The organism is Pseudomonas sp. NPDC085632 (genome assembly GCF_044541255.1).
Lineage (GTDB): Bacteria > Pseudomonadota > Gammaproteobacteria > Pseudomonadales > Pseudomonadaceae > Aquipseudomonas.
The window spans coordinates 1-50,527 of record NZ_JBITSX010000050.1 but is presented as its reverse complement, the minus strand read 5'-3'; the positions used below and the strand labels follow the sequence as shown (position 1 = coordinate 50,527).

Genomic DNA, 50,527 nt, shown 5'->3' with positions numbered 1-50,527 from the left:
CCTGCGTCCATCCCTGGGCGAAAGCAGCGGCATCGTCTGCCCGCGTTGCAACGGCACCGGCATCATCCGTGACGTTGAATCGCTGTCGCTGGCGATCCTGCGCCTGATCGAAGAAGAAGCCCTGAAAGACCGCACTGCCGAAGTGCGCGCTCAAGTGCCGATCCCGGTCGCTGCGTTCCTGCTCAACGAAAAACGCAACTCGATCACCAAGATCGAACTGCGCACCCGTGCCCGCATCGTCATTCTGCCGAACGATCACCTCGAAACGCCGCACTTCGAAGTTCAGCGTCTGCGTGATGACAGCCCGGAAGCCGCGACCAACCAGTCCAGCTACGAAATCGCTGCTGCCGCGGCAGAAGTCGAAGAAGTTCAGCCAGCCGCTGCGACCCGCACCCTGGTTCGCCAGGAAGCCGCAGTCAAGACTGCTCCGGCCCGCGCCAATGCTCCGGTTCCGACCGAAGTCGCCGCGCCTGCCGCTCCGGCACCGGCGCCAGTTGCCGCGCCAGAACCAAGCCTGTTCAAAGGCCTGGTGAAATCGCTGGTCAGCCTGTTCGCCACCAAAGAAGAGCCAGCTGCTCCGGTTGTAGTTGAAAAACCAGCCAGCGAGCGCCCGGCCCGTAACGAAGAGCGTCGCAACGGTCGTCAGCAGAGCCGCAACCGTAACGGTCGCCGCGATGAAGAGCGCAAGCCTCGCGAAGAACGTGCACCGCGTGAAGAGCGCGCACCACGTGAGCCGCGCGAAGAGCGTCAGCCACGCGAAGCCCGTGAAGTCCGCGAGCCTCGTGAAGCCCGCAGCGAAGCGCCGGCAGCCCGCGAAGAGCGCGCACCACGTGCTCCGCGTGAAGAACGTGCGCCACGCGCACCGCGCGAAGACCGCAAGCCGCGTGGCGAGCGTGAAGAGCGTGTACGTGAACTGCGCGAGCCACTGGACGCCGCTCCAGTGACGGCAGACACCGCAGTCGTGACCGCTGAAGAGCGTCCGGCCCGTCAGCCACGTGAAGAGCGCGCACCGCGTCCGCCGCGTGAAGAGCGTCAGCCACGCGCCGAACAGGCCGCTGCTGCCGTCGCCGATGAAGAAGAACTGAACACCAACGAAGAGCAACTGCCGGAAGACGGTTCGGAGAACGCCGAAGGCGATCGCCCACGTCGTCGTTCGCGCGGTCAGCGTCGTCGCAGCAACCGTCGTGAGCGTCAGCGTGATGCCAACGGCAACGTGATCGAAGGCTCGGAAGAATCCGAAGCCGGCGAAAACGGCGAAAGCCCAAGCACCGCCGATCTGGCTGCTGGCCTGGCGGTAACCGCCGCCGTTGCCAGCACCGTGATCAGCGCTCCGGCCGAAGCACAAGCTCACGAACAAGCCGAACGCGCTACCGCTGCTGTTCAGGAAACCACTCCAGTGGAAGCGCCGGTTGTTGAAGCGACGACTCCAGTCGAAGTGGTTGCTGCTCCGGAAGTCGAAGTGGCACCGGTTCAGGAAACTCTGCCGCAGGTCGAGCCAGCGCCATTCGTAGTCGCCGAGCCGGTGGTTGAAACCGTCGCTGAAACCGTGACCGAAACCGTGCGTGAAGTTCGCGAAGAGCAGACCGCTTTCAACTGGGTTGCTGAACCAGCAGTCGCTGAAACACCAGCGCCGGTGGTTGAAGCACCGGTTGTTGAAACGCCAGTGTTCGAAGCACCAGCGTACGAAGCGCCTGTTGCCGAAGCTCCAGTGGTTGAAGAGACCAAAGCTGCCGAGCCAGTGGTTGTTGCTGAACCAGCTCCAGTCATCGAAGCTCCTGTCGTTGCCGAAGCACCTGCTCCGGTGGCTGAAGTGGCTCCGGTCAGCGCTCTGGCTGCAAACGGTCGCGCCCCGAACGACCCACGTGAAGTGCGTCGTCGCAAGCGTGAAGAAGAGCGTCTGCAGAAGGAAGCCGAACTGGCTGCCGCTGCTGCTCCGGTTGCTGAAGTCGTCGCTGAACAAGCGGTAGTCGAAGCGGTCATCGCTGAAGCGCCTCGCTCCGTTCAAGACGCAGCAGAGCACCACGAAGAAGCCCAGGAAAAAGAACACGAGCCTAAACCCCTCGTCTGATTCCTGAAGCTGTAAAAAAGCCCCGCCCGGTGAAAGCCTGGCGGGGTTTTTTTATGCGCGCTGGTTTATGTGGTGGATGTTAGATCCTACCCCTCACCCCAGCCCTCCCGAAACGTCGGACCGCCCCCAAGGGGGCGAGGGGAAAGGGAGCCGATCTCCGTGCTTTTCAAATCCTGAGTTCGACTGGATATTTCAGGTCGGTGTACCTCGAAAGAACACCTCGGTCAGTTCCCTCTCCCTCCGGGAGAGGGTTAGGGTGAGGGGCTCTTAGGAATTTACGTAGCTCTCAAGACGAAGTAAAAACCAAAGCCTCAGGCACATCGATATCCCAAAGCACTCCAGGATCATCCACCGCCACTTCCACCACCCTGCCCTGCTTGAACAAAGGCCTGGCGCCACGATCACCACTCAACGCCTGCAACCCCGGACCAAACGCGCGACCAAACCCCACCGGATGACCAAACTCGCCCTCCTGCACCGGCACACTCACCGCATCATCAGCCATGCCCGCGACCACTCGCTCAATACTCGACGGCAAGATAAACGGCATATCCCCCAGCACAATCAACCAGCCATCGGCATCCGGACAAGCCGCAACGCCGGCGGCAATGCTGTCGCCCATCCCGCTCGACTCAATCGAGACCACGTCACAGCCATAAGCCTGGGCCATGCGCATTGCCTGAGGCCGCGCCTCAGTCGTCACCAGCACGCGCCTGTCGAGGCTGGCCGGCAGATTCACCAACACCTGCTCGATCACCGAACACACCGCACCATCACGCCCGGTGCAGTCCACCAGCAACTTGTCCTTGTCAGCACCGGCCACCTGGCGAAAGCGGCTGCCTTCACCCGCCGCCAGCACAATCACTGCAATGGATCGACTCATGCGTCCTCCAAAGTTTTCTTCTGCTTCAACTCCACACCGTTCTTGATCGCGACAATTTCCGCCAGCAAGGACAAAGCAATCTCCGCCGGCGAATGACTGCCGATGTGCAAACCGATTGGCCCGTGCAAGCGATCAATCGCTTTTACCGACAAGCCTAGCTGAGCCAGATTCTCCCGGCGCTTTTGACTGTTAACCCGCGAACCGAGCGCGCCGACATAGAAGGCTGGCGAATCCAGCGCCGTCAGCAGCGCCATGTCATCCAGACGCGGATCGTGAGTCAACGCGACAATCGCCGTGCGTTCGTCGGTCTGAATGCTCAACACCGCCTCGTCCGGCATGCCCGAGACGAAACGCCCGTGATGTTCTTCCCAGCCGTAGACGAACTCGGTGCGCGGATCGCAGATCAACACCTCGAAATCCAGCAGTCGCGCCATGTCCGCGACGTAGCGCGACAACTGCCCGGCACCGATCAATAGCAGACGCCAGCGCGGCCCGTAGATTGCGCGCAGGTTTTTGCCATCGAACGCCAGCGAATCGGTTTTGCTCGCCGTCGTCAAAACCACTTCACCGGTGTCGATGTTCAACTCGCGCGCGACGATTTCGTGAGCCTCGCAGCGATCCAATAATTCGGCAACCCACGCAGGGTCGCCAACGCGCTCTTCGGTCAGGCGCAAAGTGCCGCCGCAGGGCAGACCAAAGCGCGCCGCCTCTTCACGGGTTACGCCGTACGTGATCAATTGCACCGGCGGTCCATCGGTGGCGATGCGGCCGTCGTGCAAACGGGCGATCAAGTCATCCTCGACACAGCCACCCGACACCGAGCCGATCACTACACCATCCTCGCGCAAGGCAAGCATCGCGCCAGGAGCCCGTGGCGCCGTGCCCCAGGTCTGCACCACGCTGAACAACACCACCCGCTGCCCGGCGCGACGCCACTCAAGCACGCTGCGCAGGACATTGAGGTCGACGCTGTCCATTACGCCTCTGCCTTCTGCCAGCCCTGCAACTGATAACGCACCGGCAGATTGCGAATACGCTTGCCGGTGGCGGCGAAGATCGCATTGCACAGCGCCGGCGCAATCGGTGGCACGCCCGGTTCGCCAACACCACCCAACGGCACGTCGCCCGGCGGCGTGACCAAATGCACCGCGACTTCCTTCGGTGCCAGCGACATGCGCGCCACTTCGTACATGTGGAAGTTGTCCTGCTGCACCTTGCCGTCCTTGAAGCTGATTTCACCCAGCACCGCATTACCGAGGCCCATCACACAAGCGCCCTCGAACTGCGAGCGAATACGTTCGGGGTTGATCTGCGGCCCGCAGTCCACGGCAATGTCAGCCTTGTGCACGATCAGCGTCCCGTCGTCCTTGACCTCAACTTCGATCACCGCCGCCACGTAAGTGACGAAGCTGTAATGCACCGCCAGGCCAAGACCACGGCCCTTCGGCAGTTTGCGCCCCCAGCCGGCAGCTTTCGCGGCGGTTTCCAGCACCGTGCGCATGCGCCCGGTGTCGATCGGATAACGCTCGGGAGATTCACCGTAGTTCCACTCCTCGCTCAAGGTACGCGGGTCGATCTGCCGATCCGGGCCGAGCAGCTTGATCTGATACTTGAGCGGATCTTCGCCGGCCTTGTGCGCCAGTTCATCGACGAAACTCTGAATGGCGAAACCATGGGGAATGTTCGACACCGAGCGATACCAGCCGACCCGCGTGTGTACCGTCGCTTCGGGGTTTTCCAGGCGCACATTGGGAATCGCATAGGCCATGTTGGTGAAACCCATGCCCAGCTCGAACGCCGCCTCATGGTTCATCCCCGGCGCAAACAACGCGGTGATGCTTGGCGCCACGGTGCGATGCAGCCAGCCGGAGGGCATGCCGTCCTTGCCGACGCCAGCCTTCAGATATTCGGCGGACACGGTGTGGAAGTAAGAATTGTGGATGTCGTCTTCCCGCGTCCACTGCACCCGCACCGCTTTGCCGGGAAACTCTTTGGCGAGGATCGCCGCTTCAACGACGAAGTCCGGTTTCGACTTGCGGCCGAAGCCGCCGCCGAGCAGCGTGACATTGAAAGTGACGTTATCGAATGGCAAGCCGAGTCGCTCGCCGATGCGCTCGCGAGTCACCTGCGGTGCCTGACTCGGCGCCCAGGCTTCGCAGATGCCATCCTTGTAACGGGCGATGGCCACCATCGGTTCCATCGGCGCCTGCGCCAGATGCGGCAGATAGTAGGAAGCTTCCAGCGTGCTGGCAGCACCGCTCAAGGCCTTGTCGATATCGCCGGTGTTGCGCACCACTTTGCCGGGTTTCAGCGAGGCGGATTCCAGCTCTTTGCGATAGGCGATCGAGTCATAACTGGCGTTCGGGCCGTCGTCCCATTCGATTTTCAGCGCTTCGCGGCCCTTGATGGCCGCCCAGGTATTGCTGGCCACCACGGCCACGCCGCCCAATGGCTGAAACTCCGAAGGCAGTGGACGGCTTTCGATCTGCATCACCTTCAGCACGCCGGGGACTTTCAGCGCAGCGCTGTCGTCCAGCGACTTGACCTTGCCGCCGTATACCGCCGGACGGGCGATGGTCGCGTACAACATGCCGTCGAAATGCACGTCGGCGCCGTACACCGCGCGCCCCTTGACGATGTCATCGCCGTCGATGGCTTTGGTGCCTTCCTTGCCGATATAGCGGAATTCTGACGGCTGCTTCAGGCGTAGACTTTCACGCGCCGGCACCGGCAACGCACTCGCCGCAGCGGCGAGTTCGCCATAGCCCAGTTCACGACCGGACGGCTTATGGATGACTTTGTGCAATTGTGCGTGGCATTCGCCGACCGGCACTTTCCACTGCGCAGCCGCCGCTTGTTCCAGCATCGTACGGGCCGCCGCACCACAACGCCGCATCGGTTCATACCAGTGACGCATGCTGCGCGAGCCATCGGTGTCCTGGTTGCCGAAACGCACCTCATCGCCCGGCGCCTGCTGCACTTTGACGAGCGTCCACTCGGCTTCCAGCTCATCAGCAACGACCATGGTCAGACTGGTGCGCACGCCCTGGCCCATCTCGGAACGGTTGCAGACCACGGTCACCGTGCCGTCGGCGGCGATGCTGACGTAGACCTTCGGATCATCGATCCAGCCATTAGGCATACCATCGGCGCCGAACTGCTTCGGCTTGTCCTCGGCCAACGCATCCTGCCAACCCCAACTCGCAGCCAATACCAGTGCGCCGGTGGCGCCGACACCTTTGAGGAAGCCGCGACGGCTGAGATTGCTCAGGGCGAAATCATTCGGGAGGCGACTCATGCCTTGGCCTCCTTCAAATGCGTGGAAGCCTGGCGGATCGCAGTCTTGATCCGGTTGTAAGTGCCGCAGCGGCAAATGTTGCCGACCATGGCTTCTTCGATTTGCTCGTCGCTCGGGTTCGGGTTGGTCTTGAGCAACGCCGTGGCCGACATGATCTGCCCGCCCTGACAGAAACCGCATTGGGCTACAGCGGTGTCGAGCCAGGCTTGCTGAACCACCTGGCCGACCGGGTCGGCGTGCAGGTTATCGATGGTGGTGATGTTCTGGCCTACCACCGAGCCGATCGGCGTGATGCAACTGCGCGCGGGCAAGCCATCGATATGAATGGTGCACGCGCCGCACAGGCCCATGCCGCAGCCGAATTTGGTGCCGTTGTAACCGGCGACATCACGAATCGCCCACAACAGCGGCATGTCTTCGGTGACATCGAGTGAATGGTCTTGGCCATTGAGTTTCAGGGTAATCATGGGCACGCCCGCATATTTTTAGTGGTTATGGGGTCGAGCAATCTGCCGCCGGAAAATCAGCGGTGTGGTTCACGCAGATCGACTCAGGCTAATGAGGCTCTCTTGTGCCGACGCGAACGTCTGCACCGGGCCTTTGGTGGAGCAAATGACGGTTATCGTTAGCTCACTAAGTTAACCCAGCGTTAACAAAAAAGCCCTGCACTTTTTTATCAGTGCAGGGCCTTGAATGGTGCTTTGAAAGCGTAGCCTCAATAACGATTAGGCTCCATTTCCAGCTCGACATTGAAACGTTCGGCAATGTCTTTCTGGATGCGTTGCGCCAGATCGAGCAGTTGTAACCCGGTCGCCGCGCCGTAGTTGACCAGCACCAGCGCCTGCAATTTATGTACGCCGGCATCGGCCTCACGGAAACCTTTCCAGCCGGCACGCTCAATCAGCCAACCCGCCGCCAGTTTCATCTGCCCGTTCGGTTGCGCGTAAGCCACCACGTCCGGGTGCTGCGTTTTGATTTGCGCGACGACGGCCGCCGACACCAGCGGATTCTTGAAGAAGCTGCCGGCATTGCCGAGCACCGCCGGGTCCGGCAGTTTTTCACTGCGGATGCTGCAGATGGCGCGGCTGACGTCACTTGGCGTCGGCTGCTCGATACCCTGTTCGGTCAGGCGCTGACGCACCGGACCGTACTCCAGATGCAGATGCGCGACGCGATCCAGTTTGAAGCGCACGCGCAAAATCAGCCAACGCCCCGGCTGCTGCTTGAACAGGCTGTCGCGGTAGGCGAAGTTGCATTCTTCCAGGGTGAAATCGCGCAGCTCACCGGTCTGGCGGTCCAGCGCGGTGAGCCCGGCGAACACATCCTTGATCTCGACACCGTAGGCACCGATGTTCTGCATTGGCGCAGCGCCAACGGTGCCAGGGATGAGGCTGAGGTTTTCCAGTCCGGAAAAACCCTGCGCCAGCGTGTATTGCACAAATGGATGCCAAGGCTCGCCGGCTTCAGCTTCGATCACCACACGATTGCCGTCATCACTGACCACGCGGATCCCGCGTGTCGCCATGCGCAAAACCAGCGCCGGGATATCCGTGGTCAGCAGCAAGTTGCTGCCACCGCCGATCACCAGCATTGGCACGTCATGTGTTTTCGCATAAGCCAGTGCCTCACGGACATCGGCGTCGCTATGGGCCTCGGCGAACAGTTGCGCGCGAACATCCACGCCAAAACTGTTGAACGGTTTCAGGGAAACCTGCGGTTGCACCTGCAAACTCATAAACGGCCCTTCACTTCGATCAACAGTTGATCGCAGGCCGCTTCGATCAGGTCCAGCACCTGCTCGAAGCCCTGATCGCCGTCGTAATAGGGATCCGGCACTTCATCGACCAACCCGGCATAACGGCGCAGGAACAGATCCAGTTCAGCCTTGCCGGTGGAAGGTTGCAGTGCCTTGAGATTGCGCAGGTTGCTGTTGTCCATCGCCAGGATCAGGTCGTAACTGGCGAAATCGGCTCGGCTGACCTGCTGCGCGCGTTGCGCCGACAGGTCATAACCGCGCACTTTGGCGGCGGCCTGGCTGCGTTTGTCCGGCGGATTGCCTACGTGCCAATCGCCGGTGCCGGCGGAGGCCACTTCGACCTGATCCGCCAGCCCCGCTTCACGCAGTTTGTGGCGTAACACGCCCTCGGCCGTGGGCGAACGGCAAATATTGCCCAGGCACACAAACAGAACGCGCATCAGGCCTCCAGCAGGCGACGAACGCGCTCAAGGTCTTCAACGGTGTCGACGCCGGTTGGCGGCGCAATCAGCGCGTCGGCGACGTGAATCCGCACGCCATGCCACAGGGCACGCAATTGCTCGAGGGATTCAGTGTTTTCCAGCCAGCACGGGCCCCAACTGACGAAGTCCTGGAGGAATCCGGCGCGGTAGGCATAGATGCCGATGTGACGACGGTACGGCACGCCTTCCGGCAACTGCTCGCGGCTCTTGGCGAAGGCATCGCGTGCCCACGGCAAGGTCGCGCGGCTGAAGGTCAGCGCCAGACCATTGAGGTCGCTGACGACCTTGACCACGTTCGGATTGAACAGGGTGTCCACGTCCTCAATCGGCTCGCCCAGCGTGGCCATGCGCGCTTCGGTGTGGGCAGCCAGATTGGCAGCGACCTGATCGATCACGCTCGGCGGGATCAGCGGCTCGTCACCCTGCACGTTGACCACGATCGCGTCGGGCTCAAGGCCCAGTTTCATCGCGACTTCGGCCAGACGATCGGTGCCGGAATTGTGATCTTCACGGGTCAGCACCACTTCGGCGCCAAAGGCCTTGCAGGCCTCGACGATGCGCGCATCGTCAGTCGCCACCACAACGCGGCTGGCGCTGCTTTTGCTCGCCTGTTCCCAGACGTGTTGAATCATCGGCTTGCCGGCGATGTCCAGCAGCGGTTTGCCCGGCAGGCGAGTCGAGGCGAAACGCGACGGAATGACAACGGTGAAGGCAGTGGTCATTTATCCAGACGCTCGTCGGTGGTCAGGGTGCGGGCTTCGCTTTCGAGCATGACCGGGATGCCATCGCGGATCGGGTACGCCAGACCGGCGCCCTTGCTGATCAACTCGGTCTTGTCGGCGCTGAGCTTGAGCGGGCCTTTGCAGATCGGGCACGCGAGGATATCGAGCAATTTGGTGTCCATGAACATTCCCTGGATAAAAGAGTTAAGGCAAAAGCCGATCGGGCAACAGGCGCATCAGCTGCGTGTCAAACCAGGCCACGAAGGCCGGCGACGGCACGGCATCGACCGCCAGATACCACCAGTCCGCAGCAGCAAAAGCGCGGCACTTCACCGCGTCCTTTTCGGTCATCACCAACGGCAATGACGGTGTGAAATTCAAGGCTTGCACGCTGTATTCGGCGTGGTCGGCAAACGCATGGGGGACTGGCCGCCAGTCTAGCGCTTCGAGGGTATTGAAGAAACGTCGCGGATTGCCGATCCCGGCAACGGCGTGCACGGCCTGGCCGGCCGAAAAATGCTCGAGCGGCTTGCGCTCGCCACTGCGCAAATTAACCAGCGCGGTAGGTTGCAGACGGAAGGCGAAGCCGTCGTCGCGGTCCTCAGTGGCGCCGTTGAACAGTACGCCGTCGACGCTTTGCAGACGCTCGATCGGCTCACGCAATGGCCCAGCCGGCAGGCAGCGTTTGTTGCCGAGGCCACGGGCGGCATCGATCAGCACCAGCTCCAGATCCCGCGCCAGACGGTAATGCTGCATACCGTCATCAGAGAGGATCAGATCCAGTGGTTCACTGGCAAGCAAGGCTTTGACCGCGGCGCTGCGATCGGGGTCGATCATCAATGGCACGCCGGTGCGCTGGACGATCAGCAGCGGCTCGTCACCGGCGATGTTCGCGGTTTGATCGGCCTCAACACGCCATGGCAGTTGCGGTGGCTTGGCGCCGTAACCACGGCTGACCACGCCGACGCGCAAACCGCTGCGCCGACAGTGTTCGATCAGCCAGAGAATCATCGGCGTCTTGCCGGTACCACCGACGGTGATATTGCCGACCACGATCAACGGCACGGGCGGTTGATAGATCGCGCCTTCACCGTCGAGAAAGCGCTGGCGTTTTTTGACCACCACGCGGCGATACAACATTTCCAGCGGCCGCAGCAGCGTCAGGGCCGGGTGCCCCTGATACCACGCGGCGAGCAAACGATCGGACAGGCTCATCAGGATTTAGGCGCCGCCTCGACCGTGGTCATGCGCAGATGGCTGAAACCGAGCTTGCCGGCCGCGTCCATGGCGGTGATCACGGATTGATGCTGCGTCTTGCCGTCAGCACTGATCGACAACGGCATGTTGGTGTCGCCGTTGGACTCTTTCTGCATGGCTTCCATCAGGGTCGCCAGATCATTCTTCGGCAGAATCTTGTTGTTCACCGAAAACACGCCTTCAGCGCTGATGGCCACGTCAATCTGCTTGAGCTGCTGGTCTTCGGCCGGTGAGCCGCTGACCGCTTCCGGCAGGTCGACGCGCAACTGGGTTTCACGGGTAAACGTGGTGGTCACGACGAAAAACAGCAGCAGGATAAACACCACATCGATCAGCGATGCGAGGTTGATGTCGATCGTTTCCCGAGGCTTGCGACGGAATTTCACGCGCGGCCCTCGGCCAGATCGACGTCACGGTCGCCCTGCACCACTTCAACCAGTTTGATCGCTTCCTGTTCCATGCCCACCACCAGTTCATCGATACGGCGTTGCAGGAAGCGGTGGAAGAACACCGCCGGAATACCGACCATCAAGCCCGCCGCCGTGGTGATCAGCGCTTTGGAGATACCGCCGGCCAATACCGAAGCGTTGGTGGTCATACCTGAACCGGTGAAGGCACTGAAAATGTCGATCATGCCCAACACCGTGCCCAGCAGACCCAGCAACGGCGACATGGCGGCAATCGTGCCCAGCGCATTGACGTAGCGTTCGAGCTCGTGAATCACCCGGGCGGCTGCTTCTTCGATGCACTCCTTCATGATCTCGCGACCATGCTTGGAGTTGGCCAGACCCGCAGCGAGGATTTCCCCCAGCGGCGAATTGGCGCGTAATTCCTTGAGTTTTTCTTTATTGAGCTGTTTGTCCTTGATCCACACCCAGACCTGGCCCAGCAGATGCTCGGGGGTGACGCGACTGGCGCGCAGGGTCCACAGGCGTTCGGCGACGATTGCCATGGCCGCGATGGAGCTCAGAATGATCGGCAACATCATCCAGCCGCCGGATTTGACCAATTCCCACACAGTGACAGTCCCCTCGAAAAAGTGCGCCACTTTACCATACCGATTGACGATTAAGACCCGCCGCCCCGACGACCGTGATACCCCATTCGCCCACGTCCCGATCAACGGGCCAACGCGGGCGGATCACGCCAGAAACGCCGTTGATGACGCATCGTGCGTGGCGCCTTGAAGGTGCCCAGTTGCAGATGAATGGCGCCCTGCTCGGCGCTGTCGTAAATGTGCAGGCCCAGTTTGCGATAGCGCGCCAGCACGGTCGGGTGCGGATGGCCAAAAGAGTTGCCATGGCCTCGCGAGATCAGCACGGACTCAGGCTGCAAGACTTTGAGCAGCGCCATCGACGATGAACTGCGACTGCCATGATGGGGCGACTGCAGCCATTGCGTCGGCACGGCCAGTGGACTATCGAGCAGCAAGCGTTCGGCGTGGGTGTCGATATCGCCGGTCAACAGCAGGCGCTCGCCATTCGCCTCGATCTGCAACACGCACGAACGCTGATTGCTGTCGTGAGCGTCCGCCCACTGCCAGAGCTCAAAACGCACGCCGTCCCACTGCCATTGCCGGCCGCTTTCGCAGGCTTCGGCGCCCAATTGCGCGGGCAGTGCCGCCGGATCACCGCTGATCACCCGAGCGACGGTCAAACCGCGCATGATCGCCAGAGCGCCACCCGCGTGATCGGCGTCCGCATGACTAAGCAGCATCTGATCGAGTTTTTCCACACTGAGCTTGCGCAACGCGGGCAGCACCACCCGTTCGCCGAGATCGAAATCGCCAAAGCGTGGGCCCGCGTCATAGAGCAACGCGTGATGGCGGGTACGAATCAAGATGGCCAGGCCTTGGCCGACATCGAGCTGCCAGATATCGGCCAGGCCTTCCTCAAGCCGTTCGCGTGGTGGCATCACTAGAAGCAACAACAATGGCCAGCCCAGTGGCCGCAGGGGTACACCGCGCGGTAACAGCAACAACACAGCGCCGAGGCTGCCGAACAACCAGACCCAGCCCGGCACAGACGGGGCAGTCCATGCGGGCCATTGCCCGGCAATCACGGCCAACGCGAGAAACAGCACATCGATCAAACCGCCAGCCAGCCACAAAAGGCCTTCACCGACAAACGGCACCGGCAATAGCAGCGTTCCGAGCAATGCAGGTGGCAACACCACAAGACTCACCCAAGGCACCGCCAACAGGTTGGCCAATGGCCCGCTAAGACTGATCGGCAGATTCAGTGCCAGTAACACCGGGCACAGACCGATGGCAATCAACCACTGCGCCCGCGTCCAGGTCTGCCACCAACGCCACGCGCCCAGCCGACCGCCAAATGTGAAAATCAGCACCGCAACCGCCGCAAAGGACAACCAGAAACCAGGGCGCAGGCTCGCCAAGGGATCGAGCAAAAGCACCGTATTGAGCGCCAGCAACAACGGCCACCAGGCGCCGAGATGGCGAAAACGCAGACGCCATAACAGCACCAGCGCGACCATCACGCAGGCCCGCCGCACCGGCACATCGAACCCGGCAAGCAGGCCATAACCCAATGCCGCCGCGAGAGCCAGCCCACAGGCCCATGGCAGCCACGGCCAACGCAAAGGCCACAAGCCAAATCGCGCCAGCCCTGCGACCAGCCCATACATCACCGCCGCCAGCAAACCAATGTGCTGGCCGGAAATCACCAGCAAGTGAACGGTGCCGGTGTCTTGCAGAATCTGCCAGTCCTCGCGACTGAGCCCCGAGCCATCGCCCAGCACCAGCGCGGCCAACGCGCCGCTTCGCCCCTGCGCATCCACACTCAGCAAACGCTGGCGAATGCCGTCGCGCCAGGCCCAGCGTGCGGCTGTCAGGCGCTGGCCATCCTTGATCGTGCCGGTCGCGCCGACGCGTTGCGACAGCAGCCACGCTTCGTAATCGAAAGCGTGCGGATTGAGCAAACCACCCGCACGCTTGAGTTTGACCGCTAATCGCCAACGCTCGCCGCTGTTGACCGGCGGCCCGGCGTACCAGGCGAGTCGCATCAGCGCCGGCAGCTTTTCGTGACGTGATCGCGCATCGGCCAATTCGAAGCGCACCACGCCGTCGCTGTTCTGCGGCAAACCGACGACCCGCCCTTCAACCCACCGGGTTTCGCCATCCAGCCCGACCGGCAAACGATCATTCAACGCCCATTGCGCACCGACGCTGGCCCACGTGAAGCCAAACAGCAAAAACGCCAAGGGATAGCTGCGAAACGGCAGCAGCATCAAAGCCACGACCGGTAACAACAGCATCAACCAGACCGGCGGTAATACCGGCATAAAAACCGGAGCCAGCAGACCGACTGCGAGCGCCATCATCCCTGTGCGCATAAGCCCGTCCTTGAGAGTCCCGCATTTAGGCATAGCGGGTGTCGGGCACAAGCGTCGTCAACAATTGTCACAAAGTCTGAATGGGCGCTTCGTAGAATCCAGACATACTTGCCGCCTTAACCGACCGAGAAGCCTTATGCCCCGGCGCTTATTCAAACGTTACATGCCCGATCCGACGAGCATCAGGGAACACAAATCCTTACGCTTTCTCGGCAAGTTGCTGCATGACCCGAACCTCTGGCACCTCAATCGCCACTCGGTCGCCCGGGCGATGGCGGTCGGCTTGTTCGCCGCGTTCCTGCCGATTCCAGCGCAGATGCTGGTCGCGGCCGCGCTGGCCATCACTGTGCGAGGCAACATGCCGATTGCCGTCAGCCTGGTCTGGCTGACGAATCCGATCACCATGCCGGCGGTGTTCTTCTGTACCTATCAGGCGGGCGCGTGGTTGATGGATGTGCCAGCACGGCATCTGCCCGATGAGTTGACCTGGGAGTGGATCAGCGGCGAGTTGTCGACATTGTGGCAGCCGTTTTTGCTGGGCTCGGTAGTGTGCGGGCTGGTGCTCGGGGCCCTCGCCTACTTCGCGGTGATGATGTATTGGCGCTGGTGGGTGGCGCGACAATGGGCGCGGCGCAAGAAAAGCCGCATGCGCTGAATGCAAAACGGCCTCCGCAGTGGGAGGCCGTTTCGTTTTGTGGCGTCTGCATTCGCGAGCAGTCGACTCGGTCCTAAGTCAGGTACGCATCCCGCGCCCACTCACCAGCAACCGCGCGCAACCGAGGTACAGCACCACCGTTGCCACCAGCATGAAGGTGATCGCGATACCGATCTTGATATCCGACACACCCAGGATGCCGTAACGGAACGCATTGACCATATGCAACACCGGGTTGGCCAGCGACACGGTCTGCCAGAACGGCGGCAGCAGCGTGATCGAATAGAACACCCCGCCCAGGTACGTCAGCGGTGTCAGCACAAAGGTCGGGATGATCGAAATATCATCGAAATTGCGCGCAAACACCGCGTTGATGAAGCCCAGCAGCGAGAAGATCGTTGCTGTCAGTACCACCACCAGAATGGTCACACCGAGGTGATGCACCTGCAAATGGGTGAAGAACAGCGACAGAATCGTCACGATCACGCCCACCATCAAGCCACGCAACACGCCGCCAATGGTGAAGCCGATCAGAATCGTGTGCGGCGATACCGGCGAGACCATCAATTCTTCGATGGAACGCTGGAACTTGCTGCCGAAGAAACTCGAGACCACGTTGCCATAGGAGTTGGTGATCACCGACATCATGATCAGGCCCGGCACGATGTACTCCATGTACGTGAAGCCACCCATGTCACCAATCTGCCGGCCGATCAGATTACCGAAGATCACGAAGTACAGAACCATGGTGATTGCCGGCGGCAGCAACGTCTGCGGCCAGATCCGCGTGAAGCGTTTGACCTCGCGGTAAACGATGGTCTGAAGGGCGACGAGGTTGGGACGGAATTCGGAACTCATACCGCCACCTTCGACAGATTTTTCTCCACCAGGGACACGAACAGCTCCTCAAGGCGATTGGTTTTGTTGCGCAGGCTCAACACTTCGATGTGCTGCTGCGCCAACTGGGTGAACAACGCCGTGATGCCCATGGATTTGTCGACCTGGACTTCCAGGGTATGGCTGTCGATCAACCGGGCCGGGTAGCCGAGCAATTGCGGCGCAGCGCTCAAGTCGTTTTTCAGGTCCAGCAGGAAGGTTTCCACGTGCAACTGGCCCAGCAATTGTTTCATGCTGGTGTTCTCGACGATGGTGCCGTGGTCGATGATGCCGATGTTGCGGCACAACTGCTCAGCCTCTTCCAGATAATGCGTGGTGAGGATGATGGTGATGCCTTTCTGGTTCAGCTCGGTGAGGAACGTCCACATCGACCGGCGCAGTTCGATGTCGACGCCTGCGGTCGGTTCATCGAGGATCAGCAGACGCGGTTCGTGGACCAGCGCACGAGCGATCATCAAGCGACGCTTCATGCCACCGGACAACGAACGCGACGGCACATCGCGCTTGTCCCACAGGCCCAACTGGGTCAGGTACTGCTCGGCACGTTCCTTGGCGATCTTCGCCGGAATGCCGTAGTAACCGGCCTGAGTGACGACGATGTCGAAGGTCTTTTCAAACTGGTTGAAGTTGAATTCCTGCGGCACCACGCCGATCGAGCGCTTGAGCTGCGCAGGATTCTTGTCCAGGTCATGGCCGAAGATATTCACCGTACCGCTGGTCTTGTTTACCAGCGTCGAGAGAATGCCGATGGTCGTGGATTTGCCGGCACCGTTGGGACCGAGCAAGGCGAAAAAGTCACCTTCGGCGACGTCCAGATCGATACCACTCAAGGCCTGGAACCCGTTGCCGTAGGTTTTGGTTAGCTGCCGGATGGACAGAGCGGAACTCATATCTGATTTACGCACCATTGAAGGGAAAAAAGGAGACGGCGGCGAGGGAGCGAACCGCAGCGCAAGTGCGCAATGGTGCTTGCCGCCGCCGCACAAGTACAGTCAAGTGTGTCGATAGTAGGTATTAAGTCAACGCGGTCATAACGGCTTTTTTGTACGCCGGACGCTGTTTCAAGCGCTCGTACCAGGCTTGCAGGTGAGGTTGCGGCGCTCGTTCGATGGGCATCTCGAACCAGGCATAAATGAAGCTGCCCAGTGGAATGTCGCCCATGCCGATGTCTGCTCCGGACAGGTACGGTTGGCTGGCCAGCGCCTGATCGGCCATGCTCAGCAGTTCATTGCATTCCTTGATCGCGGCGTTGATGGCCGTCCAGTCCTGCTTGTCTGCCGGCGTGCGCAGCACACCCCAGAACACCGTGCGGAAAGGGCCGGCGAAACTCGACGTGGTCCAGTCCATCCACTTGTCAGCGATGGCCCGGGCTTGCGGATCCGCTGAGTACCAGGCGCTGTCGGGCGCATGCCTGGCCAGCAGATAGCGAACGATGGCGTTGGATTCCCACAACACGAAACCGTCGTCTTCGATCACCGGCACTCGGCCATTCGGGTTCATCGCCCGGTACTCCGGTGTGTCGACTACGCCGAAGGCGCCACCGGCATCGATCGCCTCGTAAGCCAGGCCAAGCTCTTCAGCAGCCCACAACGGCTTCCTGACATTCGATGAGTTTTTCCGTCCCCAGATTTTCAGCATGACCGCCTCTTTTCAAATGAGTGGGCAGGCAGCATACGCCGGATCAGGTACGGCTCAAATCACCGTGCATATCACCCAGCAGTTGCGGCTGCTGATCAGTGAACAGATGCGGATAACACTTTTGCAGATGTTCGAAGAAGAACGTTTCCGGCACATCGGCGAATTGCCCGTGGTCGACCAGATACTCCATCAGCTGCGCACCGTCACGGTTGTAGGGGTGGAAAACGCTGTCGTTGATGCCGTCGAATTCCAGTGGCGCAACGTTGAACAATTCGCAGAGTTTCTGGTTGAACGCGGGTGTCGCTTTTACCCAGCGATCATTGAGGAAAAACTCGGTATAGCCGTGCATGGCGAACATATCGCTCTTCAGCAACTCAAGCAGACGTGGCGTCGACAAGTGATTTTTCACGTCGGCCAGACCGATGCGCGCCGGGATCCCGCAATGCCGTGCGCAACCGGCGAGCAGCGTGGCTTTGGGCACGCAATAACTCTCCCCCGTCACCAGCGCATAGCTGCCGCGCAAGGTCTGCGGATCACGGCTGAAGGTATAGGGGTTGTAACGCACCGCCTCACGCGCGGCGTAATAAAGACTGATCGCCTGCTCGAGCGGATCGCGGCGGGCACCCCGATGTTGTTCTGCGAACTCCACCACGGCCGGGTGGTCACTATCGATGAAGCGGCCGGGACTCAGATACTCGTGCATGACGACAATCTCCTGGGTGAGCCCCGAGTCTAGCGACACCTTCAGCACAGAGATAACGACGTTTCGGCCAAACTTGCACGCAAAGACGCGGGATCAGCGAACGATTTCCCACACGTGTTGCCCACCGAACCTACGAAAACCATCCGGGGTTTCCCACGATTTCAATCACCTTGGTCTGACCACCCGGTTTTACAGATGCCGTCTAAGCTCTGGAGGGTCGATTTGCCTTGGTTCACGGAGGACTGAATATGCTGTTGTTGTGGATACTGGTTTTGCTCGTTGGCGTGGCGTATCTCGCCCACCGGCGTATTTCCCCCCTGCCCGCTTTGGGCATCGTTGCCGTCTACCTGCTGGCGATGGGCATTTTCAGTCATGCGCCGGGCTGGTTATTGGCGGTGTTGTGGATCTTGCTGGCGGTGGTCGCCGCACCGCTGCTGCTGCCTGACCTGCGCCGCAAACATTTCACTGCGCCGCTGTTCAGCTGGTTCCAGAAAACCCTGCCGCCCATGTCGCAGACCGAACGCGACGCGATCGACGCCGGCACCGTGTGGTGGGATGGCGAGCTGTTCAGCGGCCGTCCGGACTGGGACAAACTGCTGGCCTATCCCAAGGCGCAACTGAGCGAAGAGGAACAGGCGTTCATCGACGGCCCGACGGAAGAACTTTGCGCAATGGTCACTGACTGGCAGATCGGCCAGTCGATGGACCTGCCGGCCGAAGCCTGGACGCACATCAAGGAGCACGGTTTCTTCGCCCTGATCATCCCGAAAGAATTCGGTGGTAAAGGTTTCTCTGCTTACGCGCACTCGCAAGTGGCAATGAAGCTGGCCACCCGCAGCGGTGACCTCGCCTCCACCGTCATGGTGCCGAACTCACTCGGCCCGGCCGAACTGCTGCTGCATTACGGCACCGACGAACAACGCAATCACTATTTGCCACGTCTGGCCCGTGGCGATGACATCCCGTGCTTCGCCCTCACCGGCCCACTCGCGGGTTCCGATGCCGGTGCGATGCCCGACACCGGGATTATCTGCAAAGGCCAATGGGAAGGTCAGGAAGTCATCGGCCTGCGTCTGAACTGGGAAAAGCGTTACATCACTCTAGGCCCCGTGGCCACCCTGCTCGGTCTGGCCTTCAAAGCCTATGACCCGGAGCATCTGCTGGGCGACAAGGAAGACCTTGGCATCAGTCTGGCACTGATCCCGACCGACACCGCCGGCGTGGAAATCGGTCGTCGTCACCTGCCACTGGGCGCAGCGTTCATGAACGGCCCGAACTCCGGCAAGGACGTGTTTATCCCGCTGGACTTCCTCATCGGCGGTCAGGAAATGCTCGGCAAGGGCTGGATGATGCTGATGAATTGCCTGTCAGTCGGCCGTTCGATCTCGTTGCCAGCCGTCGGTACCGGCGCGGCCAAATTCACCAGTCTGGTCACCGGCCAGTACGCGCAGATCCGTGAGCAGTTCAATGTGCCGCTGTCGGCGTTCGAAGGTATACAGGAGGCCATGGCGCGCATCGGCGGCAACGCGTGGATGATGGACGCGGCACGCATGCTCACCGCCAACGCGGTGGACTTGGGCGAGAAACCGTCGGTGCTGTCGGCGATCCTCAAGTATCACCTCACCGAACGCGGCCGCGAGTGCATCAGCCATGCCATGGATGTGCACGGTGGCAAAGCGATCATCATGGGCCCGAACAACTACCTGGGGCGCAGCTGGAACGGTGCGCCGATCTTCATCACCGTAGAAGGCGCGAACATTTTGTCACGCAACCTGATGATCTTCGGTCAGGGTGCGATTCGCTGTCATCCGTTTGTGCTGAAGGAGATGGCTCTGGCCGGTCGCGAAGACAAGGATCAGGCCCTGAAAGAGTTCGACGGCCTGCTGCTCAAACACATTGGTTTCGCCGTGAGCAATGCCGCCAGCACGCTGGTGTTGAACCTCGGCTTCGGCCACTTCGAACATGCGCCAGGCGACAAGATCAGTCAGGGTTACTTCCGCGCGCTCAACCGTCAGGCTGCAGCATTCGCCATGCTCGCCGACTTCAGCATGATGTTGCTGGGTGGCGAACTGAAGCGCCGCGAGCGGTTGTCGGCACGCTTGGGTGATGTCCTGAGCAACCTGTATCTGGCCTCTGCCGCGCTCAAGCGTTATCACGACCTGGATTCGCCGGCCTACATGGAACCGCTGTTCCGTTGGGCGATGGAAGAAAGCCTCGGCCAATCGGAACGGGCGCTGGATGAATTGCTGCGCAACTTCCCGAACAAGGTCTTCGGCTGCCTGCTGCGAGGCATCGTGTTTCCGTTCGGTCGTCGTCATAAAGGCCCGTCGGATAAACTCGGTGCCGAAGTGGCTGGCGTGATTGGTCGCGCGAAGGGTGATCCGGCACTGGAAGAGCTGCTCGCCGGTTGCTATCGCCCGCAATCGCCGGACGATGCGGTGGGTGCGCTGCAACACGCCAGCGATCTGCTGACGGCTGCGCAACCGCTGCACAAAAAACTCCACGCTTCGCTGAAAAGCGGCCAGGTCAAACCGGTTGCGGGCGAACACGCGATCGACGCGGCACTTGAAGCGGGCGTGTTGCAAGCAGTGGAAGCGCAGAGCTTGCGCGATGCCGAAGCGGCGCGACGCAAGGTGATCGATGTCGATGATTTCGACAAAGAGGAGTTGACGCTGGCAGAAGGCAAAGTCCGCTGATCCTGACAACCATGTCCAAGAGGGCGCAGGAGCTTTATACTCCCGCGCCCGTTTTGCTCTTGAGGACTTATCTCGTGTCCAACGTCGTTGCCGATCATCTTGTTTTACTCGACCACCTGCGCAGTATCCTGGTCGCCGTAGGTGAGGCTGAACAGGTTCCCGAAGAAAGCCATGCCCTGTTCCTGGAGCGCTTCGACGAACTGCTGGCATCGCTGCCGATCGATCCGATCGAAAGTCAGTACCTGGGCCAGGACATCCTGACTCAAGTGATTACCCGTTACCCGCAGATCGCCCACCTGATCCCGCGCGATCTGCTGTGGTTCTTCGCCGGCGACTGTCTGCACTACCTGTCCGACGAAGAGATCGACATGTATCAGGCCCTCGAAGAACGTCGCTACGAAGCGGAACAGAACGATGAACCGTTCGACTGGAATCAGGAAAAACAGCTGCTGGCGATGTCCGCTCAGGACAGCAAGCACTGATTTTCACCCTGTTATAAAAATGCCCGCATGGTGATCCATGCGGGCATTTTTTTGCACCGACGTTAAAGAAGACCCTCGCTTTCAGGCAACTCATACGCCAGCGCTGCGTTACTCGCACCTCCTGACTTGCCCGGCTTGCTCAAGGTCGGCTCTTTCTGCAGACACTCCACCAGATAGTCGATAAACACCCGCAACTTGGGAGGCAGGTAGCGCGTCGGCGAGTGCAGCAACCACAGTCCACCATGGTAGGACGCCAGGAAGGTCCAGTCCGGCAGCACCTGCACAATCAACTTTTGCTCCAGCGCATAGCGTGCAGTGAAGTACGGCAGGCTGCCGATGCCGATGTGCTGCAACACCGCGCCTAATCGCACGCCCGTGTGATTGGCGGCATAACGACCGCGGACACCCACCGTCACCGCTTTGTTGCCTTTCTTGAATTTCCAGCGCGCATCGCTCGGGGTTTCACCCAGATAAACACAGCTGTGATTGAGTAAATCATGGGGGTGGGTCGGAGTACCGTGCTCGGCCAGGTATTGCGGCGTGGCACAGAGCAAGTGGTCGATGGTGAGCAACTGCCGCCCGACCAGCCCGGCCGGGGGGCGATCCGTAATGCGAATCGCCAGATCGACATGGTCGTCGATCAAATCGACCTGACGATCTTCCAGCAGCAACTCGACATCGACCTTGGGGTAGCGCCGCAGAAACTCAGGCATATGCGGATGGATCACGAAGCGACCCACCGCTTTCGGCACGCTCACCCGCACCAGCCCTTCCGCTTCATGGGTGAACTGGCCACTGATTTCCATCACCGATTTGGCCGCGCTGACCATTTCCTGACAGCGCTTGAACACCTCTTCGCCACCGTCACTCAAACGCAGCTTGCGCGTGGTGCGCTGTAACAACCGCGTGGCCAGGGCTTTTTCAAGCCGCGAAATACTGCGGCTCACCGCTGACGGCGATGAACCCAGTTGCCGAGCCGCCTCAGAGAAGCTGCCGGTCTCCACGACCTTGACGAAAATCGCCATTTCACCGAGCAGCGGTAGCGGCAGATTGATGCTCACAGCGCACAAGTCCTTTGATGTTTGAACGGATTATCACGTTATTGCACGATTCATATAATAAAAAAAGAAACTTTAATAAGGGCATGGAATATGACGCTTCGCCTCTTTTTCCATAGTGATGACCTCAAGGCCAATGTGGAAGTCCTCGACTGCACGCCCCAAGAGAACGAATTTGCCGTGGTATTGCGCGCTACGCTGTTTCACCCGCAAGGCGGCGGCCAGCCGTGTGATACCGGCTGGATCGCTGAAAGCCAGGTACTGCGCGTGGTACAGGAGCCGGACCGGATCATTCATTTTGTCGATCGGCCGGTGGCGCTCGGTATGACCTGTATCCGCATCGACGAACAGCGCCGCCACTTCAATACACGCATGCATTCGGCCGGGCACCTGATCGGGCATTTCGTTCAGGCGTCGGGCTGGATGCCGATCAAGGCACACCACTGGCCGGACGAAGGTCGAGTGCAATTCAAACCCGGAGATGGCGCGCAGGAAGTCGACGCAGAGACCGTTCAATACGGTATCGACCAGTGGATCGAGCACGATCTGCCGCGCCTGACCTCGCTACGCGAAGGTGCGCGGGAAATCGGTTTTGGTGAACTGCCCGCCTATGGCTGCGGCGGCACCCATGTACGCAGCCTGAAGGATCTGGGCACAGTCACGATCACGTCCCTTTCGCAAAAGAAAGGCACCTTGTCCGTCCACTACAGCGTGGATTGAGCATTTCGGACGCTGCCTCACGCAACGTCCGACGCCGGGGAACCGCATTCGCAGGTTCCGTTGACTATCGATAGATGGACCTAAAAAAATGATGCTAGACGTCGAGCGTCTCGATGAGACGTGCATAAAAAAACTGGCCAACGAAGAAGTCCTCGCCATCCGCGTCAAAGGCTTTTTGCCTGAGCCACTGGCCATTCAGATTGGCGACAAGATTCTCGCTCCAGGCTTTGAGGGTTACATCAACGCACCGAGTATCGGCCGCATCGGCATGGCCTTTTATGAGGCCGAAAACCAGCCGCTGCTGATTGAGGACTACTTCGAACGTGCCACCAGCAACATCGCCGAACTGCGCAATCGTTGCGCGCCCTACTCTTCACCGATCGACACCTTGCGCTGCATGCTCGACGAATCCTGGCCGGCCGGTGCGCACCTGGAAAACCTCTATGGCCGAAAAATGTATGTTGGCCTTTCACGCGTGGTGAAACCGGGCGTGTGCTTCCTCGCCCATCACGACATCTTCGCCAAGGACGCCCCGGACAGCTTCCAGGCCCGCAGCCTTGAGGCGCAGTTCGCCTGCAACGTCTATCTGAACATGCCGACCGAGGGCGGCGCGTTACAGATGTGGGACGACGACATCAGCCCGGATCAATTCGACGAAATGCGTGGTGACAGCTATGGCGTCGAACCGGCGCTACTCGGCCCTCCTGCCCTCGAAGTGAGACCGCAACCCGGCGATTTCATCATGTTCAATTCGCGTCGCATGCACTCGGTGACCCCGGGCGTGGCAGATCCGCGTTTGAGTCTTTCCTTTTTTGTCGGCTATCGCGGCAATGCTTCACCCCTGACCTACTGGAGCTGAGATGTATTCGAATTATCTGGGCGAGTTTCTGGCGCTGGCTACCATTCACTTTCTGGCCGTGGTTGCTCCCGGCCCGGACTTCGCGGTCACTATTCGCCAAAGCGTACGTTTCGGCCGACTGGTGGGGATCTGCACGGCGCTGGGGATCGGCGCGGGGATTTCCGTGCACGTGCTCTACACGCTGTTGGGAGTCGGGGCGCTGATGCACACCACCCCGTGGCTGCTGACCGTCGCCAAAGTGATTGGCGGTGCTTATATCCTGTATCTGGGTGTCAGCCTGTTGCGCAGCAAACCCAAATCAGCCCTTGAAGGTGAGAAATCCAGCGAGTATCCGGTGGTTGAACAAACACTGTTCAAAGCTTTCAGCACCGGTTTCCTGACCAACGCAACCAATCCCAAGGCCACGCTATTTTTCCTGGCCATCTTCACCACGATCATCAGCGCAGAAACACCTCTGCAAATCCAGGCGTTCTATGGTTTGTGGATGTGTTTTGTAAACGCGTTGTGGTTCGTGATCGTTGCGCTGTTTTTCTCAAGCAGCAAAGTGCGCCTGCTGTTCATGCGCATGGGCCATTGGTTCGAACGCACCATGGGCGTGGTGCTGATCCTGTTTGCCGGTCGCTTGATGCTGTCCTGGTAACCAGACGCCAAAATGCAAAAAGGCCCGCCGAAGCGTTCGGCGGGCCTTTTTCTTTATGACTGATGACTCAACCACAAATCGTGCGCATACAAAAACGCCGCTCTGTTGAGCGGCGTTTTTGTGAAAATGGAGCGGGAAACGAGACTCGAACTCGCGACCCCGACCTTGGCAAGGTCGTGCTCTACCAACTGAGCTATTCCCGCAATGGCGTCCCCTAGGGGACTCGAACCCCTGTTACCGCCGTGAAAGGGCGGTGTCCTAGGCCACTAGACGAAGGGGACACAGGCTACAACTTTCACTAATAAAAACGCCGCTCACTGAGCGGCGTCTTTAGAATTTGGAGCGGGAAACGAGACTCGAACTCGCGACCCCGACCTTGGCAAGGTCGTGCTCTACCAACTGAGCTATTCCCGCAAATGGCGTCCCCTAGGGGACTCGAACCCCTGTTACCGCCGTGAAAGGGCGGTGTCCTAGGCCACTAGACGAAGGGGACACGCTACCCGGAACACATGGTGTGTGTTTCGGTGTCCAGACCCGCATCCGAAGACTTGGTTCTGGTTTCACTCAGCACTGCCCGAAAGCACTGCTGTTTAAAATTGGAGCGGGAAACGAGACTCGAACTCGCGACCCCGACCTTGGCAAGGTCGTGCTCTACCAACTGAGCTATTCCCGCATTGGCGTCCCCTAGGGGACTCGAACCCCTGTTACCGCCGTGAAAGGGCGGTGTCCTAGGCCACTAGACGAAGGGGACACGCTACAACATTCACTCCCTGCCGCGCTTCCGCTGTGTGCTTTACGCTGCAAGTGGCGCGCATTCTATGGATGGATTGAGAGGTCGTCAACCCCCAGATATAAATTTATTTAAATCAATGACTTCGACCTGCTTTACGGCGGCAATCGAGCTTTTCCGTCGCCCGACGATTGACGCCTATATTCCGCCACTCGCCAAGACGTTATAGTCCACCGCACAGTGATGGCAATCTGCACATGCAACGCCAGCATTCATATAAGCAGCGTGCGGCCGATACAGATTGAACCTGCCGATCCAACTCGTCGAGCGGCGCTAGGCGGCTAAATGCCCAGCCACTACACTCGCATGCGAACCCTATAAAGAGGTCTTACCGGTGACACCACTCATGATCACCCTGCTAGTCATAGCCGGGATCGCAATTCTGATCGCCATTGGCTACATGAACCATGTGGTGGAAAACAACAAACTGGAGAAGGCCCGCACCAAGGTCGAACTGAACGACCGCCTGCGCCGCTGCGGCGAACTGACAGAGACCTTCCCGGGCCAGTTCATGACCCCGGCCCTCAAGCTGCTGCTGACCCGCCTGGAGCTGAACGTCTGTCAGCGCCTGCTGAACCTGGAAAAAACCAGCGCCACCACCAAAGCGCGAATCACCGAACTGAGCGCCCTGGTCGCCCAAGGCGAATCGATCCCGGTCAACAACCCGCCGGCGCCGATCCTGACCGAAGCCAAAGCCAAAGACGTGCGCTTCCTGCTCGAAGCCCTCCACGGCCAGATTACCCGCGCCGCCCACGACGGCTTCCTGCCACCGAACGAAGCCAAACACTGGATCCGCGAAGTCCGCCACATTCTGGTGCTGCTGCACATCGAATTTTTCAACAACCTCGGTCAACAGTCCCTGCAACAAAACCAGCCCGGCCAGGCCCGCCTCGCCTTCGAACGCGGCGTGCAATACCTGCGCAAACAGCAGGATCCGCAAATCTACGCAGAACAACTGCAATACCTGGAAAAACTGCTGGCCCGCGCCAACGCCCAGGTCATGGACAAGATTGCACCGGTTGAAGGTGAAGAGAACCAACTGACCGCCGGCCTGAAAGATGTAGAGGCCGATGCGGACTGGAAGAAGAAAGTGATTTACGACTGATTGCAGTTGTTGCGAGAGAAGCCACCGAGAGGTGGCTTTTTTGTGGGCTCGCAGGAGTGAATCCGATAGAAAACCGGTGAATGTGAGAACGCCTTCGCGAGCAAGCTCGCTCCCACACGGTTTGAGTACATCCGGCAGAGATCGGTTGGCTATCAGACCGCCATCGCGAGCAGGCTCGCTCCCACAGAAAAGCGAAAGCAACTCCCACCTCGCAACCGCATCTGCCTCTCACCACTCAACAGGATGAGCGTTAGCTCGGCTGCAGTTTTTGATCTTGCCGTGTTGGCCCCTTCGGCAGGCTGAGTGGAGGGATTTATCCGGGGGTGGGAGCGCAGCGACCGTTCGACGAAGTCGAACACATCGAGAGGAGGTGCAGCGAAGCAAACCGTAGGCGATGCCCCCGGATAGATCCCGGAGCGAAGGAACCCCGAGCCACAGCGAGGGGCCGAACGCCGGGGCCAAGACCTTTGGTTCCTTTGGGGCGTTTGCCAAAGGGACTCGCTGTAAGAGCGAAACCGCCAGCAGCAGCACCCGAAGCAACGGATATGCCCCCAAAACCCCAAGAGCCTGGCCGGCCCAAAGGCCGCCAAGGCTCAATCAAAGCCGAAAATGCCCAACCATCCCGCGCAACTCACTCCCCAACTGCGCCAGCTCAACACTCGAAGCCGCATTCCCGCGCATCGCGATCGACGACTGATCCGCACTCGCCCGAATACTCGTCACACTGCGGTTGATCTCCTCCGCCACCGAACTCTGCTCCTCGGCCGCCGCCGCAATCTGCTGATTCATCTGCTGAATCAACGACACCGCTGCCGCAATACTCCCCAGCGCGCTCTCGGTCTGCAAAGCATCACTCACCGCCAGTTTCACCAACTCGCCGCTGCTCTGAATCTGCTGTACCGACGCATGCGCCGCCGAGCGCAACGCACTCACCAGCCGCTCAATTTCCTCAGTCGATTGCTGCGTGCGCCGAGCCAGTGCGCGCACCTCATCGGCCACCACCGCAAAGCCCCTGCCCTGCTCCCCTGCCCGCGCGGCCTCGATCGCGGCATTCAAAGCCAAGAGATTGGTCTGTTCGGCGACACTCTTGATCACCCCCAGCACCGTGCCGATATTCTGGATTTCAGCACTGAGGCTTTCGATGCTGGAACTGGCCGACGTCGCCGAATCAGCCAATTGCTCGATGCGCGCCATGCTCTGGCGCACCACCTGCTGACCACTCTCGACCTTGTCATCCGCCGTCTGCGCGGCCAGCGCAGCCTCTTCGGCGTTGCGCGCAACGTCATGCACGGTGGCGGTCATCTGGTTCATCGCCGTGGCGACCTGCTCGGTTTCTTCCTTCTGGCTGCTGACCTCAAGGTTGGTCTGCTCGGTGACCGCCGACAACGATTGCGCCGAACTGGCCAATTGTTCGATCCCAGCCTGCAAGCCGCTGACAATCGTACTCAGCCCCGCCCCCATCTGTTGCATCGCCAGCATCAACTGGCCGATCTCGTCACGACGGGTCACCTCCACAGTCGCACTCAAGTCGCCGGCGGCAATCTGTTGCGCGACCTGAATCACGCTGCGCAATGGCGCGACGATCAGTCGGGTAATCAGCCACGCCGCGAGCAAGCCGACCAACAACGCCAGCGCCGAGGAACCAATGATCAGCAGCGAATTTTTCTTCAGTTCCGCCTGCATCGCGCCGTCTTCAGCAACGTAAGCCTGATTCACCCGCTCGACCACTTGGTCGGCACGCTGGTGCAATTGCTCGTAGACGGTTTTCTCCTGCACGAGCAAGCCGGTGTATTCGGCCAGTTTGTCGTTGAAACCGGCGATATGCCCGGACACTTCATTGAGCACGGTCAGATAGCCTTCGTCCTTGACCGTGGTCTTCAGTTCTTCGGCCTGGGCCTGGGCCTGGGCGGCCTGTTCGATATTGCCCTTGCCGGCACTGTCGGCGTCACCCTTGCGGCTTTGATCCAGACGAATCCGCGCTTCGTTCATCGCTTGCAGCATCAGCCGGGAGACCTGACTGACCTGACTGGCCTGCTCGATGAATTGCGCCCCGTCCTTACCCCCGGTGTCCTTCAAGGTATATGCACCGTCGTCGGCAAGCCCGGCCTGTAACACGTCGAGGTTGTTGGCCACACTGGACACCGACCAACTGGCCATTTCCAGTGCCAGGTCCTTGGCCTGAGTCAACGACACAAATTCATCGAACGCCTTTCGATAGGCTCCCAGCGACTGTTGCACATCATTCATGACCGGCACATTCGCCGCCGCCTGCGCCTTGAGCTGATCAGCCAGAGCAAGCAGTTCGTCGACGCCCTTACGCAGCGCATCGGCCGTTTTCGGATTGCCTCGCAACGCATATTCCTGTTCGAGCAGGCGCACCTTGAGCAGGCCACTGTTAAGCGAGGACATCTGTTTCAGCCCGTCGAAACGCTGACTGATGGTTTGCAAGGACCAGACGCCAATGGCCGCCACCAGCGCAGTCAGGAGCAAAACCAGCACAAACCCGATACCCAGTTTTTTCGCCATACCGAGGTTGGCAAAACGTCCTTGCATGGCCGAAATCATTGCGCGTAGTCCCCTGCCATTGTCAGTAGAGCGAAGAGTCGCAACGGCCATCCACCGACACAAGTCTCTGGCGTCGGAATAATGGCAAAAAGCTACGCCCGCGTCGTTTTCAGAACACTTGAGGTCGATCCGAACCGGTGTGGCGGAAAAACTGCCGAGCGCGTGGATCGCATGCATAGGCAACGTTGATGCGCAGCCAGTCGCCCGACTCACCACTGGGACTGAACGCGTCAGGCGCTGACAGCAGCACGCCGCAGTGTTGAGCGTGACGACGCACTCGAACCTGATCGGTCATGCGCGAGCGCGCCCAAATGAAAAGCCCACCCGCAGGTTTGCCGAACACCTCCCAATCGGCGTCCTCCAGCGCCTGCAGCGCGGCGGCGCGATCGGCATTCAAACGTTGACGCTGACGCTGCACCAGTTTGCGGTAAGCGCCACTGACCATCAGACTCGCCAGCACCGCTTCGGAAAACCTCGACACCCCCAAACCACTGATCATCTTGACCTGCGCCAGCCGCCTGACGATTTCGCTGTCGGCGAAGACGAACCCGACCCGCAACGAACTGCTCAGCGTCTTGGAAAAGCTGCCCACGTAAATGACGCGCCCCTCATGGTCCTGCGCCGCCAGTCGTGTGCCGTTGTCCGTATGCAAGTCCGCATAGACGTCGTCTTCAATCACGCGCAAATCGTAAGTCTTGCTCAGTTGCAGGATGCGCTGCGCAACGCTCGGCGACAGGCAAGTGCCGGTAGGGTTGTGATGATGGCTGTTGATGAACAATGCGCCGGGGCGAAACTGTTGCAGCACAGCCTCCAGCGCTTCGATATCCGGCCCGTTCGGGGTACGACGCACCTCGAGCATGTGCACGCCATGCAGACGCAGCAGATCAAACAGCGGCGCGTAACCGGGCGTTTCGACCACCACGCAGTCCCCAGCCTTGAACAAGGTACGCACGATCAGATCCAGCGCATGACTGGCACCGCTGGTACTCAACAGCTGCTCACTGCGGGCCTCGATATTGAGCAGCTTCAGGCGCTTGACGATCTGCTCGCGCAACGCTGGGAGCCCAAAGGGGGTGCTGTAGTTGAACAGACTGGCCATATCGGTGCGCGCCACCTCGCGCAGCGCATAGCTGAGGTCGTCAGGCTCACGCCAGCTTTGCGGCAGACCACCTGCACCCAGCTTCAAGCCACCTGCCGTCTCGCACACGGCCTCGCACCAGGCATGCCGCCCCCCGAATAGCGCCAGTTCATCCTCTGCGCCCAGTGTCGACGGCGAGGCGGCGACAATGAACCCGGTGCCTTGGCAGGTGCTTAGAACGCCCTGCGATACCAGCCGCTCACAGGCCTCGACCACACACGACTGGCTGAGCAGATTACCCCGGGCGATTTGCCTCACGGAGGGCAAACGAGTGGCCGGCGGTACGCCGTTTTGCAGGATCCACTCCGTCAGTCCGTCAACAATCTGCTGCACGACCGGCACCATTGCCTGTCGATCAATTCTCAATTCCATGAGCAAGCAAACTCCTGTCCGTTTTGCTGGCGGCAGTAAATCACAGCCGCGCCGGACAGGCTGTGCGACAACGCCGCCAAAAGCGACCGTTCTAACCGTTTGATACACATTGTTTAAGGGACTTCACGGAACTGACCGTGATCCACAAAAAAGCCCGCAACGAATGCGGGCTGTTTTGATTGTGCTTTGCTCAAAATGCGGTGACGCCGCCATCCACTGCCAGAGAGTGGCCCGTGGTGAAAGCGGCACCGTCGCTGCACAGGTACAACACGGCGCTGGCAATTTCCTCGACCTTGCCGATGCGACCGACCGGGTGCATGGCGTTGGCGAATTCGCCCTTCTTCGGATCAGCCTCATAAGCGCGGCGGAACATGTCGGTATCGATCACCGCCGGACACACCGCGTTGACGCGGATTTTCTTCTTCGCGTACTCAATGGCTGCCGATTTGGTCAAGCCAATCACCGCGTGCTTCGACGCTGCGTAGATGCTCATCTTCGGCGCCGCACCCAGTCCCGCCACCGAAGCGGTATTGACGATCGCGCCGCCACCCTGCGCCAGCAACAATGGCAGTTGATATTTCATGCACAGCCAGACGCCTTTGACGTTGACGCCCATGATTGCGTCGAACTCATCCATCGAGCCTTCGGCGAGTTTGCCTTTTTCGATTTCGATACCGGCATTATTGAAGGCGTAGTCCAGACGGCCATAAGTATTGGTCACCTCGTCCATCAGATTCTTCACTTCGCTTTCGACGGTCACGTTGCAACGCACGAAGGTCGCTTCGCCGCCAGCGGTACGAATCAGCGCGACGGTGCCCTCGCCCCCCGCCGCGTCCAGGTCGGCGACCACCACTTTCAGGCCTTCGGCAGCGAACGCCAGCGCGGTCGCACGGCCGATGCCGTTGGCCGCGCCGGTGACTACGGCAACCTGACCGGAAAACGTCATGCTCATTGTTATGTCCTCGAAGGGATAGATGCAGGGGATTTGTAGAACAGCAGCATAGCCATTGCGGTCTGCCGAACGTCAGCACTATCCAATGGCTGTTTATGTGCCCATGCGCTGCAGTGATAAAACCCGTCGGGTGATCATCACTGCATTGGATCGGCGTGCATTCGCCGCGGCGGCCAACCTTGCGTCATCGCCGGTGAAGGTCTATCAACAAAGCTTCATTCCGTTCGAGTGCCTGTCATGACCAACCAGACCAATCGCCAGTTCCTGCTCGCCAAACGCCCGGTAGGCGCGGCAACCCGCGAGACCTTCACCTATCAGGAAGTCCCGGTGGGTGAACCGGCGGCGGGGCAGATTCTGGTCAAGAACGAATACCTGTCCCTTGACCCGGCCATGCGTGGCTGGATGAACGAAGGCAAGTCCTACATCCCGCCGGTCGGTATCGGCGAAGTCATGCGCGCGTTGGGTGTAGGCAAAGTCGTTGCTTCGAATAATCCGGGCTTTACCGTCGGGGACTACGTCAACGGCGCCATTGGCGTGCAGGATTATTTCCTCGGTGAGCCAAGAGGTTTCTACAAAGTCGATCCGAAACTGGCGCCGCTGCCGGTGTATTTGTCGGCACTGGGCATGACCGGCATGACTGCCTACTTCGCCCTGCTGGATGTCGGCGCACCGAAGGCTGGCGACACCGTGGTGTTGTCGGGCGCAGCAGGGGCGGTGGGCAGCATTGCCGGGCAGATCGCCAAGATCAAAGGTTGTCGTGTGATCGGCATCGCCGGTGGCGCCGACAAGTGCAAATTCCTCATCGACGAACTGGGCTTTGACGGTGCCATCGACTACAAGTCCGAAGACGTTGTAGCCGGGCTTAAACGCGAATGCCCGAAAGGCGTCGACGTTTATTTCGACAACGTTGGCGGTGACATCCTCGATGCAGTGTTGAGTCGGCTTAACATGAAAGCGCGCGTGGTGATCTGCGGCGCGATCAGTCAGTACAACAACAAGGAAGCGGTCAAAGGCCCGGCCAACTATCTGTCGCTGCTGGTCAATCGTGCGCGAATGGAAGGTTTTGTGGTGATGGACTATGCCGCGCAATACGCCAGCGCTGCGCAGGAAATGGCCGGCTGGATGGCCAAGGGGCAGCTCAAGAGCAAGGAAGATATCGTCGAAGGCCTGGAGACGTTCCCGGAGACGCTGATGAAATTGTTCAGCGGCGAGAACTTCGGCAAGTTGGTGTTGAAGGTTTAAGGCCACCACAAAACCAATGTGGGAGCGAGCTTGCTCGCGAAAAGGGAGTGTCAGTCAACATCTGCATCGACTGACTCACCGCATTCGCGAGCAAGCTCGCTCCCACATTTGGATCTTCAGTGTGGCTTAGGCGATTTCGGCTACAACCGACGCCAACGCCTTGGCCGGATCCGCCGCCTGGCTGATCGGACGGCCAATCACCAGATAATCGGACCCGGCATCCAGCGCCTGACGCGGGGTCAAAATACGGCGCTGGTCGTCCTGCGCACTGCCGGCCGGACGAATGCCCGGGGTCACCAGTTGCAGCGACGGATGTGCAGTTTTCAGTGCCGTGGCTTCCAGCGCCGAGCACACCAGACCGTCCATGCCGGCCTTCTCGGCCAGTGCAGCCAGACGCAGCACTTGTTCCTGCGGTTCGATATCCAGACCGATACCGGCCAGATCTTCACGCTCCATGCTGGTCAGCACGGTCACGCCGATCAGCAGCGGTTGCGGGCCGCTGCGCTTGTCCAGCTCTTCACGGCAGGCGGCCATCATGCGCAGGCCGCCGGAGCAATGCACGTTGACCATCCACACACCCATCTCGGCAGCGGCTTTGACGGCCATCGCGGTGGTGTTGGGAATGTCGTGGAATTTCAGGTCGAGGAATACTTCAAAACCCTTGTCACGCAGGGTGCCGACAATTTCGGCGGCGCAACTGGTGAACAGTTCCTTGCCCACTTTGACCCGGCACAGCTTCGGGTCCAACTGGTCGGCCAGCTTCAGTGCGGCGTCACGGGTAGGGAAATCCAGGGCGACGATGATAGGAGTCTGGCAGGCGGACATGAATGGGCTCTCAGGCAGGTCGAAATCGGCGCGCATTGTAGCGGAACCGGCAGCGGCGCGGCACCCGATGATCGGTAAATCGTCGCACCAACCGTGATCAGCATAGCGCTCGCTGCTATTGTGTCGACTCCGTTACACAACCGACACGCCAGCAACAAGCACCCGCGCTAGCCTCGCCAGCCGCAACACGTCCTTACATCAGCACTTCCCGCCTCGCGGCTGGACGCCTATGCTGAACCCACCACCTCGCAGCCCATCTTTTGTGGTTGGCGGCCTACTGGCAGATGAACAGCCTCATGCACAACACCCAAATGACCGCGACCGATGAGCCTAAAGACGACAAGCGCTGGAGCATTCGCGCGCTGATCGTCGATGATGACGTGCCGATTCGCGAGCTGATGATCGATTACCTCGCGCGCTTCAATATCAACGCCAGCGGCGTCACCGACGGTGCGGCCATGCGCCAGGCGCTGCTGGCCGAGCATTTCGACGTGGTGGTGCTCGACCTGATGCTGCCTGGCGAAGACGGTTTGTCGCTGTGCCGCTGGCTGCGCAGCGAATCGGACATTCCGATCCTGATGCTCACCGCACGCTGCGAACCGACCGATCGCATCATCGGCCTGGAACTGGGCGCCGATGACTACATGGCCAAACCGTTCGAACCGCGCGAGTTGGTCGCCCGTATCCAGACCATTCTGCGTCGGGTGCGTGATGACCGTACCGAACAACGCGCCAACATTCGTTTCGACAACTGGCGCCTGAACAGCGTCCTGCGCCAGTTGATCGCCGACGATGGACTGGTGGTGCCGTTGTCCAACGCCGAATTCCGTTTGCTTTGGGTTTTCATCGAGCGCCCGCGCCGAGTGCTCAGCCGGGAACAACTGCTCGACGCCGCGCGCGGTCGTTCGATCGAAGCGTTCGACCGCAGTATCGATCTGCTGGTGTCGCGCCTGCGGCAGAAACTCGGCGACGACCCGAAAGCCCCGCAGTTGATCAAAACCGTGCGCGGTGAGGGTTACCTGTTTGACGCGCGGGACATCGGCTGATGCGGGCGCGCTTCGACACGCTGTTCGGGCGCCTGTTTGGCGTGCTGTTCGTGGCGATTGTCCTGGCGCACCTGTTGGCTTTTGCCTGGTTTCACCATTACGGCCCGCCTCCGCCGCCACCGCCGCCGGAATTTTCCGCGGGCGTCGATGGCCAACGCCCGCCACTGGATCCGCGTTTTGCGCCACGCCCACCGCGCCCATGGTTCGGTGGCCCGTTGGTGCCGCTGACGTTTCAGTTCATCACACTGATGATCGCGGCGTGGTACGGCGCCAAGCTGCTCAGTCGCCCGATCCAGCGCCTGAGCGACGCCGCCGAACGCCTCAGCGAAGACCTCGACAGCCCGCCGCTCGACGAGTCCGGCCCACGGGAAGCACGGCAAGCGGCACACACCTTTAATCTGATGCAACGGCGCATTCGCGAACAGGTTCAACAGCGCGCGCGAATGCTGGGTGCGGTGTCCCATGACCTGCGCACACCGTTGTCACGCCTGAAGCTGCGCCTGGAAAACATCAGCGATGAAAAGCTGCAAGGCCAGATGCGTCAGGATCTGGACGACATGATCGGCATGCTCGACGCCACCCTCACCTATCTGCATGAACAGCGCACCAGCGAAGCGTTGCAGTTGATGGACGTGCAGGCGCTGGTGGAATCGCTGTGCGAAAACGCTCAGGACCAAGGCGCCGACGTCGAGGTCAGCGGACACTGCGCACCCTTGCCGGTGCAACCGATGGCCCTGCGTTCGTGCATCAACAATCTCATGGACAATGCCCTGCGTTATGCCGGCCAGGTCCGCATCGAGATGCAGGATCAGCGCGAGCAGTTGCTGATCCACCTGATCGACCACGGCCCGGGAATTGCCGAGGACAAGCGTGAAGCGGTGTTTGAGCCGTTCTATCGACTGGAAGGCTCGCGCAATCGCAACTCCGGTGGCGTTGGCCTCGGGATGACCATTGCCCGCGAGGCCGCACAGCGCCTGGGTGGGCAACTCAATCTGCAAGAAACCCCGGGCGGCGGCCTCACGGCCATCATTCGCCTCCCCCGCCCCTGAGAAATACACAATCCACTGTGGGAGCGAGCTTGCTCGCGAAGGCATCGGCTGATTCAACATCGAAGTTGAATGTACCGGCGTCTTCGCGAGCAAGCTCGCTCCCACAGAGGTTCAGCGGCGTTCATTCCATCGTGTGTACCCACCGGTACAAACCCCACATACCCACGACACCTTGCGCCCTGACGCTGCATAAGCCGGTACAGCCACCGGTTTTCCATTCCAGGGAGTGAGTCCGATGATCGGTAGCGTCAGCAACTACACGAGCTATACCAGCACCAGCAGCACCTCCACGCAAAACGCGCGCAGCCAGCAACTGCAAAAAGAACTGTTTGCCAGACTCGACAGCAACGGCGACGGCGCAGTGGATCAGGACGAACTGAAAAGCACCCTGTCGCAGAATTCCGACGACGGCCTGCTGGTCAACCTGAGCAAACAGTTCGGCGACCTGGACAGCGACGACAGCGGCAGCCTCAGCGCCGAAGAAATGACCGCCATGGCGCCACCCCCTCCACCGCACGATCAAGCACCGGACACTGACCTCGCCGATGCCTTGATCAGCGCCCTCGACACCGATGGCGACGGCGCCATCAACAGCGACGAACTGAGCAGCGGCCTGACCAGCGCCGGCAGCACAGCCAACAGCAACGAACTCTTCTCCGCCCTCGACAAGAACAAGGACGGCACCGTCAGCCAGGACGAACTCACCGCCAGCCTGAACCCGCCACCGCCTCCACCACCGCAAATCAACAGCGACGAACTGTTCAGCCAGCTCGATGCGGATGGCGATGGCAGCGTGACCGCGACAGAACTCAGCAGCGCACTGCAAACCAGCAGCAACAGCACCGCAACGACCAGCACCGACACCAGCGCCGCATTGCTCAAAGTACTCGACAGCGACAGCAGTGGCGGCGTGAGCAGTGATGAACTGAAAGCGGCTTTACAGGCCGGACGTGAACGACCGGACGAAGAACAGACGGCATCGCCCCAAAGCACGACAGAAGCGCTGAATCGCATGATTGCCAATTTGAGCAAGCAGTACTCGCTCGATAGCGCAGCGCCGGTGGGCAAGTATTTGAATGTGGCGACTTGAGTCGACGCCCCCTCACCCTAACCCTCTCCCAGAGGGAGAGGGGACTGACCGAGGTGTTTGGGAGAGGTACGCCGACGTGCGATACCGCGTTGAACGCAAATCAAACGCCGAACACCCCGTGCTCTTCACCACTCAACAGGATGAGCGTTAGCTCGGCTGCAGCTTTTGATCTTGATCCACCAGCGACGTCGGAAGGCTTCGTTCCGGGATTGATCCGGGCGTGGGAGCGCAGCGACCGTTTGGCGCAGCCAAACACAGCGAGAGGAGGTGCAGCGAAGCAAACCGGAGACGCTGCGCCCGGGTCGATCCCGCAGCGAAGGAACCCCGAGCCCCAGCGAGCGGGCCGCACGCAGGAGCAAGCCTTTTTGGTTACTTTTTTCTGGGCCGGCATTCCGGGCGTTTGGAAAAAGTGACCCGCCGTAAGGGCGGAACCCTAAGCCGCCGTTACCGCAGCAATGGATATACACCCAAACCCAAAACCCAAACCCGCTAGCGCCGCTCCTCAACCCGAGACTGACTCTTGCTCCAATCCGTCAACAAACTATAAGCCACCGCCAACAACGTAGGCCCGATAAACAACCCGATAAACCCAAACGCAATCAACCCGCCAAACACCCCAAGCAACACAATCACCAACGGCAAATTCCCCCCGCGACTGATCAGATACGGCTTGAGCACGTTGTCCACGCCACTGATGATGAACGTCCCCCAGATCCCGAGAAACACCGCCATCCCATACTCACCCTTCCACGCCAGCCAGGCCGTCGCCGGCACCCACACCAAGGGCGGCCCCATCGGAATCAGACTCAACAGGAAGGTGACAATCCCGAGCACCAACGCCCCCGGCACCCCGGCAATCAAAAAACCGATCAACGCCAGAACCGCCTGCGCCGCTGCCGTCCCGATCACCCCGTTGACCACCCGCTGCACAGTCCCGGCGACCAGCTCGATGTAATAACCCGCGCGATCACCGATCAAGCGCTCCAGCAAACTGTGCACAAACGCCGCCAGCCGTGGCCCGTCACGATAGAAAAAGAACACAAAGACAATGCTCAACGTCAGCTCGAGAATCCCGCCGCCAATCTGCGCACTGCGCGCCAGCAGCCAGTTACCGACCTGCCCCAGATAAGGCTTGATCGACACCATCAATGCGGCGCCCTGCTGATCGATGCTGTTCCACAGCCCGACCAGACGCTCGCCCACAAACGGCACAGTCCCCAGCCACACCGGTGCCTCCGGCAGACCGTCGACCTGCACATCCTTGATGAACGCCGTGGCATCACGCACATGATCCCCCACGTTGAACCCCAACCAGACCAGCGGCGCGGCCACGAGCAACATCCAGCCCAGCGTCAGAATCGCCGCGGCCAGCGATTCACGGCCATTGAGCCAACGGGTCAGCAGACGCATCAGCGGCCAACTGGCAAACGCCAGCACCGCACCCCAGAACAGCGCCGACCAGAACGGCGCCATCACCCAGAGGCTGGCCCCAAACAACACCAGCAGCAGGATCTGCACCAGCAGGCGATCGTTATTGAGCATGTAGGGTCTCGAAAAAGTCAGTCAGGCAAAGAGTAGGCGAACACGCCAGGCGTGCTCGCCTGAAACAGCTTAACGCAACAGATCAATGCGCAGGCCAGAGCCTTCGACACTGCCGGTTTCCATGCGTGCCGCCCGCACCCCCTGATTGATCAACGCCTGTCGCCAGGCTTCGGCCTTGGGCCCGGACACCGTCACCCGCAATGTCGTGTCGAGATTGAGACCACGGGAAATCAGCCGCAGCCAAGTGTCATCCGGCTCATTCACGCGGTCAGGAAAGTCCAGCTCACCGGTGCTTTTGAGCTGGCGCAACAAGGTCGCAGAAGTTGGCAGCAACTCACCCAGCGGTGCCACTGCCTCGAACTGTTCGACATGCAGATAGGCTTTGCGATTGCCGCGGGTGATGCTGTAAAGCGCCACCAGCGTGTTGTCGCGCGGCGCGGCCAGCCTCAGCAGCAGATAGGCCTGCTGCTCGTCGGCACCATACAGCTTGGAATTACCAAACACCTCGTTCGCCCACAGGCTGCTTTCCCCGCAATCACGTGCCTGACACCAGAACAGCAATTCGGCGTCCTGCTTTTGCAGGGCCTCGCGGGCGGCGGTGAAGGCTTCGGTGGCGGAGTGTTCGGGCGGCAATTCGTAGGTCACCGACGTGGTCTGGCCACGGGCGGTGACCTGACCGTCGAAGCGCAGTTGCCCGCTGATCTTGCGGATCGAGCCCAGCGGATAGATCCGCTCCAGTTCAACCGGAGGGCGATAGTCGACGATCTGTGCATCGGCCAGACGCGGCACGATCTGCAGATCCTGACTGCCCGGCACATCGGCAGCGAACGAAACGGTACTGAAACAGCACAGTGCCAACAGACTGAGTGACCGTATAGTCAGGCTCATCGGATCGGCAATGCTGGATGATTCGAGGTCGCTGCGGTGTAGAAATCCATCGTGGTTGTCTCCCATTTCAACCCGACCAGCCTCGACAGTTGCCCGCAGCAAGTCAAGGAATGGCGAAGAACCGATTGAAACAGTCTGCGACAAGGTCGGCCCCGACCTCATCATTCAAGTGCAAATGGTGCCCGCCCGCCAACTGTTCCAGGCTAAAGGGTAGTCGCTCCAGCAGCTCCGGATGTTTGGCCAGCATGCCGTCAGCCGCGACCACCAGATGCGCCGGGCAACTGACTCGAAGCGCGAAAGCCATCGCCTGTTCCTGGGTCAGGCGCAGTGGCGATGGCAAGGTCAGGCGATTGTCGGTGCGCCAGGTGTAACCGCCCGGCACCGGCATCAATCCGCGCTGAGCCAACAGTTCAGCCGCCTCACGGCTGACTGCGACCAGACCTTTCATGCGCGCTTCGATAGCGCGGTCGAGGGTGTTGTAGACCGGTTTGCGTTTGTCGCGCAGATCCAGTTGCGCTTGCAGGGCCATGCCCATACGTTCGGCGGCGTTTTCGCCTTTGTCTGTAGGAGGAATCACGCCGTCAATCAGCGCCAGATGGCTGATGCGTTCCGGTAACGAACCCGCCAACACCATCGAGACAATGGCGCCCATCGAATGCCCGAGCAGGCCGAAACGTTTCCAGCCCAGTTGCTCGGCAACCTGCAGCACATCATGGGCGTAGTCCCACAGTGCATAGCCGGCGCCATTCGGCCGGTGGCCTGAGTGCCCGTGCCCGGCCATGTCCAAAGCAATAATGCGCAAGCCTTTGAGCTTCGGCGCCAACCGCGCGAAGCTGTTGGCGTTGTCGAGCCAGCCATGCAGCGCGATCACCGGCACACCGTCCTCGGGCCCGAACAAATGCGCGGCCAGTTCGATATGCGGCAGGCTCAGGCGCACTTCTTCGAAGGTCGGACTCATGCGCAATCCCTGTCCTGACGGTTTTCCCAGCGAGTGAACAGCGTCTTCAGCAGACGTGCAGTGTCCTGCGGCCGTTCGAGCGGAAACATGTGGCCACCGGGCATGCTCAGTGCCTCACCTTGCGCCAGATGCGAAACGAAGCGGGTGTGATGGCGCATGACCACGCGGCTCTTGTGCCCGCGCACCACTGCCAGCGGCACTTGTAATTGGCGAGTACGACCAGGGCTGGTGTGCGGCACGCCGCGATAGATGCTGATCTCGGTGGCTGGGTCGAAACGCAGGCGCAGTTTGTCGCCGACCTGATGCAACCCGTGTTGCAGGTACGCGTCGAAACACTCCGGGTCGAAACCACGAAACAAGGTCTTGCCGGCGAAATAGCTGCGCGCACTGTCGAGGTCGGCAAACTCTTCACGGCGCCCCAGCGTCCGCCCGGCCGGGGTCAGTCTGTCGATGAATCCAAAGCGCTTGGCCGCACGGATTACCCACTGATCGGTGCGGGTCAGCACGGGCGAATCAAGCATCACCACGCCGCGATACAGCTCCGGGCAACGCAGCGCTGCGTGCAAGTGCAAGACGCCACCGAAAGAATGGCCGACACCCCAGACTGGCTGATCCTGCTGCTGCAAATGGTGGATCAACTCGTCGACAAGGTTGTACCAGTTGTCGTCCGCCGGGAAACGCGGGTCATGGGCGTGCTGCTCCAGATGCGCAACCCGGTACTCAGGCGCCAGCGCCGCGAACAACTTGCCATAGGTGCCCGAGGGGAACCCGTTGGCGTGGGCGAAAAAGATCGGTTGCGACATACCGGAAAATCCATGAGCGGGAAACGTGGCGTTGATTGTCCGCAAGACCGCGCCCTACAGCAATGACCGTAACTGCCAGGAATGATGACAGTCCGGTCAGGGCTATGGTGAGTCAGTCGGATCGCTACCCCCTCACCCCAGCCCTCTCCCCCAAGGGGGCGAGGGGGAAGGGAGCAGATTTGCATGAGTTTCAAAACCTGAACTCGGCTCGATAACTCAGGTCGGCGCAACTCGAACATCCAGCCCGGTCAGTCCCCTCTCCCTCTGGGAGAGGGTTAGGGTGAGGGTGGCTGCTCACCCAGCGGCACCACCGCCATGGTCAGCCGCGACACACAACTGGCCTTGCCTTCGTCGCTGGTCAAACGGATATCCCATACATGAGTGGTGCGGCCAATGTGAATCGGCTTGGCCACCGCCGTCACCCGACCACTGCGCAAGCCGCGCAAATGGTTGGCGTTGATCTCAAGGCCGACGCAATAAAACTTGCTGGCATCGATGCACAAATAACTGGCCATCGAACCAACGGTTTCCGCCAGTACCACCGATGCGCCGCCATGCAGTAAGCCGTAGGGCTGATGAGTGCGATGGTCGATGACCATGCTCGCGGTCAGCGATGCTTCGTCGAACGCTTCGAAGCGGATGTCGAGCACTTCGCCGATGGTGTTCTTCTGGATTGCGTTCAACTGCTCGATGTTCGGAGTGGTTCGCCACAGGCTCATCGCAGACTTCCTTTGTTGTTTTAGTGGTCGCTCAATCCTGCCACAGCACCGCCTCGTTGCGCTCGCTCCATTCTTCGAAGCGCGCGCCATAAGTGTCTTCGATAACGTTGCGCTTGATCTTCAGGGTCGGCGTGAGAAAACCGTTTTCCACCGCCCAGCTGTCCTTGACCACCACCAGTCGACGCAGGCGCTCATGTTTGTCGAGTACGGCGTTGACCTCTTCCAGCAGTTTTTCCAGGCTCGAATGCAGACTCGCCCGACCCTCCTCCTGATTGACGCTCGACAGCACACACAACCCCAACGGCGCGCTTAAACCGTCTCCCACCACGCACACCTGTTCAATGCGCGAATGCACCGCCAGACGATTTTCGATCGGGGCCGGGGCGACGTATTTGCCCTTGCTGGTCTTGAAGATTTCCTTCAGTCGGCCGGTCAGACGCAGGCGCCCTTCGGCATCTTGTTCACCCTTGTCGCCGGTGCGCAGAAAGCCGTCCTCGGTCAGGGTCTCGGCGGTTTTCTGCGGTTCCTTGAAGTAGCCGAGCATATTCGCCTGACTGCGCACCTGGACTTCGCCGGACTCATCGATGCGTACCTCGACATCCGGGCACGGTTTGCCGATCCAGCCTTGTTTGTATTGCCCCGGCAGGCAGATGTGTGAGTAGCCGCAGCCCTCGGTCATGCCGTAGACCTCCAAAACATCAAGGCCAAGTTTCTGATACCAGGCGAGCAATGTCTGCGGCACCGGCGCGGCACCGGACAACGCCACGCGCAAGGCGTCCAGCCCCAGCCCCGCCAGCACTTTGTGCCCGACTCGTTTGCCAATGAATGGCAGGCCGAGAAGAAATTCCAGACGCTTCGCCGGGATCTTGCTGTACACGCCCATCTGGAATTTGGTCCAGATGCGCGGCACGCCGAACATCGCGGTGGGTCGCGCGCGCTGCAAGTCAGTGATAAAGGTCTCGAGACTTTCGGCGAAAAACACCGTCTGCCCGGTGTAGATCGACGCCAGTTCCACGAACATGCGTTCGGCGACATGGCACAGCGGCAAGTACGAGAGCAATCGATCGTTCTCGTTAAGCCCGAACAATTGTGTGCCGCGCGTTGTGGCAAAACCCAAATTGGCAAAACTGTGCATCACGCCTTTGGGCAGGCCGGTGGTGCCGGAGGTATAGATGATCGTCGCCAGTTGCTCGGCGCCCGGGCGCGGATCGTCCTGAATCGGTGAGCTGCGCTGCAAGTCCGCCCAGCTGAAATCGAAATCCCCGGGCGGGTGCAGTGGCAGGCTGATGGTCGGCAAATCGGCCGGCACGCCTTTGGCCATGCCCGGCCAGTCGTCGAGTTTGCCGATGAAGGCCAGGACGCTTTCCGAGTGATTGAGCACTTGCGCAACGGAGTCGGCGGTGAGGTTGGGATACAACGGAACGGACACGTGCCCGGCCATCCAGATCGCCAGGTCGGCGATGATCCAGTGCGCGCAGTTTTTCGAGATCAGGGCGATGTGGCTGCCTTGCGGCAACTCGCGGGCGCGCAACCAGTGCGCAGCGCAGCGAGCCTGATGGCCGACGTCAGCCCAGCTCAGCGTTTCGATCTGACCGCCGCCGCTGGGCTGCACGAGGAAGCGCTGGCGTGGGTGCCGGGCTTCACGTTCGTAAAACACGTCCAGCGGCAAACGGAAGGCGGCAGACATGCGACTCGCTCCTGTTTTTTGGGTCTGGAGCAAGCGTAGTCAACCAAGCAAGTGCTTGGTTGGAAAATTCAAACAAATAATTTCATGGGTTGGCAGAAACCAATGTGGGAGCGAGCTTGCTCGCGAATGCAGTGTGTCAGACACATAAAGAGTGAATGACACGCCGCTTTCGCGAGCAAGCTCGCTCCCACAAGGGATCAGCGTTACGGATGTTTGAGGCTGTTGAGGGTCATCGAGCCGATCAACAACTCAGGGCTTTCCAGCTCAGCCAGCCCAGCGGTGCTGACCTTCTCCGGCGGATACCCGGCGCCATGCTGCAGATAGCTGAGCAAATTGCCCACCAACGGATTGTGACTGACCAGCAGCACATTGCTCACCGACACCAGTTGATCAGTGACTTTGTCCGGATCAACTTCCGGCGTCAGCCACTCCACCGTGCGGATTTCCGGCTCGAATCCCAGCGCTTCACGAACAATCTGCGCAGTCTGTTGCGCGCGCATATAAGGGCTGGCGTAAATCGCCGTCAGCGGCTGGCCGATCAAATGCGCGGCGCTGCTCAAGGCTTCTTTGCGACCGTGATCGGTCAGTTCCCTTTCGGAGTCCGGGCACGAGCCATAAGGCACGGCCTCACCGTGACGCAATACCCAGAGTTTCATAGCTTGGGTTCCTCATCTCGAGCCGGATGCGGTGCGGGGGCGACGGCGTGCGGCGCTTCACCTTCCGGAGTACGCGGCGTTGGCCAGTCGGCGAACGGCCACGGTTTCTGGTCGCTGTGAAAACTGCCGAAACGGCCGATCTGCGCCAAAAACTGGCTCAGGCTGTCGCCGAAGTTCATCAGGCTGGCGCTCGGCGCGCCATAGATCAAACGATAGATCAGTTGCACCAGCACCACCGCGCCGAGGATGAACTGCGCCACTTGCCAGACCAGCACGTAAACGATCATCCACAACACCCGCAGGAGGATGGATTCGTACTTGGCTTCGGTTTTCGGATCGTTCATGGCTTGCTCCCCTGTCCGTAGATAAAAGCTGGATTCAGTTGAAACCGCTGGTGGAAATAAAATCGACGTCGGTTTTCGGCTCGGCCCGCATTAATAGACCGATCACCTGCTCCAGCGTGCGTCCCTCGAACAGGATCGCGTGCAGCCCGGCGACCAGCGGCATGTACACGCCGACTTCCTGGGATTTGGCCTTGAGCACTTTCAGCGTGTTGACGCCTTCAGCGACTTCACCGAGGCGCGACACTGCTTCGTCGAGGCTCAAGCCCTGACCCAACGCGAAACCGACCTGATAGTTGCGGCTCTTCGGCGACGAGCAAGTGACGATCAGATCGCCAACACCAGCCAGACCGAGGAAGGTCATCGGGTTGGCGCCTTGATTCACGGCAAAGCGAGTCATCTCCGCCAGTGCGCGAGTAATCAGCATGCTCTTGGTGTTCTCGCCCATCTCCAGCGCCACCGCCATGCCGGCGATGATCGCGTAGACGTTTTTCAACGCCCCGCCCAACTCGACACCGAAACGGTCAGCGCTGGCGTAAACGCGGAAAGTGCGACCGTGCAGCGCAGCCTGCACGGCCTTGCACAATTCTTCGTCTTCACTGGCGACCACAGTGGCGGTCAGTGCGTGCTCGGCAATTTCCCGCGCCAGGTTCGGCCCGGACAACACGCCGATACGCGCGTTCGGGGCGATCTCTTCGAGGATCTGGCTCATCAGTTTGAACGTCTGGGCTTCGATGCCCTTGGTCAGGCTGACCAGCATCTTGCCGCTCAACCGCTCGGCGTGGGCGGCGAGTACCGTGCGCAGCGCGCTGGAAGGCAGCGCGACAAAACACAAATCGCAGGCGTCGAGGGTTTCCTGCAGGTCGGTGACGGCGGTCACCCCCGGCAGAATCTTGATGCCTTTGAGGTAACGCGGGTTTTCGCGATTGACCCGGATGGCCTCGGCCTGCTCGGGGTCACGCATCCACTGCCGGACTTGATGGCCGTTCTCGGCCAATAGATTGGCCACGGCGGTACCAAAACTTCCGCCTCCCAGGACCGCAATCGGGCGCTGTTCAGTCATATGCAATCCGTTAATCCATACCAGTGGCGATGCCGGCATTATACGGGGCGACCCGGTCCCGGCCAGCCCCCGCAACAATTACCGACACTTGTAGGAAGAAGACCAATAAAACCTAGGAAAATGCCTGCAACGTGACTGGAAAAGTCGCTGTCCTCGGTTAACATGCGCGCCAATTCTTCGCTATCAAGGTTGTGTCGTGTCTTTTGGCTCTGCGTCCCCGCGTTCGTCTGTCTTACTGGCGCTGCTGTTCAGCCCGCTAGTGCTGGCGGACGACCTGTTCCTGGACAACGAAGCACTGCCGCAGGTGCTGACCGCCACGCGCCTGAAACAGACGCCGGCAGAAGTGCCGGGGAGCATGACCGTCATCGACAGCGAATTGATCAACGCCAGCGGCGCACGCGACATCAGCGAACTGCTGCGGCTGGTGCCGGGAATGATGGTCGGCAACATCAGCGGCAATCAGGCGGCGGTCAACTACCACGGCACCAACGCCAGCGAAGCACGGCGCATGCAGGTGCTGATCGACGGCCGCTCGGTGTATCGCGCCGGTTTGTCCACGGTGGACTGGAGCGATATTCCGGTGGCCGTGGAAGACATCGAGCGCATCGAGGTTTTTCGCGGCCCGAACACCGTCAGTTACGGCGCCAACGCGCTGATGGCAGTGGTCAATATCATCACTCGGAACCCGGCGGACAGCCACGGCACGCGGTTGAAGTACACCCGTGGCCAACGCGGCATCAATGATTTTTATGCCAGCCAGGGCACCGGCTGGAATGGCGGTGATCTGCGCCTGTCGTTGTCCGGCCAGGAGGACGACGGCTTCGACAGCGATCGCACCGGCGCCGACTACCGTGACAGCCGCCGCTTGAACCGTTTCAGTCTTGCGGTCAGCCACACCCTCAGCGATAACCAGAGCCTCGACTGGCAGGTCAACGCAAAGGACGGCACCAACCAACGGCCGTACACGTACCGTCCGGTGTTCTCCGGGATTACTGCCGCCGGGAACAATTCCGACGTGGTCGCCAAGGACTATGCCGGCTCGGTGCGCTGGAACCTCGACATCAACCCCGAACACAGCCTTTATATACAAGGCTCGGCGCAACACTGGGATCGACAGCAAACCTGGCGCGCCTGCGATGCCGAAGTGTCGTTCAGCCCTGAACTGACGCAGTTGTGGCAACTCAACCCGAATTACACCGAACGTCTGGCGCGCAACATCACCCGGTTCACCGGCCCCGGCGCTGAGCCCGGCACCCCGCAGGAAATGGCTCTGGCCAATCAGGTGCTCGATCAGTGGCGCAACGGTGCGAGTCGAACCCTGTGCGGCGACATCGACCAGAGCGCCCGCGAATCGCGTTACGACCTCGAATTGCAAGACACCCTCAGCCTGTCCGACAGCCTGCGCCTGGTCAGCGGCATGAACTATCGTTACGACCGCGCCGACTCCGAGACCTACTTCAATGGCACGCTGGACGACACCACGTGGCGCGCGTTCGGCCAACTGGAATGGCGTGCCACGGAACACTGGCTGTTGCAGGGCGGTGCGATGTTCGAAGACACGCAATTGATCGGCAGTTCGCTGACCCCGCGATTTGCCGTCAATTACCTGATCAACCCGCGTCACGGCTTGCGCGCGGTGTACTCGGAGGCGATCCGCTCGCCGGACATGTTCGAGAACAATGTGAACTGGAGCTATCAGGTCAGCAACCTGCGACCCTCGGCCTACGGCCAGTCTTCGGCGCGCTACTTTGTCAAGACGCGTGGCCCGGGCGATCTCGATCAGGAACACATGCGCTCGCGGGAGCTGGGCTACAACGGCTATTTCGCCGAACTGGGCCTGGCCCTGGATGTGAAGCTGTTCTACGACGAGATCACCGGAATGATCAGTGAGCCGCTGCGCAACAACCAATACATCGCGAGCAACGCCAACAGCTCACGGTTTCGCGGTACTGAAGCACAGCTCGACTGGCGCGTGAGCCTGGCCGACCGCTTGCGTTTTACGTACGCCTTCGTCGATGCCGAGGCGAGTAACCCACTGGATCAGCAGTTCACTTCGCGCAACAGCGGTTCGGCCGGCTGGCTCCGCGACTGGGGCCATGGCTGGAACAGCGCCCTCTTCTATTACGGCGACAACGCGCTCAACGGCTACCGTTTCGAACGCGTCGACACGCGCATCGCCAAACGCATTCCAATGGGCAAAGCGCAACTGCAACTGGCCGGCGTGCTGCAACAGCGCCTCGATCATGAGCCAACCACCTTCGTCGACAACAATTACGACGAGCGCCGAGTGATGTACTTCAGTGCCGAGCTGGAGTTCTAGGATGCGCTACGGGCCGTCACGGAAGCTGCCAACCCTTGGCCACTGGCTGGCCGGGGTCTGCCTGTTTCTGACCGCATGGCTGCACGGCGTGGCGGTGCAGGCGGCCGATATTCTGTTGACCGGCGCCGAGGAGAGTCCTGGCGTGCAAGCGTTCGTGCAGGCACTCAGCGAATTGCGCCCGACCGACAATGTGCGTTTCCAGCCGCTGGCCAGTCTGCCGGCACCGGGCAAACTGCCCGCCAGCCTGCGCCTGATTCTGCTCGACCTGCCGAGTCTCGACTGGCGTCTGCAAGAACCGCAAGGGCCGGCAACACTGGTACTGCGCATCAGTCGCCTGCAGGCTCGCCAGCGCTTGGGCAGCGCGCAACCGGCGCATTTGAGTTTGCTGTGGAGTGATCCGCCGCTGGGCCGCCAGCTGCAATTGATTCGGCGCATTTTGCCCCAGGCCCGGCGGATCGGCGTGCTGTTTGATCAGCACAGCGAATTCCTTCTCAAGGAACTGAATCTCGCCGCCGAACAGCTGAAACTGCAAGTCGTCAGCCAGCGCTGGGACAACACCCACGACAGCCGTCCCTTGCAAACCGTGCTGAAGAACAGCGACGTCTTGCTGGGCCTCGACGACCCCGACCTGTACAACCCGAAAACCGCGAAAAACCTGCTGCTCAGCAGCTACTCACGGCAAGTCGCGCTGGTCGGTCCCAACGTAGCATTCGTTCGCGCCGGCAGCCTTGCCAGTACGTACAGCGATCAGAACGACTGGCTGGCGATGCTCGATCAATTGCTCGACCAACCGCCGGCCAGTTGGCCGCGAACCCTCTACCCCGCACGTTTCAAGGTCTCAAGTAATGCGCAGGTCGCTCGTTCACTCGGTATCGAACCGTTGAATGAAGCGTCTGTCGCCAGCACGCTGGCTGAAGGAGAACACCGCCCATGAGTTTCCGTCGCCGTTGGGACATCAATACCCGCACCCAACTGATCAGCCTGGGTCCGGCGTTGTTGTTGACCCTGTTGTTGATCAGCTTCTTCACCTTCGTGCGCATTCAGGATTTGCGTCAGGAACTGAACCACACCGGCCAACTGATCGCCAACCAACTGGCACCCGCTACCCAATACGGAGTGATTTCCGGCAACAACGAAGTGCTGGAAAGCCTGCTCAAAGCCACGCTGGCCACGCCCAATGTGCGTTTTCTTGAAGTGCAGGACAGCGCCAACCGGATTCTGGTGTACGTCGAGCAACCCGCCGCCGCGCACAGCCGACCGCATCAGGTCGAAGTATTCCAGGCGCCGGTACGCTTGCAGCGCATCGCCCTGCACAACGATTTCTTTCAGGACGGCAAGGTCAACAATGGCGGGGCCAGCGAAGATTATCTGGGCCGGGTGATCGTCGGTCTGTCCAACGATGCCTTCAGTCAGCGCCAGCAGGAAATCCTGTTCAAGGCCGCAATTCTCGCGCTGTTCGCCCTGCTCTTCACGTTTGTGTTGGCGCGGCGTCTGGCCGGCAGCTTGTCGCAGCCGATCCGCGATATCGGCGACGCGGTGAAGGCCATTCAAGACGGCGACTACAAAACGCCACTGCCCATTGTCGATGACACCGAACTCGGTGCCCTGTCACAACACATCAATAACCTCGCCCAGGCGCTGGAGCAGGCCAGCCGTGAGCAGCATCAAGCCATGGCGCAACTGATCCAGACCCGCGAAGAAGCGGAAAAGGCCAACAACGCCAAGTCCGATTTCCTGGCGATGATGAGCCATGAACTGCGCACGCCCATGAACGGCGTGCTGGGCATGCTGCAATTGCTGGAAACCACCGAGATGACCGAGGAGCAGGTCGAATACGCCGCTCTCGCCTCGGAGTCCACCGAACACCTGCTGAAAGTCATTAACGATATTCTCGACTTCTCGCGCATCGAACGTTCCGAGCTGGAACTGGAGCACATCCCGTTCAACCTCGCCGAACTGATCGGCGCCTGCGCGCAGTCGTTCCAGCACAGCGCGGTACAGCGAGGGCTGGCGCTGAATCTGCGCATCCCGGACGACATGCGCGGTTTGCAGGTACAGGGCGATCCGACGCGGATCCGGCAGATTCTGGTCAACCTGGTCGGCAACGCGCTGAAATTCACCGAGCACGGTCGGGTCAGCATCGAGGCGCAGTGGCAGTCGCTGGATCACGAACTGCTGTGGTTCACCTGTTCGGTGCGCGACAGCGGCATCGGTATTTCTTCTGAAAGTCTGGAGTTGATGTTCAACGCTTTCCAGCAGGCCGACAGTTCGATTTCTCGACGCTACGGCGGCACCGGCCTCGGTCTGCCGATCGCCCGTACGCTGGCCGAACGCATGGGGGGCACCTTGCGCGCGCAGAGCGAGGAAGGTCGCGGCTCGGTGTTCACCCTGGAAATTCCGCTCGCACTCTATAAACAGACGCTGCCGACATTGGCCGCACCGCGTGCGCTGAACGGCAAGGGCCAGGGCGAAGGGCGCAATGTCCTGCTGGTCGAAGACAACCCGGTGAACCAGACCGTGATTGAAGCGATGCTGCGCAGTCTGGGCTTTACTGTCAGTGTTGCCATCGATGGCGCACAAGCCGTGCGCAGCGCCGAGGGCAGCGACTTCGAAGTGATTCTCATGGATTGCCGCTTGCCGATCATTGATGGCTACGAAGCGACACGGCAGATCCGTCTTCTGCCGGGCCGCAGCGAAGTGCCGATCATCGCCCTGACGGCCAATGCCTTGCAGGGTGACCGCGAAACCTGTCTGTCGGCGGGCATGAACGATTATTTGGCGAAGCCGTTCAAACGTAATGATCTGCAGCAGATTCTGCAGCGCTGGGTGTCGTAGTGTGGGCCTTTCGACCATTCGCGACTGGCGTGAAAAGCGAAAGTGCGGCAGTCTTAGGCACCCGAACGAGCCTCAAAAGGGGCTTGAATAAAAATTTCAGTGCACAAGTGTACATTCATGTCCTTGGTGCTGTGACTTTCACCACAACGCAATAGTCTATGAGTAGGCTGCCGGTTCGAGGCATGAACGCTTCGAACGGTCGGGAAGATTTGCCCCACCTGCCGCATGGGATTATTGAGGAGCTCGCATGACCAAACAAAACGCCTTTACTCGGGAAGATCTGCTGCGCTGCAGTCGCGGTGAGCTGGTCGGCCCAGGTAACGCGCAACTGCCCGCCCCGAACATGCTGATGGTTGATCGAATCACTTTGATC

General features: G+C 60.3%; 45 protein-coding genes, 6 tRNA genes and 3 pseudogenes. 17 read left to right on the top strand and 37 right to left on the bottom strand.

Annotated features, from left to right (window positions below; translation table 11 throughout):
- A pseudogene (locus tag ACIF4X_RS24260) lies at positions 1-2,068 on the top strand (ribonuclease E); the annotation flags it as partial.
- 286 nt (positions 2,069-2,354) lie between these two features.
- Here the strand turns inward: ACIF4X_RS24260 and ACIF4X_RS24255 are convergent.
- The 12 genes from ACIF4X_RS24255 to ACIF4X_RS24200 form a co-directional block, all read right to left on the bottom strand.
- Positions 2,355-2,951: a nucleotidyltransferase family protein gene (locus tag ACIF4X_RS24255; RefSeq protein WP_397484043.1), complete on the bottom strand. Its 597-nt coding sequence runs from the start codon at positions 2,949-2,951 to the stop codon at positions 2,355-2,357.
- Positions 2,948-3,928 (bottom strand): XdhC family protein, encoded by a 981-nt coding sequence (locus ACIF4X_RS24250; RefSeq protein WP_397484042.1) that lies wholly within the window; start codon positions 3,926-3,928, stop codon positions 2,948-2,950. Before ACIF4X_RS24250 ends, ACIF4X_RS24255 begins: the two co-directional genes overlap by 4 nt.
- Entirely contained in the window at positions 3,928-6,249 is a 2,322-nt protein-coding gene (locus ACIF4X_RS24245; protein ID WP_397484041.1) for a molybdopterin cofactor-binding domain-containing protein, read from the bottom strand. Before ACIF4X_RS24245 ends, ACIF4X_RS24250 begins: the two co-directional genes overlap by 1 nt.
- Positions 6,246-6,716 (bottom strand): (2Fe-2S)-binding protein, encoded by a 471-nt coding sequence (locus tag ACIF4X_RS24240; RefSeq protein ID WP_397484040.1) that lies wholly within the window; start codon positions 6,714-6,716, stop codon positions 6,246-6,248. The genes ACIF4X_RS24245 and ACIF4X_RS24240 overlap by 4 nt, the downstream gene beginning before the upstream one ends.
- 248 nt (positions 6,717-6,964) lie before the next feature.
- A complete protein-coding gene (gene murB / locus ACIF4X_RS24235) occupies positions 6,965-7,984 on the bottom strand; it encodes a UDP-N-acetylmuramate dehydrogenase (RefSeq protein ID WP_397484039.1) in 1,020 nt (339 codons plus the stop codon).
- Positions 7,981-8,445, bottom strand: a complete 465-nt coding sequence (locus ACIF4X_RS24230; protein ID WP_102900035.1) for a low molecular weight protein-tyrosine-phosphatase — start codon at positions 8,443-8,445, stop codon at positions 7,981-7,983. Before ACIF4X_RS24230 ends, murB begins: the two co-directional genes overlap by 4 nt.
- Positions 8,445-9,209, bottom strand: coding sequence for a 3-deoxy-manno-octulosonate cytidylyltransferase (gene kdsB / locus ACIF4X_RS24225; RefSeq protein WP_397484038.1), 765 nt, complete (start codon positions 9,207-9,209; stop codon positions 8,445-8,447). The genes ACIF4X_RS24230 and kdsB overlap by 1 nt, the downstream gene beginning before the upstream one ends.
- A complete protein-coding gene (locus ACIF4X_RS24220; protein WP_003174668.1) occupies positions 9,206-9,391 on the bottom strand; it encodes a Trm112 family protein in 186 nt (61 codons plus the stop codon). Before ACIF4X_RS24220 ends, kdsB begins: the two co-directional genes overlap by 4 nt.
- A 22-nt stretch (positions 9,392-9,413) precedes the next feature.
- A complete protein-coding gene (gene lpxK, locus ACIF4X_RS24215; protein WP_397484037.1) occupies positions 9,414-10,424 on the bottom strand; it encodes a tetraacyldisaccharide 4'-kinase in 1,011 nt (336 codons plus the stop codon).
- Positions 10,424-10,852 carry a biopolymer transporter ExbD gene (locus tag ACIF4X_RS24210; RefSeq protein ID WP_007908223.1) on the bottom strand — a complete coding sequence of 143 codons (429 nt, stop codon included), beginning with the start codon at positions 10,850-10,852 and terminating at the stop codon, positions 10,424-10,426. The genes lpxK and ACIF4X_RS24210 overlap by 1 nt, the downstream gene beginning before the upstream one ends.
- On the bottom strand, positions 10,849-11,484 hold the full coding sequence (locus ACIF4X_RS24205) for a MotA/TolQ/ExbB proton channel family protein (RefSeq protein WP_007908216.1): 636 nt from the start codon (positions 11,482-11,484) through the stop codon (positions 10,849-10,851). Before ACIF4X_RS24205 ends, ACIF4X_RS24210 begins: the two co-directional genes overlap by 4 nt.
- 101 nt (positions 11,485-11,585) lie before the next feature.
- Positions 11,586-13,820, bottom strand: coding sequence for a DNA internalization-related competence protein ComEC/Rec2 (locus tag ACIF4X_RS24200; protein ID WP_397484036.1), 2,235 nt, complete (start codon positions 13,818-13,820; stop codon positions 11,586-11,588).
- 136 nt (positions 13,821-13,956) lie between these two features.
- Between ACIF4X_RS24200 and ACIF4X_RS24195 the strand changes: the two genes are divergently transcribed.
- A complete protein-coding gene (locus ACIF4X_RS24195) occupies positions 13,957-14,475 on the top strand; it encodes a DUF2062 domain-containing protein (protein WP_397484035.1) in 519 nt (172 codons plus the stop codon).
- A gap of 78 nt (positions 14,476-14,553) precedes the next feature.
- Here ACIF4X_RS24195 and ACIF4X_RS24190 read toward each other — a convergent pair whose 3' ends face one another.
- The 4 genes from ACIF4X_RS24190 to ACIF4X_RS24175 form a co-directional block, all read right to left on the bottom strand.
- Positions 14,554-15,333 carry an ABC transporter permease gene (locus ACIF4X_RS24190; RefSeq protein ID WP_008087860.1) on the bottom strand — a complete coding sequence of 260 codons (780 nt, stop codon included), beginning with the start codon at positions 15,331-15,333 and terminating at the stop codon, positions 14,554-14,556.
- Entirely contained in the window at positions 15,330-16,262 is a 933-nt protein-coding gene (locus ACIF4X_RS24185) for an ABC transporter ATP-binding protein (protein ID WP_397484034.1), read from the bottom strand. Before ACIF4X_RS24185 ends, ACIF4X_RS24190 begins: the two co-directional genes overlap by 4 nt.
- A gap of 124 nt (positions 16,263-16,386) precedes the next feature.
- The gene (locus ACIF4X_RS24180) at positions 16,387-17,010 is read right to left on the bottom strand and encodes a glutathione S-transferase family protein (RefSeq protein ID WP_397484033.1); all 624 of its coding nucleotides are present in this window, start codon (positions 17,008-17,010) and stop codon (positions 16,387-16,389) included.
- Between the two features lie 43 nt (positions 17,011-17,053).
- Positions 17,054-17,713, bottom strand: coding sequence for a transglutaminase family protein (locus tag ACIF4X_RS24175; protein WP_397484032.1), 660 nt, complete (start codon positions 17,711-17,713; stop codon positions 17,054-17,056).
- A gap of 248 nt (positions 17,714-17,961) precedes the next feature.
- Here ACIF4X_RS24175 and ACIF4X_RS24170 point away from each other — a divergent pair, with 248 nt between their 5' ends.
- Together ACIF4X_RS24170 and ACIF4X_RS24165 are read left to right on the top strand one after the other, a co-directional pair.
- The gene (locus ACIF4X_RS24170; protein ID WP_397484031.1) at positions 17,962-20,409 is read left to right on the top strand and encodes an acyl-CoA dehydrogenase; all 2,448 of its coding nucleotides are present in this window, start codon (positions 17,962-17,964) and stop codon (positions 20,407-20,409) included.
- 74 nt (positions 20,410-20,483) lie between these two features.
- Positions 20,484-20,891 carry a PA2817 family protein gene (locus ACIF4X_RS24165; protein WP_008087850.1) on the top strand — a complete coding sequence of 136 codons (408 nt, stop codon included), beginning with the start codon at positions 20,484-20,486 and terminating at the stop codon, positions 20,889-20,891.
- A 62-nt stretch (positions 20,892-20,953) separates the two neighbouring features.
- Here the strand turns inward: ACIF4X_RS24165 and ACIF4X_RS24160 are convergent, their stop codons facing one another.
- A complete protein-coding gene (locus ACIF4X_RS24160) occupies positions 20,954-21,952 on the bottom strand; it encodes a LysR substrate-binding domain-containing protein (RefSeq protein WP_397484030.1) in 999 nt (332 codons plus the stop codon).
- 90 nt (positions 21,953-22,042) lie between these two features.
- On the opposite strand from ACIF4X_RS24160, the gene ACIF4X_RS24155 reads away from it, so the two are divergent.
- The 3 genes from ACIF4X_RS24155 (at position 22,043) to ACIF4X_RS24145 (ending at position 24,168) form a co-directional block, all read left to right on the top strand.
- Complete coding sequence (locus ACIF4X_RS24155; RefSeq protein ID WP_397484029.1) at positions 22,043-22,669, top strand: alanyl-tRNA editing protein; 627 nt, start codon at positions 22,043-22,045, stop codon at positions 22,667-22,669.
- A gap of 88 nt (positions 22,670-22,757) precedes the next feature.
- Positions 22,758-23,528 (top strand): 2OG-Fe(II) oxygenase, encoded by a 771-nt coding sequence (locus tag ACIF4X_RS24150; RefSeq protein WP_397484028.1) that lies wholly within the window; start codon positions 22,758-22,760, stop codon positions 23,526-23,528.
- Position 23,529: 1 nt separating this feature from the next.
- The gene (locus tag ACIF4X_RS24145) at positions 23,530-24,168 is read left to right on the top strand and encodes a LysE family translocator (RefSeq protein ID WP_397484027.1); all 639 of its coding nucleotides are present in this window, start codon (positions 23,530-23,532) and stop codon (positions 24,166-24,168) included.
- Between the two features lie 127 nt (positions 24,169-24,295).
- Here the strand turns inward: ACIF4X_RS24145 and ACIF4X_RS24140 are convergent.
- The 6 genes from ACIF4X_RS24140 to ACIF4X_RS24115 form a co-directional block, all read right to left on the bottom strand.
- Positions 24,296-24,371, bottom strand: a tRNA-Gly gene (locus ACIF4X_RS24140).
- 2 nt (positions 24,372-24,373) lie between these two features.
- Positions 24,374-24,449 (bottom strand) — tRNA-Glu (locus ACIF4X_RS24135).
- A 57-nt stretch (positions 24,450-24,506) separates the two neighbouring features.
- Positions 24,507-24,582, bottom strand: a tRNA-Gly gene (locus tag ACIF4X_RS24130).
- A 3-nt stretch (positions 24,583-24,585) separates the two neighbouring features.
- Positions 24,586-24,661: transfer RNA gene (locus ACIF4X_RS24125), tRNA-Glu, on the bottom strand.
- Positions 24,662-24,765: 104 nt separating this feature from the next.
- Positions 24,766-24,841 (bottom strand) — tRNA-Gly (locus ACIF4X_RS24120).
- A gap of 2 nt (positions 24,842-24,843) precedes the next feature.
- Positions 24,844-24,919, bottom strand: a tRNA-Glu gene (locus ACIF4X_RS24115).
- 385 nt (positions 24,920-25,304) lie between these two features.
- On the opposite strand from ACIF4X_RS24115, the gene ACIF4X_RS24110 reads away from it, so the two are divergent.
- Positions 25,305-26,063, top strand: a complete 759-nt coding sequence (locus tag ACIF4X_RS24110) for a hypothetical protein (protein WP_171057407.1) — start codon at positions 25,305-25,307, stop codon at positions 26,061-26,063.
- 597 nt (positions 26,064-26,660) lie between these two features.
- Here ACIF4X_RS24110 and ACIF4X_RS24105 read toward each other — a convergent pair.
- From ACIF4X_RS24105 to ACIF4X_RS24090, 4 genes and pseudogenes are all read right to left on the bottom strand, one after another.
- Complete coding sequence (locus tag ACIF4X_RS24105) at positions 26,661-27,524, bottom strand: methyl-accepting chemotaxis protein (protein WP_397484044.1); 864 nt, start codon at positions 27,522-27,524, stop codon at positions 26,661-26,663.
- Positions 27,522-27,746, bottom strand: a pseudogene (locus ACIF4X_RS24100) (HAMP domain-containing protein); the annotation flags it as partial. The gene ACIF4X_RS24105 and the pseudogene ACIF4X_RS24100, both read right to left, overlap by 3 nt.
- 991 nt (positions 27,747-28,737) lie before the next feature.
- Entirely contained in the window at positions 28,738-30,138 is a 1,401-nt protein-coding gene (locus tag ACIF4X_RS24095) for a PLP-dependent aminotransferase family protein (protein ID WP_397484026.1), read from the bottom strand.
- Between the two features lie 190 nt (positions 30,139-30,328).
- On the bottom strand, positions 30,329-31,090 hold the full coding sequence (locus tag ACIF4X_RS24090; RefSeq protein WP_397484025.1) for an SDR family oxidoreductase: 762 nt from the start codon (positions 31,088-31,090) through the stop codon (positions 30,329-30,331).
- A 55-nt stretch (positions 31,091-31,145) separates the two neighbouring features.
- On the opposite strand from ACIF4X_RS24090, the gene ACIF4X_RS24085 reads away from it, so the two are divergent.
- Together ACIF4X_RS24085 and ACIF4X_RS24080 are read left to right on the top strand one after the other, a co-directional pair.
- Positions 31,146-31,331 (top strand): hypothetical protein, encoded by a 186-nt coding sequence (locus tag ACIF4X_RS24085; RefSeq protein WP_397484024.1) that lies wholly within the window; start codon positions 31,146-31,148, stop codon positions 31,329-31,331.
- Positions 31,328-32,332: an NADP-dependent oxidoreductase gene (locus ACIF4X_RS24080; RefSeq protein ID WP_397484023.1), complete on the top strand. Its 1,005-nt coding sequence runs from the start codon at positions 31,328-31,330 to the stop codon at positions 32,330-32,332. Before ACIF4X_RS24085 ends, ACIF4X_RS24080 begins: the two co-directional genes overlap by 4 nt.
- A gap of 126 nt (positions 32,333-32,458) precedes the next feature.
- On the opposite strand, the gene pyrF is transcribed toward ACIF4X_RS24080, so the two are convergent.
- A complete protein-coding gene (gene pyrF / locus ACIF4X_RS24075; protein ID WP_185036818.1) occupies positions 32,459-33,157 on the bottom strand; it encodes an orotidine-5'-phosphate decarboxylase in 699 nt (232 codons plus the stop codon).
- Positions 33,158-33,441: 284 nt separating this feature from the next.
- Here pyrF and ACIF4X_RS24070 point away from each other — a divergent pair, with 284 nt between their 5' ends.
- The 3 genes from ACIF4X_RS24070 to xopAW all read left to right on the top strand — a co-directional run bounded on the left by ACIF4X_RS24070 (position 33,442) and on the right by xopAW (position 36,342).
- Positions 33,442-34,203 (top strand): response regulator, encoded by a 762-nt coding sequence (locus ACIF4X_RS24070; RefSeq protein WP_397484022.1) that lies wholly within the window; start codon positions 33,442-33,444, stop codon positions 34,201-34,203.
- Complete coding sequence (locus ACIF4X_RS24065) at positions 34,203-35,252, top strand: ATP-binding protein (RefSeq protein ID WP_397484021.1); 1,050 nt, start codon at positions 34,203-34,205, stop codon at positions 35,250-35,252. The genes ACIF4X_RS24070 and ACIF4X_RS24065 overlap by 1 nt, the downstream gene beginning before the upstream one ends.
- A gap of 235 nt (positions 35,253-35,487) precedes the next feature.
- Positions 35,488-36,342 (top strand): XopAW family type III secretion system calcium-binding effector, encoded by an 855-nt coding sequence (gene xopAW, locus ACIF4X_RS24060; protein ID WP_397484020.1) that lies wholly within the window; start codon positions 35,488-35,490, stop codon positions 36,340-36,342.
- A 489-nt stretch (positions 36,343-36,831) separates the two neighbouring features.
- Here the strand turns inward: xopAW and ACIF4X_RS24055 are convergent, their stop codons facing one another.
- The 9 genes from ACIF4X_RS24055 to ACIF4X_RS24015 form a co-directional block, all read right to left on the bottom strand.
- Positions 36,832-37,884: an AI-2E family transporter gene (locus ACIF4X_RS24055; protein ID WP_397484019.1), complete on the bottom strand. Its 1,053-nt coding sequence runs from the start codon at positions 37,882-37,884 to the stop codon at positions 36,832-36,834.
- A gap of 69 nt (positions 37,885-37,953) precedes the next feature.
- Positions 37,954-38,760, bottom strand: coding sequence for a DUF4892 domain-containing protein (locus ACIF4X_RS24050; protein ID WP_141129564.1), 807 nt, complete (start codon positions 38,758-38,760; stop codon positions 37,954-37,956).
- A gap of 115 nt (positions 38,761-38,875) precedes the next feature.
- Positions 38,876-39,730 carry an alpha/beta hydrolase gene (locus ACIF4X_RS24045; protein ID WP_397484018.1) on the bottom strand — a complete coding sequence of 285 codons (855 nt, stop codon included), beginning with the start codon at positions 39,728-39,730 and terminating at the stop codon, positions 38,876-38,878.
- Positions 39,727-40,533 carry an alpha/beta fold hydrolase gene (locus ACIF4X_RS24040; protein ID WP_397484017.1) on the bottom strand — a complete coding sequence of 269 codons (807 nt, stop codon included), beginning with the start codon at positions 40,531-40,533 and terminating at the stop codon, positions 39,727-39,729. The genes ACIF4X_RS24045 and ACIF4X_RS24040 overlap by 4 nt, the downstream gene beginning before the upstream one ends.
- Positions 40,534-40,808: 275 nt before the next feature.
- Positions 40,809-41,252: a hotdog fold thioesterase gene (locus ACIF4X_RS24035; protein ID WP_064117511.1), complete on the bottom strand. Its 444-nt coding sequence runs from the start codon at positions 41,250-41,252 to the stop codon at positions 40,809-40,811.
- 31 nt (positions 41,253-41,283) lie between these two features.
- A complete protein-coding gene (locus ACIF4X_RS24030; protein ID WP_397484016.1) occupies positions 41,284-42,939 on the bottom strand; it encodes an AMP-binding protein in 1,656 nt (551 codons plus the stop codon).
- 203 nt (positions 42,940-43,142) lie between these two features.
- Positions 43,143-43,595 (bottom strand): phosphohistidine phosphatase SixA, encoded by a 453-nt coding sequence (gene sixA, locus ACIF4X_RS24025; protein WP_397484015.1) that lies wholly within the window; start codon positions 43,593-43,595, stop codon positions 43,143-43,145.
- Positions 43,592-43,939, bottom strand: coding sequence for a DUF4389 domain-containing protein (locus ACIF4X_RS24020; RefSeq protein ID WP_046046475.1), 348 nt, complete (start codon positions 43,937-43,939; stop codon positions 43,592-43,594). The genes sixA and ACIF4X_RS24020 overlap by 4 nt, the downstream gene beginning before the upstream one ends.
- Before the next feature lie 34 nt (positions 43,940-43,973).
- Positions 43,974-44,999: an NAD(P)H-dependent glycerol-3-phosphate dehydrogenase gene (locus ACIF4X_RS24015; protein ID WP_077574109.1), complete on the bottom strand. Its 1,026-nt coding sequence runs from the start codon at positions 44,997-44,999 to the stop codon at positions 43,974-43,976.
- 196 nt (positions 45,000-45,195) lie between these two features.
- Here ACIF4X_RS24015 and ACIF4X_RS24010 point away from each other — a divergent pair, with 196 nt between their 5' ends.
- From ACIF4X_RS24010 to ACIF4X_RS23995, 4 genes and pseudogenes are all read left to right on the top strand, one after another.
- Positions 45,196-47,319: a TonB-dependent receptor plug domain-containing protein gene (locus ACIF4X_RS24010; protein ID WP_397484014.1), complete on the top strand. Its 2,124-nt coding sequence runs from the start codon at positions 45,196-45,198 to the stop codon at positions 47,317-47,319.
- Position 47,320: 1 nt separating this feature from the next.
- A complete protein-coding gene (locus ACIF4X_RS24005; protein WP_397484013.1) occupies positions 47,321-48,253 on the top strand; it encodes an ABC transporter substrate-binding protein in 933 nt (310 codons plus the stop codon).
- On the top strand, positions 48,250-50,154 hold the full coding sequence (locus ACIF4X_RS24000) for an ATP-binding protein (protein ID WP_397484012.1): 1,905 nt from the start codon (positions 48,250-48,252) through the stop codon (positions 50,152-50,154). The genes ACIF4X_RS24005 and ACIF4X_RS24000 overlap by 4 nt, the downstream gene beginning before the upstream one ends.
- Before the next feature lie 247 nt (positions 50,155-50,401).
- Positions 50,402-50,527: pseudogene (locus tag ACIF4X_RS23995) on the top strand (beta-hydroxydecanoyl-ACP dehydratase); the annotation flags it as partial.

Excerpts from the sequence above, each read along its gene's own strand:
- ACIF4X_RS24255 (WP_397484043.1), bottom strand. The coding sequence starts at position 2,951 with ATGAGTCGATCCATTGCAGTGATTGTGCTGGCGGCGGGTGAAGGCAGC.
- ACIF4X_RS24250 (WP_397484042.1), bottom strand. The coding sequence starts at position 3,928 with ATGGACAGCGTCGACCTCAATGTCCTGCGCAGCGTGCTTGAGTGGCGT.
- ACIF4X_RS24245 (WP_397484041.1), bottom strand. The coding sequence starts at position 6,249 with ATGAGTCGCCTCCCGAATGATTTCGCCCTGAGCAATCTCAGCCGTCGC.
- ACIF4X_RS24240 (WP_397484040.1), bottom strand. The coding sequence starts at position 6,716 with ATGATTACCCTGAAACTCAATGGCCAAGACCATTCACTCGATGTCACC.
- murB (WP_397484039.1), bottom strand. The coding sequence starts at position 7,984 with ATGAGTTTGCAGGTGCAACCGCAGGTTTCCCTGAAACCGTTCAACAGT.
- ACIF4X_RS24230 (WP_102900035.1), bottom strand. The coding sequence starts at position 8,445 with ATGCGCGTTCTGTTTGTGTGCCTGGGCAATATTTGCCGTTCGCCCACG.
- kdsB (WP_397484038.1), bottom strand. The coding sequence starts at position 9,209 with ATGACCACTGCCTTCACCGTTGTCATTCCGTCGCGTTTCGCCTCGACT.
- ACIF4X_RS24220 (WP_003174668.1), bottom strand. The coding sequence starts at position 9,391 with ATGGACACCAAATTGCTCGATATCCTCGCGTGCCCGATCTGCAAAGGC.
- lpxK (WP_397484037.1), bottom strand. The coding sequence starts at position 10,424 with ATGAGCCTGTCCGATCGTTTGCTCGCCGCGTGGTATCAGGGGCACCCG.
- ACIF4X_RS24200 (WP_397484036.1), bottom strand. The coding sequence starts at position 13,820 with ATGCGCACAGGGATGATGGCGCTCGCAGTCGGTCTGCTGGCTCCGGTT.
- ACIF4X_RS24195 (WP_397484035.1), top strand. The coding sequence starts at position 13,957 with ATGCCCCGGCGCTTATTCAAACGTTACATGCCCGATCCGACGAGCATC.
- ACIF4X_RS24190 (WP_008087860.1), bottom strand. The coding sequence starts at position 15,333 with ATGAGTTCCGAATTCCGTCCCAACCTCGTCGCCCTTCAGACCATCGTT.
- ACIF4X_RS24185 (WP_397484034.1), bottom strand. The coding sequence starts at position 16,262 with ATGAGTTCCGCTCTGTCCATCCGGCAGCTAACCAAAACCTACGGCAAC.
- ACIF4X_RS24180 (WP_397484033.1), bottom strand. The coding sequence starts at position 17,010 with ATGCTGAAAATCTGGGGACGGAAAAACTCATCGAATGTCAGGAAGCCG.
- ACIF4X_RS24175 (WP_397484032.1), bottom strand. The coding sequence starts at position 17,713 with ATGCACGAGTATCTGAGTCCCGGCCGCTTCATCGATAGTGACCACCCG.
- ACIF4X_RS24170 (WP_397484031.1), top strand. The coding sequence starts at position 17,962 with ATGCTGTTGTTGTGGATACTGGTTTTGCTCGTTGGCGTGGCGTATCTC.
- ACIF4X_RS24155 (WP_397484029.1), top strand. The coding sequence starts at position 22,043 with ATGACGCTTCGCCTCTTTTTCCATAGTGATGACCTCAAGGCCAATGTG.
- ACIF4X_RS24150 (WP_397484028.1), top strand. The coding sequence starts at position 22,758 with ATGATGCTAGACGTCGAGCGTCTCGATGAGACGTGCATAAAAAAACTG.
- ACIF4X_RS24145 (WP_397484027.1), top strand. The coding sequence starts at position 23,530 with ATGTATTCGAATTATCTGGGCGAGTTTCTGGCGCTGGCTACCATTCAC.
- ACIF4X_RS24110 (WP_171057407.1), top strand. The coding sequence starts at position 25,305 with ATGATCACCCTGCTAGTCATAGCCGGGATCGCAATTCTGATCGCCATT.
- ACIF4X_RS24105 (WP_397484044.1), bottom strand. The coding sequence starts at position 27,524 with ATGGGGGCGGGGCTGAGTACGATTGTCAGCGGCTTGCAGGCTGGGATC.
- ACIF4X_RS24095 (WP_397484026.1), bottom strand. The coding sequence starts at position 30,138 with ATGGAATTGAGAATTGATCGACAGGCAATGGTGCCGGTCGTGCAGCAG.
- ACIF4X_RS24090 (WP_397484025.1), bottom strand. The coding sequence starts at position 31,090 with ATGAGCATGACGTTTTCCGGTCAGGTTGCCGTAGTCACCGGCGCGGCC.
- ACIF4X_RS24080 (WP_397484023.1), top strand. The coding sequence starts at position 31,328 with ATGACCAACCAGACCAATCGCCAGTTCCTGCTCGCCAAACGCCCGGTA.
- pyrF (WP_185036818.1), bottom strand. The coding sequence starts at position 33,157 with ATGTCCGCCTGCCAGACTCCTATCATCGTCGCCCTGGATTTCCCTACC.
- ACIF4X_RS24070 (WP_397484022.1), top strand. The coding sequence starts at position 33,442 with ATGAACAGCCTCATGCACAACACCCAAATGACCGCGACCGATGAGCCT.
- ACIF4X_RS24065 (WP_397484021.1), top strand. The coding sequence starts at position 34,203 with ATGCGGGCGCGCTTCGACACGCTGTTCGGGCGCCTGTTTGGCGTGCTG.
- xopAW (WP_397484020.1), top strand. The coding sequence starts at position 35,488 with ATGATCGGTAGCGTCAGCAACTACACGAGCTATACCAGCACCAGCAGC.
- ACIF4X_RS24055 (WP_397484019.1), bottom strand. The coding sequence starts at position 37,884 with ATGCTCAATAACGATCGCCTGCTGGTGCAGATCCTGCTGCTGGTGTTG.
- ACIF4X_RS24045 (WP_397484018.1), bottom strand. The coding sequence starts at position 39,730 with ATGAGTCCGACCTTCGAAGAAGTGCGCCTGAGCCTGCCGCATATCGAA.
- ACIF4X_RS24040 (WP_397484017.1), bottom strand. The coding sequence starts at position 40,533 with ATGTCGCAACCGATCTTTTTCGCCCACGCCAACGGGTTCCCCTCGGGC.
- ACIF4X_RS24035 (WP_064117511.1), bottom strand. The coding sequence starts at position 41,252 with ATGAGCCTGTGGCGAACCACTCCGAACATCGAGCAGTTGAACGCAATC.
- ACIF4X_RS24030 (WP_397484016.1), bottom strand. The coding sequence starts at position 42,939 with ATGTCTGCCGCCTTCCGTTTGCCGCTGGACGTGTTTTACGAACGTGAA.
- sixA (WP_397484015.1), bottom strand. The coding sequence starts at position 43,595 with ATGAAACTCTGGGTATTGCGTCACGGTGAGGCCGTGCCTTATGGCTCG.
- ACIF4X_RS24020 (WP_046046475.1), bottom strand. The coding sequence starts at position 43,939 with ATGAACGATCCGAAAACCGAAGCCAAGTACGAATCCATCCTCCTGCGG.
- ACIF4X_RS24015 (WP_077574109.1), bottom strand. The coding sequence starts at position 44,999 with ATGACTGAACAGCGCCCGATTGCGGTCCTGGGAGGCGGAAGTTTTGGT.
- ACIF4X_RS24005 (WP_397484013.1), top strand. The coding sequence starts at position 47,321 with ATGCGCTACGGGCCGTCACGGAAGCTGCCAACCCTTGGCCACTGGCTG.
- ACIF4X_RS24000 (WP_397484012.1), top strand. The coding sequence starts at position 48,250 with ATGAGTTTCCGTCGCCGTTGGGACATCAATACCCGCACCCAACTGATC.